We start from the raw sequence: 54,670 nt of genomic DNA on the forward strand, positions 1-54,670 counted from the left end.
CAGGCGTCAGTGGTGCTACCAGAGCACGTCCCACTTTCAGTGGGGAGAGTCCGTGCGACCCGGGCCTGGCGCTCCAGTTCGGACGAGGTCCGGTGCCTTTCTCGGCGCCGGGCCTCGTTCGCGTTTCCCGGCCGCTGCCGGGACCGGGCCGGTCCGGGGCCGGTCTGGGGCCGGTCTCAGGCCGGCTGGCGGTCGGAGCCGAGTTCGCGGGAGATCCGCAGGCCGGCCTGGGCGACGACCGGGCCGAGGGCGCGGACGCGGGCGGCGGTCATCCGGGAGGTCAGGCCGGACACCGAGAGCGCCGCCGTCACCTCGCCGGTGTGGTCGAAGATCGGCGCGGCGACGCAGCGCACCTCGGGCTCGTTCTCGCGGTCGTCGATGGCGTAGCCGCGGGCGCGGATCCTGGCCAGGTCGGCGCGCAGGCGCGGTTCGTCCGCGATGGTCCACGCGGTGACCGGCCGCAGGCCCGCCGCGACCACCTCGGCGACGGCCTCCTCGGGCAGCCAGGCCAGGATCGCCTTTCCGGTGGCCGTGCAGTAGGCGGGCGCCCGGCTGCCGACCCGGGACGCCATCCGGACGTTGGTCTCGTCCTCGACCTTGTCCAGGTAGACGATCCCGGGCGCCTGCCAGACGGTCAGGTGGACGGTCTCGCCCGCCTCGCGCTGGAGCCGGCGCAGGTGCTCGGTGGCGACGCTGCGCAGGTCGAGGGTGGACAGGTAGGCCTGGCCGAGCCGCAGCGAGCCGTGGCCGAGCCGGAACCAGCCGGTCTCGCGGTCCCGGTCGAGCAGGTGCTCGTCGAGCATCGGGCCGGTCAGCCGCAGCACGGTGCTCTTGTTCAGGCCGAGTGCTTCGGCGAGTTGGGCGAGCGGGACGCCGCGGCCGTCGCCGTGGTCGCGGACGTGGCCGAGGACGGCGAGCGCGCGGCGCAGCGAGGAGGACTGGTTGCGTTCCGTCACGGGCTTCTTGGGGGCCGTGTCCGTCATGGGTCCGTTTCCCTGGTCCGTTTCCCTGGTCCGTTTTCCTGGTCGTGATCGGCGGTTGTCTGGTCCAGTGGTGGTCAGAACCTACCCCTTCGCGGGCGGATCACCTCGTCCTCGATACAACGTTGTGCACTGCAAAACTTCGCGAACCGCCTCTTGTTGGGGCCGATCGCCCACGCCCAACGTCCCTGCGATGGGCAACCTGCCGACGCTGAAGTCCGGGGCGCCATCATGGCCGCCTCCACCCTGATGACCGTGCCGGTCCTCGTCTTCTTCGTCGCCGTCCGACGCCGTCTGGTCTCCGGCCTGGCGGGTGCGGTCAAGGACTGACCGCACCCGCGGGCGGGGCAGGAGTTCGGGAACCTCAGCGGGTGGTGGAGCGCTTGCGCCACCACCAGGCGCCGCCGGCGGCGAGCAGGACCACGGCGGCGGCGCCGATGGCGACGGGGGCGGCCGAGGAGGAGGAGTCGTCGCTCTTGGCGGCGGCCGCCGGGGTGGCCGAGGCGGTGATGCTCGGGGTCACGGAGGGGGCGGCGGACGAGGCGGCGGCCGAGGGGGTGGTCGTCGCGGTCGGGGTGGCCGCGGTGGAGGGGGCGAGCGGGGTGGCGCCCGGCGCGGCGGCGGCGAGCTTGAGGGTGGGGGCCGGGTGCTCGGGCTCGGTGCCGCCCTGGGGCAGGTCGATCCAGCGGACGATGCTGCCGTCGCTGTAGGTCTCCAGGGTCTTGAAGACCAGCTCCTTGGCGTCGGGCAGCTGCTTGATGGTGATCTTGTAGACGGCGTCCTTGCCCTGCGGCAGCGCCGCGCCGCCGACCGTGAAGCCGTCCGCGGTGGCGGCGAAGGTCCAGCCGGCCGGGGCGTCGGCGAGCGTGACGTCGGCCGGGGCGATGCCCGCGGGCAGGACGACCTGGAACTTGGCGAGCCCGGCGGTGCTCGACTCGGCCTCGGCGGTGAACGTCAGGGTGGCCTTGGCGGCCAGCGCCTGCGCGGTGTCGGACGCCACCTCGACGTGGGCGAAGGCGGGGACGGCGAGGGCGAGGGCTCCGGCCGCGACGGCCGTGACGGTGGCGGCGCGGGCGGCCAGGCGGGCGGTGTTCATGAAACGGCGCTCCGGGGGACAGGGTGCTGTGGGGGGTGCGAGGGGCGGGTCGGCCCCGTCGCAGCAAGTCGGCCCGAACCGGCAACGAGTTCCCGGCATTCGGTGTGATGCGCGTCACGCCCTGACGGAACCGGCCGGACGACCTGATTTTGGCCGACCCCGGTCTGTGGCGCGCAAGCTCGGGGTGCGACGATGTGCCGCCATGGACGTGGGTGGAGGAATGCGCACCGGACGGGCCGCGGTGTTCGCGGCCGTGTCCGTGCTGCTCGCCTCGCTCGGCCACGTCCTGATGTCCGGGACCCCCGTGCCCGCCTGGTCCGCCGCCGCCGCCCTGGCCGCCGTGTTCGGCCTCGCCCGGCCGCTCGGCGCCCGCGAGCGCGGGCCGCTGCTGGTGACCGGGCTGACGGTCGGCGTCCAGGCCGCACTGCACACGCTCTTCGCGCTCGGGCAGGCCGCGGCCGGTTCCGGAACCTCGGCCGGCGGCGACCTGGCCGACCAGTGGGCCCGACTGCTCCTGTGCACCTCCCATCCCGTGTCGCCCGCCGAGACGGTGCGGATGGCGCAGGCGGCCGGGCTCGGCGACCTGGCCGGTATGCCAGGCATGACCGGTATGCCGGGGACGGCCGGCATGTCGGGGATGGCGGGCATGCCGGGGACGGCCGTGGGCGCGCACGCCCACCAGCTCGGCACCGTGACGGCCGGGCCCGCGCAGCACGCCGGCGGGGGGATGACCGGCATGCTGGCGGCCCACCTGCTCGCCGCCCTGCTGATGGGCCTGTGGCTGTCGGCGGGCGAGCGCGGCGCGTTCCGCCTCGGCCGGGCCGTCACCGCGCGGCTCCTCGCGCCGCTGCTCCTCCTGCTCCGGCTGGCCTGCCCGCCGCACCGGCCGCGCCTGCGGCCCGTCCGCGCCGGTTCCGCCCAGCGGCTGCGGCAGCTGCTGCTCGTCCACGCCCTCACCTCTCGGGGACCGCCCGCCGGGATCGCCGTCGCCTGACGGCCCTCCCCGGGGCTCCCTCCGCCGACGCCGTACCCGCTGCCGGGTGCGGCGACGCTGCCGCGCTGCGACCCAGCGACGCTGCGGCGCCGAGGCGCGCCCCGGCACGGTCCTGCGGCCGAGCCGCCGCTCCCACGCCTCTCCGAGAAGGACTCCCGGCGATGACACCTGCCCTGCCACGCCCGCGTTCCGCCCGATACCGCCACCCGCACGACGACGCCACGATCACCGCCTGGGCCCTCGCCGCCCGCCACGGCGATCCGGCCGCCGTGGAGAGATTCGTCCGCGCCACCCGCCCGGACGTCCTGCGCTACGTCGCCCACCTGAGCGGCGAGCCGCAGGCCGCCGACGACCTCACCCAGGACACCTACCTGCGCGCCCTGCGCGGCCTGCACCGCTTCGAGGCCCGCTCCTCCGCCCGCACCTGGCTGCTGGCCATCGCCCGCCGCACCGTCGCCGACCGCTTCCGCACGGCGGCCGCCCGGCCCCGTCTGGTGGCCACCGACGACTGGCAGGCCACGGCCGAGCGCGTGCAGGACTGCGACGCGCCCGGCTTCGACGAGGGCCTGGCGCTGGCCGAACTGCTGGAGACGCTGCCCGCCGAGCGGCGGGACGCCTTCGTCCTCACCACGATGCTGGGTCTGCCGTACGAGGAGGCCGCCGTGGTCACGGGCTGCCCGATCGGCACCGTACGGTCCCGGGTCTCCCGCGCCCGCACCACCCTGATCGGGCTCCTCGCGGCGGCCGAACGGGGAACGGACGCGCGCCTCGTCGCCTGCGCGGCCTGATCGGCCTGCGCGGCCTGACCGCCGGACCGATCGATCAGCCCGCCGCCGGGGCGCGCCGGAGCGCGGCATGCCCGGGCGGCGGGCCGGGCTCAGCTCCCGAGGAAGTCCAGGAGGTCCTGGTTGAACCTCTCCTTCTCCCCGGGGACCGCGGCGATGCCGTGGCCGGCGCCCTCGTAGACCTTGAGCCGGGCGTTCGGGACGAGCCGTGCGGCCTTGCGGCTGGTGGCGTCGATCGGCACGATCTGGTCGTCGTCTCCGTGGATGATCAGGGTGGGGACGTCGAACTTCTTCAGGTCCTCGGTGAAGTCCGTCTCCGCGAAGGCCGTCGCGCAGTCCACGCCGGCCTTGATGCTCTGGTGCATGGCCATGAGCCAGTAGGCGTCCTGGTTGCCCTGGGTGACCTGGTTGCCGGGGCGGTTGGCGCCGAAGAACGACGGCGCCAGGTCCTTCCAGAACTGTGAACGCTCCTTCAGGATGCCCGCCCTGATGCCGTCGATCACCTCGCCCGGCACGCCCTCGGGGTTTCCGGCGGTCCGGCCCATCAGCGGCGGGATCGCCGAGAGCAGGAGCGCCCTGCTGATCCGGCCGGTGCCGTGGCGCCCGATGTAGCGGGCGAGCTCGCCGCCGCCCATGGAGTGGGCCACCAGGGTGACCTCGTGCAGATCGAGCCCGGTGAGGAGGTCGTTCAGGTCGTCGGCGAAGGTGTCGAAGTCGTAGCCGTCCCAGGGCTGGCTGGAGCGGCCGTGGCCGCGGCGGTCGTGGGCGATGCCGCGGAAGCCGTGGTCGGCGACCAGCTTCATCTGGTCCTCCCAGGCGTCCGCGTTCAGCGGCCAGCCGTGGATGAAGACGACCGGGCGGCCGCTGCCCCAGTCCTTGTAGTGGATCTCGACGCCGTCACGGGTGGTCAGGATGGGCATGGCGTTCTCCTCGTCGGGTGCACCGGCCGGTGGACGGTCCGGCCCGTACGGCGTGCGGGGCCCGCCACCGATGGACCTGGCGCGCAGCTGGGCGGTGGGGGCGGCGTCCGGCCGCACCCCCACAGCCATCCTGCGAGCGGCCCCGTGATCCGCAACGCGAACCGTCCGTCGGTGCCACACGTCACCCGGCCGGGCCCAGCCGCCCCGGAGACTCAGCTGACGAAGCCGATGACGCCGTAGGTGTCGACCTCCCGGGCCAGCCGGAGCCAGCCGAGGACCTCCTGGACGGCCTCGGAGACCGCGCGGTCCAGGGCCGGGGCGGGGCGGCCCTCGCGTTCGGCCGACTCGAACTGGCGCAGGGCCTCGCGGCAGCGGGCGGGCGACCACTCGCCGCAGGAGAGGTCGGGGCTGTAGGGGAGGCCGGCGGGGAAGCCGGAGCCGTAGAAGAAGTCCTCGAGCGAGACGGCGGTGATGCCGTGGGCGCGCAGGCCCTCGTCGACCACGTCCAGCCAGCGGCCGCGGAAGGGGCCGAAGGAGCGGTTGTCGAGGTCGGTGGCGTCGATCGCGCACAGGCGCCGGTAGGCGGAGCGGTACTGGTGGCCGTACTCCTCGTCGTACGGGCCGCCGAACACCACCGCGCGCAGGGCCTCGCGGGCGGTGGGGGCGCCGTTCGCGATCTCGTCGGCGGACTCCGCGTCGGCGCGGGCGAGTCCGGCGTCGAAGTAGTCGGCGACCTCGGCGACCACCTCCTCGTCGGCGCAGCCCACGAGCTCGTGCTTGCCCTCGACGTCGGTCAGGTACACGGTCAGGAAGGAACTCATGACAGCACCGTAGCGGGGCCGCCGCGCGGGGTCGGGCGGGCCCGCTGCGTCAGGCCGAGCCGTGGACGAACGCGTGGGCCTCGCGGGCGAGTTGGGGCCAGGGGAGGTCGGCGGCCGGGTCGAGGGCGAGCCATTCGCGCATCGGCTTGCCCTTGCCGGCGTCGAAGTGGGCGCCCGCGCCGGCCGCGACCAGGTCGTCCACCCGGGCCCGGGGCAGTTTGAGGACCAGGCGGCCGGCGGAGAGCATGGCGAAGATGTGGCCGTCCGCCGTGAGGGCGTCGGCGCCGAAGCGGCGGCGGCCGGCGGCGGGCGGCCGGACGCCCGGGAGGTCCTTCAACTCCTCGACCAGGGCGGCGAATCGGTGCTCGGGGTCGGTCCTGTCGACGGCCATCTCAGGCGGCCTCCGCGTTCTCGTGGGGTGGCGGGACGGCGACCAGGACGAACACCGCGTCGGCCTCGTCCCCGACGAGCGCGGCGCGGCCGAAGGGCGTCGGCTCGGGGGCGGTGAGGACGGTGCCGCCGAGGGCGCGCAGCTGTTCGGCGGCGCGATCGGTGTCGGCGGTGCCGAAGTGCGTCAGCCAGCGGGCCGGTTCGTCGGACGGGCCGAGGCTGCAGACCGGCAGGCCGGTCAGCCGGGCGAGGGTGCGGCCCGCGCGCGGCCGGTCGTAGGTGTAGCCGAAGACGCGGCGGTAGAAGGCGCGGGCGGCGTCCGGGTCGGGGGAGAGGTGCGCGTTCCAGGCGAGCGTGCCGGGTTCGTTCACCAGCCCCGCGCCGTCGACGGTGTCGCCGCGCCAGAGGCCGAACGGCGCGCCGAGCGGGTCGACGGCGATCGCGGCGCGGCCCTGGTCGGGCACCTCGTACGGCTCACGGGCGATCCGGCCGCCGGCGGTGCGGACCAGCGCGGCGGTGCGGCGCAGGTCGGCGCAGGCCAGCTGGGTGGTCCAGGCGGCGGGCGCGTCGGGCGCCGCCTCGACCGCCGCCACCGGAGCGCCGTACCGGGTGGCGACCGAGCGGCCGGGGCCGGTCGGCACGAACTCCCAGCCGAACAGCTCGCCGTAGAAGCGCTCCGCCCGGGCGGTGTCCGGCGCCGTCAGGACGACCCAGCACGGGACGCCCTCGCGGTACCTGCCTGCCTTCGGCATCCTGCCCTCCGCGCGTCGGCGCCCCTCCCGCCAGCCTCCGTGCCCCGCCGCGCGGCGGCAACCGGGGCGCAGCGGTAACCGGGCCCGGGCGTCAGGCGACGCCGCGGGGGCGGAACTGGATGCTGATCCGCGGGCCCACCGGGCGGGCGGTCTTGGGGACGGCGTGCTCCCAGGTGCGCTGGCAGGAGCCGCCCATCACCACCAGGTCGCCGTGCCCGAGCGGGCGGCGGACCACCGGCCCGCCGCCGGAGCGCGGCCGCAGCGCCAGCGTGCGCGGCTCGCCGACCGACAGGATCGCGACCATGGTGTCCTCGCGGGCGCCGCGCCCGATCCGGTCGCCGTGCCAGGCCACGCTGTCGCGGCCGTCCCGGTAGTAGCAGAGGCCGAGGGTGCGGAACGGCTCGCCGAGCTCCCGCGCGTAGTGCCGGCTCAGCGCCGCCCGGGCCTCGCCGAGGAGGGGGTGCGGCGGCTCGGCGTCCGCCGGGTAGGAGGCGAGCAGCCGGGGGACGTCGACCGTCCGCTCGTACATCTCCCGCTGCTCGGCCCGCCAGGGCACGGTCGCGGCCAGGTGTTCGAACAGCTCGTCGGCTCCGTGCAGCCACCCGGGCAGCACGTCCAGCCACGCCCCGTCGCCGAGCACCATTCGCCGCAGCCCGCCGAGCGGCCCCAGCCGGGGGCCGCCGGTGTCGGCGTCGTCGAACAGCGACGGCTGGAGGTGGACGGTGCTCCGCATGAGGCCAGCGTACGCCTTGATTCGAACAGGTGCGCGAATCGGAGGGGAAACTCCCGGCCCGAGGCTCGAGCGGTCTGCCATCCTCGGGCGCATGTCAGCCCGTAACCGCCGGCTGCCGCGCGATCTCGCGTGGCCGCTCACCCTGACGGACATCCGTACGGCCATCGGCCCGGAGGAGGCGGCGGCCGCCGGCGTGGACTTCGGTGCGCGCCCGTGGGGGGACGGGACCGCGTTGCACGTCGAGTGGGTGCCGCGGCTCCCCGCCAACTACGGGGGCGGGATCCATCCGGCGTGGTGGAACACCGTGCGGATCGGGGTCTCGCCGCTGCCGGCGGGCGAGCGGGCCGCGGCCCGGCGGGTGCTGCGGGAGAGCGCGCTGCCGGAGCTCGCGGAGTGGATCGGTGCCGCCCGGCGGGAGTCGGAGACCTGGAGGCTGTCGCGGCACAGCCGCTCCTGGCGGCCCGAGGGCGAGGGCGCCGTGCACCGCGACGACGGGCGGCCGTATCGCTGACCCGCCTGGGCCTAGCCTGCGGGTATGGCGATCGACGGCTTCGGGGTGACCGAGTTCCAGTTGGTGCTGTTGCGGCGGATGGCCGACTTCCGGCCCGAGTTGGTGGAGGAGGCGGTGCGGCGGCTCGGGGCCACGCGGGCGGGGATGCGGGAGGCGAACCGGCGGTGGCAGGCGATGGTGCGGTCGTCGCGCTTTCCGCGTGGGGGTGGGCGGTACGCGGTGGTGCTCGGGGCGGCGGAGCGGAGTGCGGCGCGGCGGGTCGGGGATCTGGAGTGCGTGGCCCGGCAGTGGGCGCTGCCGCTCTGGCCGCAGTTGCGGTTCGAGGTGCTGCTGGGGCCGGCGGAGATCGGGGCGCCGGTGCTGAACGCGTGGCTGGTGCGGGCGGAGGGGGTGCCGGTGCCGGTGCTGCGGACGGTCGCGGACCTGGTGCCCTGGGGCTGTGTGGTGGGCGATGTGGGGGCGGCCTTTCCGGGGGCCGTGCCGCGGGAGGGGAGTGCGCCGACGCGCTTCCGGTTGGACTTCGCGGCGCCCGACGTGGACGGGCGGGTGCGCTCCTGGGCGGCCGACTTCACCTGGGGGCTGTTGCAGGAGGTACGGGTGGCTGAGGAGCAGTCATCGGATTTCCGATCGATGCAAGGCGATATTCAGTGAATGCCTTCGATTTGCAGGCCGATATGAGGGTGTGGGAGTGTAATCGCAGACACTGAACAGCCTTGAGAGCGGAAAGCGAAGGATCATGTCGGGCGACGCGCGCGTCATCGTCGGAGTAAGCGGTTCCCTGCACAGCCTCACCGCCCTGCACCGGGCGGCCGAGGAGGCCCGGGCCCGGCAGGCGCTGCTGGTCCCGGTGCTCGCCTGGACCCCGGTCGGCGGCGAGCGCAGCTACCGCGCCCGCCCGTGCCCGCCGCTGCTGCGCGCCTGGCAGGACGCGGCCGAGGCCCGGCTGGAGAGCGCGCTCGGGCAGGCCTTCGGCGGCCTGCCGATCGGCCTGTCGGTGCGGCCGCTGGTGATGCGCGGCGAGGCCGGGCCGGTGCTGACCGAGCTGGCCGACCGGCCCGGTGACCTGCTGGTGGTCAGCGCCGGGCAGCACGCCTCCGTGCGCGGGCGACTGCGCCGGCTGGTGCGCGGCTCGGTCGCCCGCCACTGCCTGGACCACGCGCGCTGCGGCGTGCTCGTCGTCCCGCCGTCCGGCCTGCACGAGGACCTGCGGGCGCTGCACCGTGGCGAGGTCGACCTGCGGGAGCTCATCGCCGCCTGACGGCTTCGCCTGACGAACAGTCAGGCAGCGTGCACCGTGCGGCCGTTGATGACCGTGCGGACCGGCTTCAGGTCGCGCAGCCCGTCGACCGGGCAGGTCAGCGGGTCGGCGGGCCACAGCGTCAGGTCGGCCAGGGCGCCGGGGCGCAGGCTGCCGCGCAGGGTGCTCTCGCCGGTGAGCCGGGCGGCCTCGACGGTGTGCAGGGCGATCGCCTCGGCCCGGGTGATGGCGTGCTCGGGGCCGAGAACCCCGGCCGTGGTGCGGCGGGTGGTCATGCCCCAGACCGAGAGCATCGCGCCGTAGGGGCCGATCGGGAAGTCCGAGCCGGCGGAGAGCCGGCCGCCCTCGTCGAGCCACTCGCGCAGCGGGAAGAGCGCGGCGGTGCGGGCCTCGCCCCAGGCGCGCTGCTGGGTGCGGGCACCGTCGTGCAGCAGCGGGTGCTGCACGGTGACGGGGATGCCGAGCGCGATCGCCCGGGCCCGCTGGTCGGCGCGGGCGAGGCCGCCGTGCTCGACGACCAGGGTGCCGGGCGGCAGGTCGGGCCGGTGCTTGAGCACCTGCTCGAAGACGTCCAGCAGGACGCGCAGCCCGCGGTCGCCCCAGGCGTGCACGCCGACCCGCCGGCCTCGCGCGACCACCCGGTCGACGGCCGCGACCAGCTCCGCCGGCTCCCACAGCAGCCGGCCGTGGAAGCAGGGCTGCCCCGCGTAGGGCTCCTCGACGGCGCCCGCCTCGAAGCCGCCGTCGATGCCGAACTTGACTCCCCACAGGCGCAGTTGGTCGTCGTCGCGACCGGTGGCCGTCCACTCGTCCATCCGGTCCAGCAGGGCGTCGACCTGCTCGGGCGTGCGGGTGGCGAAGCCGGAGACCAGGGCCCGGACCCGGACGGCGAGCGCGCCCTCGGCGCGGGCCGCGTGCAGCACGTCCAGGTCCTCGACCGGGACGAGGCAGTCGCGGACGGTGCCGATCCCGGTGGCGGCGAAGGCGGCGGAGGCGGCCCGCAGGCCGTCGATCCGCTCGGCGAGGGTGGGGCGCGGCAGCACCCGGTCGACCAGCTCGGTCGCCCGGTTGATCAGCCGGCCGGTGCGCCGGCCGTGCGCGTCGCGTTCGATCACCCCGCCGGGCGGGGCCTCGGTGGCGTCGGTGATCCCGGCCAGGCGCAGCGCGGCCGAGTTGAGCACCATGTTGTAAGCGCCTCGGCGGACCAGCACCGGGTGGTCGGTGGTGGCGGTGTCCAACTCCTCGGTGGTGGGCAGGCGTTGCTCGGCCAGCTGCACCTCCTGCCAGTTGACGGTGGTGGTGATCCACCGCCCGGCGGGGGTGCGGGCGGCGCGCTCGCGGATCAGCCGGAGGAAGGCGGCGAGGTCGCGGGCCTCGTGGACGGGGACGCCGTGGACGCTGTGGCCGGCCATGATCAGGTGGGCGTGGGTGTCGTCGAAGGCGGGCAGTACGGTGGCGCCGGGGGCGTCGACCACCTCGGTGGCGGGCCCGGCGAGGGCGTCCAGGCCGTCCGGGGCGGGGGAGAGGGCGGTGATCCGGCCGCCGGTGACGGCGATCGCCCGCTGCGGCGGCTCGCCGGGGGCGAGGGTGTGCACGGCGGCGGCGCGGATCAACAGGTCGGCGGAGGACGGGGTGCTCATGACGGCTCCTGGGGGACGGTCTCCTGGGGGACGGGGGACAGCCCGGTGACCTTCTCGACGTAGCGCAGGCTCGGCTCGGCGAGCAGGCGGTGCAGCTCGGTGAAGAGGGCGCGCGCGGGGCCGGCGTTCCAGTCCTCGGGCAGCAGCGACTCGGGCAACCCCGGGTCCAGGTACGGCAGTCGGCGCCACTGGGTGAGCATCGGCAGATAGGCGCGGAACGCCTCGGCTGGGTCCGGCCGGTTCGGCGGATCCGGTCGGCCCGGCGGGCTCAGTCGGTGAAGGGCCGGCCGCCAGGCGTCCGAGAAGGCCGCGTACTGCGCCTCGATCGCCGGGAGGTCCCACCAACTCGCCACCGCCGTACGGAGGTCGGCGAAGCCGGCGTACTCGGCGGAGAGGAACAGGTGGACGTAGCCGTCCAGGCCGAGCCGGGCCAGCAGGCGGCGGGCGTCCGGCAGCAGCCGGGCGGGGGCGAGCCAGACGCCGGGGGCGGCGTTGCCGAAGCCGAGCCAGCTGAGCCGCGAGCGCAGCTGGTGGCGGTGGGCGCGCGCGGACTCGGGCACCGAGAAGACGGCGACCACCCAGCCGTCCGCGAGGTCGGCGGGCTCCAGGCTGTGGAAGATCCGCCGGTCCCCCTCCTGGAACACCGGCTCCATCGCGGCGGCGAGCCGGTAGCCGGTGGCGTCGCGGCGCTCCTGGAGCAGGGTGCCGGCCTTCTTCAGCCGGGAGATCGCCGAGCGGACGGACGGGCCGTCGACGTCCAGTTCGGCCATCAGCGCGATCAGGTCGGCGATCGATATCCAGCCGCCGAGGCGGCGGACGAACTCGCCGTAGACGGTGTGGATCAGGGCGCTGGGCCGGGTGGTGCCGTCCGGCATGTGCGGGCCCTCCTCCCTGGAAGTCGGTGGTGATCATAGCCGTGGCGCCCCGGTCAGCAGTAGGCGCCGGAGAGCAACTGCCCGGCGCCGGGGGCGAAGGCGGGCAGGCCGAGGGCGCGCAGCAGCTGGTGGGTGGTGCAGATCGCGGCCGAGACGACCGGCTTGCCGAGCTGCCGCTCCGCCTCCTCGACGGCGGACAGCGAGGGCATCTGCACGCAGGCGGAGAGCACCACGGCGTCGGCCTCGGCGTGCGCGAGGCCGCGGGCGATCGCGGGCAGCCGGGCCGGGTCGTGGGCGGCGACGTCCAGGTTGTCGGCGATCTCCAGGGCCGCGTGGTCGAGGACCTCGACGCCCTCGGCGGCCAGGTAGTCGACGACGGTGCGGGCCAGCGGCCGCAGGTACGGGGTGACCAGGACGACCTTCCGGGCGCCGAGCGTCCGCAGCCCGGCGACCAGGGCGCCGGCGCTGGTGACCACGGGCGCGGGCGCGCCGTTCTCCACCGTGCGGCGGTGCAGCCGCTGTTCGGCCTCGCGGTGGTAGCCGGGGCCGGTGGCCATCACGGCGACCAGGCAGGCGTAGCCGATCACGTCGACCCGGGCGTCGGCGAGTTCGGCGGCGCAGCGGTCCGACTCGCCGTCCATGGCGCGCAGTTGCTCGGGGGTGACCCTGGTCATCCGCATCCGGCTGGAGTGGAAGGTGAACCGCTCGGGGGCGACGGCCTCGCGGGCCCGCAGCAGGGCGGGGACCTCGGTCTCCATGGTGACGTTGGAGCTGGGGACGATCTGGCCGATCCGGTACGTGGGCGGCATGGGCGTGGTGCTCCCTTCGGCGGATGTCGTGCGGGCGTCGGTCACGTGCGGGCGTCGATGACGGGGTTGGCGAGGGTGCCGATCCGCTCGATGGTGGCCTCGACCAGGTCGCCGGGCTGCAGGAACTGCGGCGGGACGAGGCCGGCGCCGACGCCGGAGGGGGAGCCGGTGGCGATCACGTCCCCCGGTTCCAGGGTCATGCCGGAGGAGATGTCGGCGATCAGCCGGGCGATGCCGAACAGCATGTGCCGGGTGTTGGAGTCCTGCCGCAGTTCGCCGTTGACCCGCAGCGAGAGGTCGAGGTCCTGCGGGTCGGGGATCTCGTCGGCGGTGGCCACGACCGGGCCGAACGGCGCGTAGCTGTCCTGGCCCTTGGAGAAGAACCACTGCCCGGACCGGCGCTGGTCGCGGGCGCTGACGTCGTTGACGATGCTGTAGCCGAACACGTGCCGCAGGGCGTCCTGTTCGGCCACCCGGAAGGCGGGTTCGCCGATGACCACGGCGAGTTCGCACTCCCAGTCGAGCTGCTTGGTCAGGTCGGCGTTGTGCAGGATCGGCTGGCCGGGGCCAGTGACGGCGGTGGCGGGCTTGCCGAACAGGACCGGGCGGTCCGGGAGTTCGCGCTCGGTGTCCAGGGTGCGGTGCGATTCGGCCACGTGCTCCACGTAGTTGAGGCCGACGCCGACGATCTTGCCGGGGCGCAGCGGGGCGCAGAGCGTGACCTCGGCCAGCGGACGGGTGTCCGGCGGGCGGGTGCCCGGCGCGTCGGCGAGCAGGCGGCCGGCGAGGGCCAGGGCGGGCCGGCCGGCCCGGATCAACCCGAGCAGGTCGCCCGGGAGTTCGGCCCCGGCGGCGCGGGCGAGGGCGGTCAGGTCGGCGACCCGGTCGGCGCCGATCCGCGCGCCGAGGCGCGGGGTGTCGTCGCCGTCCGCGCGGTAGGTCAGCAGGTGCATGGCTGCGGTACTCCTGTCGGGAAGGTCAGGAAGGTCAGGAAGGTCAGGAAGGTCGGGGAGGCCAGGAAGGTCGGGGAGGCCAGGAAGGTCGGGGAGGCCGGGAAGGTCAGGAGGCTCAGGAAGGGGTGGCGGGCTGGTGTCCGTCGTGGGCCGGGTGGGCCTCCTCGCGGTAGAGGCCGAGGGAGTGCATCACCGGGAAGTCGTTGAAGGAGAACAGGCAGGCGTCCTCGCCCTGGTCGAGGTTCGCGTGCTCGTGCCAGGCCCAGGACGGGACGACGAAGACGTCGCCCTGCTGCCACTCGAAGCGCTGCCCGGCGACCACCGAGACGCCGTGCCCCTGGGCGGCGGTGTAGACCACCGAGCCGGTGTGCCGGTGGGCGCGGGTGGCCTGGCCGGGGCGGAGCAGCTGCAGGTGGGCGGCCATGGTGGGCATCACCGAGCCGCCGGTGACCGGGTTGGTGTACTCCATGACCACGCCGTCGTAGGGCGAGCCCTCGGTGGCGCGGGCGAGCCGGCGCAGCGCGTCGTAGCTGGGCTCCCAGGGCCAGCCGAGCAGCGGCGAGTAGGGGCGGGTCCACTTCTCGACGCCGTACGGCAGGAGGTTGCCGCCGTAGCTGAGCAGGGAGGAGTTCGCCACCGGGCCGGGGCGCTGGTACAGCTCGGGGTGGACTTCGTAGAAGTTGGCGTCGAGGGTGTTGACCAGCGGGATGTCCAGGCCGTCCTGCCAGATCACCGGCTCGTCGTCGGCCTCGTTGCCGTGCTCGTGCCAGGTGTTGTTGGGGGTGATGGCGAAGTCGCGCGGGCCGACCCTGAGCTTCTGCCCGTCCACGATCGTCCAGGCGCCGGTGCCCTCGTGGACGAAGCGCAGGGCGGCGGCCTGGTGGCGGTGCGCGGTCATCGCCTCGCCGGGGCCCATGATCTGCAGGCCGGTGTACAGCAGGCCCACGGCGGCGCTGAGTTCGCGGCGCCCGGGGTTGACCAGCATGACCACCCGGCGGCCCGCGTCGTCGGCCTTGACCAGGGGCAGGGCCTTGCGGACCAGCGGGCGCAGGTCCGCGTAGCGCCACAGCACGGGGACGGACCTCGGCTGCGGGTACCAGGGCTCGATCTCGTTCGCCACCGTCCACAGCGCGCCGGCCTGGTGCTCGGCCAACTCCTCGTAGTAGGCGAGCAGTTCGGGGCTCTCGGTGACGCGGGACCGGCCGATCCGGTCGTCGTCGTAGCGGGCTTCCTCGTGGCTGGTCATGCCTCCTCCTCGGGGAACGAGAGCGGCCGCAGCGGACGGTCGTCCACCCGCAGCCGGAAGACGTCGAAGCGGTTGTAGTGGCCGACGATGTCGTGCATCTGCTTGGGCTGGATGCAGCGGCCGAGGTCGATCTCGGCGTAGACCACGCCCTCCTCGTCCACCAGCGGCTCGGTGACCGGCCGGCCGTCCGGGCCGAACACGCCGGACAGGGCGTTGCGCGGGCGGGCGAGCTGCTTGCGCACCTGCGGGTCGCCGTCCGCGATCAGGTCGGCCATCTCCGGGGAGATGGTGGAGCAGGAGACGACGGTGAACACCTTGCCCTCGAAGCAGTGCGCGGCGGCGCGCAGCGAGATCGCCTCCGCCATGTCGTAGTCCTCGGGGGCGACCGGCAGGGCGATGTAGCAGGCGGCGTGGACGAGTTCGCCCTGGGCGAGCAGGGTGAAGCGGGCCAGCGGGTTGGTGTTCTCGCCGCAGGCGAGCGCGCCGAGCGGGCCGACCGCCGTGCGGTGGACGCGCAGGGTGCTGCCGTCGCCCTGGGTCCAGGTCAGCTTCTCGGCCCAGGTCGGCACCAACTTGCGGTGGGCGGCGAGCAGTCCGCCGTCCGCGCCGATGATCAGCAGGGTGTTGTACAGCGCCCCGAGGCTGTGCGGGCCGCGCTCGTTGACGCCGATCACCACGACGGTGCCGGTCTGCCGGGCGGCGGCGCACAGGGTGTCGACGTACGGGCCGGGGACGTCCACGGCGGCGCGGAACAGGCGCTCGTACCAGGGCGAGCCCTGCACCGGGGTCATCGTCCAGTTCCAGTACGGGTAGCCGGCCACGAAGACCTCGGGGAAGACCACCAGGGACGCGCCGTTGCGGGCGGCCTCGTGGATCAGGGCGACGGCCTTGTCGACGGTGGCGGCCGGGTCGAGGTAGACGGGGGCGGTCTGGACGGCGGCGGCGGTGAAGCGGGGGAGGTCCAGCAACGGGTTTCTCCTTGCCTGTTACGGGGCGGGCCGCCAGCGGCGGTGGACGGGCGGGGCGCTCTCGCGCAGCAGGTGCAGGCGCGGGGCGACCCGGTCGGCGCCCGGGCCGGGCGGCTTGCGGCTGCCCGCGCGCCAGGGCTCGGGCCAGTGGACGCCCGGGCCGGTGCAGCCCTGGTCGGCGGCGGCGTGCAGGGTCCACAGCGGGTCGTACAGGTGGGCGCGGCCGACCGCGACCAGGTCGGCCCGGCCGGCCAGCAGCACCGAGTTGGCGTCGTCGTGGCCGGAGATCGCCCCGACCGCGACGGTCGGCAGGCCGGTGGCGGCGCGGACCAGCTCGGCGAACGGCGTCTGGTAGCCGCGCCCGTACGGCGGCCGCTGGTGCGCCACCACCTCGCCGGTGGAGACGTCCACGGCGTCCGCCCCGGCCTCGCCGAGCGCCCGGCAGATCGCCACCGCCTCGGCCTCGGTGGTGCCGCCGGGAGCCCAGTCGCAGGCCGAGATGCGCACCAGCAGGGGCCGCCCGGTGGGCCAGGCGGCGCGGACGGCGGTCAGCACCTCGAGCGGCAGCCGCAGCCGGTGGGCGAGCGGGCCGCCGTAGCGGTCGGTACGGCGGTTGGTGAGCGGGGAGAGGAAGGAGGACAGCAGGTGGCCGTGGCCGAACTGAAGCTCCAGCACGTCGAAGCCGGCCCGGGCGGCGCGCTCGGCGGCGGCCGCGAAGTCGGCGGTGACGGCGGCGAGTTGGATGTGGTTCGCCTCGTGCGGGGCGGGGCTGTCGGCGTCCCAGGGCAGTGGCGAGGCGGCCAGCAGCGGCCAGCCCTCGGCCGCGGGGAGCGGGCGGCCGACGCCGTCCGGCGCGGGGGTGGCGGTGGCGCCCCGGCGGCCGGCGTGGGTCAGCTGGAGGCCGACCGGGGCGTCGCTCACCGCCCTTACGGCGAGCAGGAGTTCACGCCAGGCGGCCTCCTGGTGGTCGCTCCACAGCCCCGGGCAGCGGTCGGTGGTGCGGCCCTCGGGGCTGACGGCGGTCATCCCGGCGATGAGCAGGCCGGGGCCGCCGAGCGCCAGGGCGGTGAGCTGGGCCCGGTCGAAGGCGCTGGGCAGGGCGTCCGGGGAGGTGAAGGTGGCCAGCGGCGGCACGACGATCCGGTTGCGCAGCTCCAGCGCGGCCAGCTTCAGCGGCCGGAACATCGGCGGCACTCCGGGCGAGCCGCCGAAGGCGGTGTCCACGGCGTCCACGAAGCCGCGGTCGCGGGCCCGCAGGCCGTCGTAGGTGACCCGGCGGCTGCGGGTCAGCAGGTTGAACGCGAACTGGTCGGGGCCCTGCCCGGTGCGCCGCCCGATCGTCTCGAACCACTCCAGGCTCGCCTGCGCCGCCCGCTGGGTGGACTCCACCACCGGCCGCCGCTCCGCCTCGTAGGCGGCCAGCGCGCCCGCCAGGTCCGGCTGTTCGCTCAGCGAGGCCGCGAGCGCGAGGGCGTCCTCCAAGGCGAGCTTGGTGCCCGAGCCGATCGAGAAGTGCGCGGAGTGCGCGGCGTCGCCGAGCAGGACGACGTTGCGGTGGCGCCAGCGGGCGTTGCGGACGGTGGTGAAGCGGATCCAGCGGGAGGCGTTGGGGATCAGCCGGCAGCCGTCCAGGTGCGGGGCCAGCAGCGCGGCGCAGCGGCGCACGCTCGCCAGGTCGCTCTCGCCGCGGCCCCACTCCTGTGCGGCCAGCGCCTCGAAGCCCGCCCGGCGCCAGGCGTCCTCGGCGATCTCGACGATGAAGGTCGAGCGGGTGGCGCTGTACGGGTAGGCGTGCACCTGCAGCACGCCGAAGTCGAACTCCTCGACGATGAAGGTGAAGGCCTCGAAGACCCGGTCGGTGCCGAGCCAGATGTAGCGGCTTTGCCGCTCGTCCAGCTCGGGGCCGAAGGCGTCCGCGTACGCCGCCCTGGTCGGCGAGTGGATGCCGTCCGCGGCGACCACCAGGTCGTACTCGGCGGCGAGTTCGGCGAGCGGCGGGGCGGCGGTGCGGTAGCGTAGGTCCACCGCCAGCTCCTCGCAGCGGGCGCGCAGGACGGCGCGCAGCCGGTTGCGGTCGAGGGCGGCGAAGCCGTGCCCGCCGCTGGTGCGCACCTGGCCGGCGTAGCGGACGTCGATGTCGCTCCAACGGGCGAACTCGGCGCTGATCGCGGCGAAGACCTTCGGATCGGCCTGGGCGATGCCGTCCAGGGTCTCGTCGGAGAACACCACGCCGAAGCCGGACTCCGTCTCCGGGGCGTTGCGCTCGAACACGGTGATCCGCCGGTCCGGCGCCAACTGCCGGGCGAGGGCGGCGAAGTAGAGCCCGCCCGGGCCGGCACCGATCACCGCGATCCTGGACGCCCCGGTCACGACAGCACCTCCCTCACGACAGCACCTCCGGCTGTTGCGGCCCGGCCCCGGTCAGCGCGCGGCGCACCGGCTCCGGCCACGGCTCGGCGCCCTTCGCGTGCGGCGCGGCGTGCACCACCGCCATCCGGCCCTCGGCCGCCAGCCCGTTCGGGCCGTGCACCTGGAAGGCGTAGTGCAGCGAGGAGCCGCCGACCCGGACCACCCGCAGCTCGGTGCGGACGACGTCGCCGAACCAGAGCCGCTCGCGGTAGTCGGCCTCGAAGTGCACCCGGGGGATGCGCCCGAACAGCTCGGCCAGACCGAGCCGGCGCAGCAGCGCGGCCTCGGCGGCCTCCGCCCAGCGCTGGACGGCGGAGAAGTGGTAGTGCCCGGCGGCGTCGGTGTCGGACCACTCGACCCGGCGCTCGATGGTCATGCTCGCGGGGGCTGCCGCCTCGCTGGGGGCCGTCGTGGAAGCCGGGCCGGCGGCCCGCCGCCGCAGTTCCGCGCGGCTCAGTTTGCCGGTGGCCGTGCGCGGCAGGGCGGTGACGAACTCGACCGCCCGCGGGTACTTGTAGGGCGCGATCGTCCGCTTCACGTGCTCCTGCAGCGCCCGGACGGCCTCCGGCCCGGCCGGCGCGCCCGCCCGCAGCACCACGTACGCCTTGACCACCGCACCGCGCAGCTCGTCCGGCGCCGCGACCACCGCGCAGTCCGCGACGTCCGGGTGCGCGGCGAGCGCCTGCTCGACCTCGGGCCCGACGATGTTGTAGCCGGCCGAGACGATCATGTCGTCGTTGCGGGCCCGGAACCAGAAGTAGCCGTCGCCGTCGCGCACGTAGGTGTCCCCGGTGAGGTTCCAGCCGTCGCGGACGTAGCCGCGCTGCCGGTCGTCGGCGAGGTAGCGGCAGCCGGTCGGGCCCTTGACGGCGAGCAGGCCGGGCGTGCCGTCCGGCACCTCCCGCCCCTGCTCGTCCAGGACCGCCGCGCGGTAGCCGGGCACCGGGCGGCCGGTCGCGCCCGGGCGGATGTCGTCGTCGGCCGCGGAGACGAAGACGTGCAGCAGCTCGGTGGCGCCTATGCCGTCGATCAGCCGCTGCCCGGTGGCGGCGCGGAAGGCCTCCCAGACGGCGGCGGGCAGCGGCTCGCCGGCCGAGACGCAGCGCCGTACCCCGGCCAGGCGCCCGGCCTGCCCGGCGGCCAGGATCGCCCGGTAGGCGGTGGGCGCGGTGAACAGCACGCTCACCCCGTGGTGCTCGACGTGCTCGGCCAGCTGCTCGGGCGAGGCCTGCTCCAGTAGCAGGCTGGCGGCGCCGGCCCGCAGCGGGAAGACCAGCAGCCCGCCGAGGCCGAAGGTGAAGCCGAGCGGCGGGGTGCCGGCGAACAGGTCGTCGGGGGTGGGGCGGAGCAGGTGGCGGGAGAAGGTGTCGGCGATCGCCAGCACGTCGCGGTGGAAGTGCAGGGTGGCCTTGGGGCGGCCGGTGGTGCCGGAGGTGAAGGCGATCAGCGCGACGTCGTCGGCGGCGGTCGGCACGGCGGGGAAGCCGGCGGGCTTGGCGGCACTGCGGGCGGTGAGGTCGTCCGGGCCCGGGCCGCCGTAGGGCAGGACGCGCACCCCGGGCGTCTCGGCGCGGTGCAGCTCGTCCAGGAAGCGGTGGTCGCACAGGGCGAGGACGGGCCGGGCGATGGCGTGCAGCTCGGTGAGCTCGGGGGAGCGCAGCAATGGCACGGTGGTGACGACCACGCCGCCGGCCTTCAGCACGGCGAGCCAACAGGCCGCGAGGAACGGGGTGTTGGGGCCGCGCAGCAGCACCCGGTTGCCGGGGACGAGCCCTTCGTCCTCGGTGAGCAGGCGGGCGATCCGGTCGGTGTGCTCGCGCAGCTCGCCGTAGCTCCACCGGCCGGTGGGGGTGAGCAGGCAGCGGCGGTCCGGCCCGAGGCGGTCGATCGTGTCGTCGAGCAGTGCCCGGGCGCAGTTCAGTCGCTTCGGGTAGGCCAACTCCGGTGTTTCGAAGAGGAGTTCCGGCCACTGGTCGGGAGGTGGGAGGTGGTCTCGGCAGAACGTGTCCAGGTGCGCGGAAGGGGTGAGCTCCATGGGCGGACACCTCATCGGGCGAGCGGGGAGTGAGGCCAGTATGGCGCGCGGGTGACGGCAGTCAAGAGAGCGATACACGCATTCGGGGGAAAGGACCGGCCGCCCGCTCCCGCCCGTGCGCCTGGACCCACAGGTGAGTGGGCCTGGCCACACTTCTGCGGCGATCCTCGGAACGCCGGCCTCCGTTCGGTGCAGAGTGGGGGCGGTCGAACGGAAACGGGAAAGGCACGGCGATGAAACAGCTGCTCGGATGGCCGGCCCGGGCCGGGACGGGGTTCCTGCGGGCGTGCGCGGTCGCGGGCGTCACCATGACCGTCCCCGCGCTGTGGGCCGCCGCGGCGGCGCTCGGCGTCCACGGCGGCGCGGGCAACCCGTGGTCCTGGCTGCTGCCCGTGGTGCTGGCGGTCACCGGCACCCTCGCGGCCTCCCGCCCGCTCTGCCGGGCCGTCCGCGCCCTCGTCGCCCGCTGGACCGGCACCGCCGTCCCGGCCGGCTACCGCGAGCCCGGGCCGGTCACCCGGATGGCCACCGGCTACTGGTGGAACGGCGACCGGTACGAGCGCACCCGGCGCGACGCCCTGATGGACCAGCGGATGCGCACCTACTGGCGCGACCCCGCCACCTGGCGCGACCTGCGCTTCACCGCCCTGGCGCCGCTCACCGCCGGCCTGCCCGCCTGCCTGCCGCCCGCCGGCGCGGCCGCCGCCGTCCTCGCCCTCACCGGCGCGGCCCCGCTCCTCGTCGGGCCGATCGGCGCCGCCGTCGCGATCGGCACCGCCCCGTACGCCTGGCGGGCCCTCGAACCCGCCGCCGTCCGCTTCCTGCGCCCCTCCACCGCGATGCTGCTCGCCGACCGAGTCGACCAACTGACCGCCCAGCGCGCCGACATGACGGTCACCCAGGCCGCCGAGATCCGCCGCATCGAACGCGACCTGCACGACGGCGCGCAGGCCGGCCTCGTCGCCATCGGCATCTCGCTCGCCACCGCCGAACGCCTGATGGCCACCGACCCCGAACGCGCCCGCGCCCTGCTGCGCTCCGCCCGGGCCGGCGCCGCCGGCTCGCTCGCCGAACTGCGCGACCTCGTCCGGGGCATCAACCCGCCGGTGCTCAGCGAACGCGGCCTCGTCGACGCCGTCCGCGCCCTCGCCCTCACCACCCCGATCGCCGTCACCGTCACCGCGCCCGCCGACCGGCCCCGGCTGCGCCTCGACCCGCCGATCGAATCGGCCCTCTACTTCGGCACCGCCGAACTGCTCACCAACGCCGTCAAGCACGCCCGGGCCACCGCGGCCCGGATCACCCTCGCGCACGACGGCACCGGCATCGTCGTCGAGATCGAGGACGACGGCCGCGGCGGCGCCACCGTCCGGCCGGACGGCGGCCTCGCCGGGCTGCGCCGCCGACTCGCCGTCTTCGACGGCACGTTCGAACTGGACAGCCCCGAGGGCGGCCCCACCCGTGCGATCATGGTGGTCCCATGCGAATCCTTGTAGCCGAAGACCTCTACCTGCTGCGCGACGGCATGGTCCACCTCATCGAGGCGTACGGGCACGAGGTGGTGGCCACCGCCGCCACCGGCCCGGAGACGCTGCGGGCGCTGCTCGCCTTCCGCCCGGACGTCGCCGTGGTGGACGTCCGGATGCCGCCCACCCAGTCCGACGAGGGCCTGCAGGCCGCGCTCGCGGCCCGCCGGGAGGTCCCCGGGCTGCCGGTGCTGATCCTCTCCCAGCACGTCGAGCAGCTGTACGCGCGCGAACTCCTCGCGGACGGCGCCGGCGGCGTCGGCTACCTCCTCAAGGAGAGCGTCTTCGACGGCGAGCAGTTCATCGACGCCCTCGAACGCGTCGCCGCCGGCGGAACGGCCATGGACCCGGCCGTCATCGGCGCGCTGCTCACCTCCGGCACCTCCCACCGGCGGCTGGAGCGGCTCACCGAGCGCGAGTACGAGGTGCTCGGCCTGATGGCCGAAGGACTCTCCAACCAGGCCATCGCCGGACGGCTGTTCCTCAGCGACAGCGCGATCAGCAAGTACACCACCTCGATGTTCGGCAAGCTCGGGCTCACCGACGACGACAACGTCAACCGGCGGGTCCAGGCGGTGCTCGCCTACCTCGACCACTCCTGAGGCCCTTCAGGCCGTCGGGCGGATCCGCAACGGCCGGAGGCCGGCCTCCCGGGCGGGAGACCGGCCGCCGGCCGAGGTGCCGCCGATCGTGCTCAGAAGGGATTGAACACGACCTCGTTCGACGCCTTGGACGCCACGACGTTCCCGCCGGCGTCGTACGCGGTGATCCTCGTTCGGAACCGGGTGCCCGGGGCGTCGTGGACCTGCCGCAGCGGGACGTCCGGTGCGCTGAACTCCAGCTGTCGGCCGTCCGACCGGGGGGAGCGGCAGGCCTCCGAGTACCGGATCCCGATCTGGTTGTAGATCCCCACGCAGACCTTCTGGTAGCCCGTGGAGGTGTAGCTCCCGGAGCCCTTGATGCTGCCGCCGTCGATGACCGTCAGCCCGATGTCGATCCGGTCGTCGAGCCGGATCAGGGTGTTGGAGTCCTTGGAGGCGATCGCGCGGTCGTTGCCGTCGTAGGCGGTGATCCTGGTCAGGAACGCGGTGGCGCCGGTCGTCCCCAGGTCGAGGTCGGGGGCGCTGAACTCCAGCTGCCGGCCGTCCGTGTCGGGGTTGCGGCAGGACGACCCGTACCCCTTCCCGGCGGTGTCGAGGATCTGCACGCACACCTTCCGGTAGCCGCCCGCCGAGGCGTAGCTGCCCGATCCCTTCACGAAGCGGCCGTCCTGCACGGTCAGCCCGACGTCGATCCGGTCGGTCCCCGGCGCGGGCGGGGTCACCGGGAACGTGCCGGTGTTGTAGACGAGTTCGCCGCCCTCTCCGGAGGCGGCCGTCTCGCCGGGCACGAACAGGGTGACGGCGGTGAAGGGCGATCCGTCCGGGGCGGTCAGGTCGGCGATGGAGGGGTTGGCGAAGGCCCGGCTGCCGCCGTCGGTCCGGATGTTCAACTGCTCGGCGGCACGGGACTGCTCGTCGTACAGGAAGATCCGCCAGGACGCCCAGGCCTGGGGCGAGTTGGTGTCCCACTGGTCGTCGTAGGTCTGACCCTCGATGAGCGTGTACGGGTGGCCGCCGTAGTCGACCGAGGCGCGGCCGCCGATGTTCCCCGTGGCGCCCAGCCCGGTCAGCGCCTGGTCCAGGCCCGGCTGCTTGTCGGCGCGCCAGGAGGCGAAGTCGGTGAGGGTGCCTCGCTGCTGGCGGTCGTGGCGTGCTCCCGGGTCGAAGTAGTGGGCGCCCACGTCGATGGTGGAGTGGTCGATGTCCGGGTTCAGGCTGATCCCGTAGATGTTCGGGGTTCCCTCGGAAATCCCGAAGTTCCGGGGCGCGTCGTAGGACTTCGCCACCCGCCCGGCCAGGAGGTCCCCCCGGCTCGCGAAGTACCGGAACGCCAGGTGGCTCCCGCCGTCCGCCTCCTGCTCCCAGGCGGCCACCAGCCCGGCCCCGGCCTGGACGATGGCGGGCTGGGACGCGCCACCGGGGCCGCCGCTCCCGGCCAACTCCCGTTCCCAGTGCCAGTTCACGGTGTCCGTGGAGGTCGCCAGGTGCACCTTGAACCGCCCGCCGGTCATGGTGTGGTAGACCGCCAGGTAGTGGCCCGGGCCCTTCTCCCGGTCGTCGATGATCTTCACGGTGTCCATGGAACGGCCCTGGTCGTCCTTGACGCCGTACGCCTTGTGGCCGGCCGGCAGGTCCTTCACGTTCTCCACGAGCCCGCGGATGTCCGGCCGCGTCACCGACGCGTCGGTCCGGTTCGCCCCCCGGCCGGAGGTGTGATCGCCGACAGCGGCCGAGGCCGGTGCGGCGAACGGCAGGAGCAGCGCCTGCACCAGACCCGCGATCAGGGGGAGAGCGAGCAGTGGAGCCGTCCGACGCCGGCCGGTGCGCCCCCGACGAACGGTGACGTCCGCGACGCCGCTCGAACGGGATGATGGGGTTTCCATACCTCTCCTGCGATAGGTCAACAAAAGGAAAAGGGACCTTCCCGCCGGCCGGTATACAGCCGGTCAACGAGCCGTCAACGCAGCCGCCACCCCTGCGAGGGCGCCGGTCGGCCCCGTACAGTCGGCCCAGTACACCACCTCGATAACTCCCCGGGGTGGTAACGGGTTTCAGGCAGGGGTGGCGCCGTCGCTCGAATCCGCGCCGTCCAGGGCCAGGCGGGCGCGCTCCGCGAGCAGCCGGGCGAACACCGGCAGCGCCGGGGCGGCGGCGGAGGCGCCCGGACCGGAGTCCCGCACGTACAGCAGCGTGCCGCCCACCCGGACCAGCGCCGCGACCCCGCCGGGGCCGTTCGCCCGGGCGGCGCTCTGGTCGCCGATCGGCGGCAACGGCACGGGCGTTGCCGCCGGCGCACTGCCGAGGAGGTCGAGCGTGCCGGTGAAGGCCCGGCCGGCGATCTCGGCGGAGTCGAAGGTGAGCACGGTGAACTGCACGTGCTGGGCCGGCGAGGCCCGGAACGTCACCGTGGCGTAGGTCAGCGGGGCGGAACAGAGGGTGGCGGGCAGGCCGGTCAGCAGGCACGGCGCGTCGCCCGCGCCGCTCGTGCCGGTGTCCGGCCCGCTCTCCACCTGCCAGCCGCCCGGCGGCAGCGCGCCGACGTCCGGGAGGACCTTGCGGGCCCCGGCCGGCTCGCGCAGCGCCTGCCCGCCGTGCGCGACGTGCGGGCCGTCCGGCTTCAGCAGCGGACGCGAGCCCAGGTGCACGCCGAGCGCGACCAGCGCGGTGACCAGGACCAGCGCCAGTGCCGCCACGATCGCCACGTTGCCGCGCCGGGCCGCGAGCGCCCGCGCGCCGGTCACGGCCGGGTCCAGCCGCAGGTGCACGGTCGGTGGATCGGCCGGGCGGCCCAGCTCGGTGGACCGTACGTACTGCGCGAACGCCTCGTCGGTGGCCAGCAGTTCGGTGACGGCGGCGGTCAGCTCGGCCCGCGCCCGCTCGTCCCCGGGGCTCGCCGCGACGGCGTCCACCGCCCGCGCCCCCTCGGGCGTCGCCCGCAGCCGCGCCCGCACCACCTCCGCCACCGCCCGCCCCGGCCCCCCGGCCACCCCCTGCGCCAGCCGCATCAGCGCCCCGACCACCCCGGGCACCAGCGCCGGCTCCCGCCCCTCCGCCATGGCAACTCCCCCCGCCGCCGCACGAGCCGTCACCGCCCACGATCCCGGACGCCGCCCCCGTTCGTGCGCGGGCCGGACGGAACGGAAACCCAACTGCAACCGGCCCCGGACGGCGGCGGTACGGCTGTGGCCGCTGGGGCGGGGAGTGGCGGAGGAGGGGCGGGGCGGCGCGGCCCGGAACAGGCCGGAGGCCGGTCTCCCGGGCGGGGGACCGGCCTCCGGTTCAGATCAGATCGGTCCAGGTCGGCATGTCGATCACCCCCGTGGTGTGGGCGACCCGCCCGGTGGCGAGTCCGACTGACGCGGATTCAAGCACCGGGACCGGGCCCGGACAAGGCCTCCGGCCGCCCGACTGGTCAACCGGGGCCGGGGCCCGGGCGGCGGCCTCAGGGCCGGTGCTGGGCGGGGACGGGCAGGCGCAGGAGGAAACGCGCGCCGCCGCGGGCGCTGCGGTCGACGGTGAGCGAGCCGCCGTGCGCGTGGGCCACCCAGGCGGCGATGGACAGGCCGAGGCCGCTCGATCCGGCGCCGCTGCGGAAGCGCTCGAACAGGGACTTCGCCTGCTCGGGCGGGATGCCGGGCCCCGCGTCGTCGACCGTGACGGTGCCGTCCGCGCCGACGGCGACCTCGACGGCGGCGGGCTCGCCCGGGGCGTGGCCGTGGGCGAGGGCGTTGCCGAGCAGGTTGGCGACGGCGCGGCGCAGCAGTCCGGCGTCGGCGTGGACGACCACCGGCTCGGCCCGTACGGTCACCCGGTGCCCGTCCGCCGGGGTGTCGGCGACGACGGCCTCGACGAGCTGGTCGAGCCGCAGCGGCTCGCGGTCCAGCGGGACGGCTCCGGCCATCAGCCGGGCGCGGGTGAGCAGGTCGTCGACCAGCTCGCTCATCCTGGTCGACTGGCGCAGGGTGCGGCGCATGATCTCGGTGGTCTCGGCCCCGCCGCGCAGGCCGGTCTCGGCGAGCAGCCGCAGCGAGGCGACCGGGGTGCGCAGGTCGTGGGCGGCGTCCGCGAAGAAGGCCTCCTGCTGGTCGAGCGCGGCCAGCGCGGGCCGCACCGCCCGTCCGGCGAGCCAGTGGCCGGCCACGGCCGAGACCGCGACCAGGGCGGCGCAGGCGGCGGCGAGGAGCAGGGCCAGGCGCTCGTGGTCGTCGAGGTTGGAGGAGACGTCGACGGCGGTGACCACCACGCCGTCCGAGTTCTCGGTGGCCGAGGTGGAGAAGGGCTGGGCGGACAGCCGCAGCCGGTGGCCGTTCGGCGCGGTGACGGTGGCCCGGCTGAGGTCCCCCTCCCGCAGCGCCTCGTCGGCGATCGCCTGCAGGGCCGCCGTGGGGACCACCAGGCACGGCCGGTGCGGGGCGGCGAGGGGCGCCACCTGCTCGCCGTTGCCGGTGAACAGGGTCACCGGCGGGCAGTCGTACCCGCCCTCCCTCGGGTCCGGGTACTCGAGCGCGCCCTGCTCGTCGTAGTGCAGGTCGGCGGTGAACTCGCTGGTGCGGAGCTTGAGATCGGCGTCGACCTGGGAGCGCCAGGACGCGTCGTCCGCGTGCACCGCGATGACCGTCATGCCGACCAGCCCGAGGGCGCTGACGAGGGCGAAGAGCAGGGCGATCCGCCGCCGCAGCCGGCGGATCCGGCCCGCCGGGGTGGGCGGCGCCGTCCGGCGCGGCCGGCGGAGCCGCGCGAGCGGGCGTCTCACTCCGGCGACTCCAGTCGGTACCCGACGCCGCGCACGGTGTGGATCAGCGGCGGGTCGCCGAGCTTGCGGCGCAGCTGGGAGACCAGGACCTCGACCACGTTGGAGTTGGGTTCGGTCAGCTCGTCCCAGCAGCGCTCGATGAGGTCGGTGCGGCGCACCGCCTCGCCGGGCCGGGTGGCGAGGGTCTCCAGGACGGCGAACTCCTTGGTGGTGAGGGAGAGCAGCACGCCGTCGCGGCGCACCGTGCGCCGGGCCGTGTCGATCTCCAGGCCGCCGCAGCGCACCACCGGCGGCCGGGCGACGGCGGTGCGCCGGCACAGGTTCCGTACCCGGGCGACCAGTTCGGGTACGGCGAAGGGCTTGACGAGGTAGTCGTCGCCGCCGGTGGCGAAGCCCTCGACCCGGTCGGCGACGGTGTCGCGGGCGGTGAGGAACAGCACCGGTACGGTCCGGCCGTCCGCCCTCATCCGGTGCACGTAGTCCGCGGAGTCGCCGGAGGGCAGCATCCGGTCGAACACGACGCAGTCGTAGGCGGTGACGAACAGCGCCTCGTCGGCGGCCGGCAGGTCCGCGGCCTCGTCGACGGCCAGTCCGCTGCCGCGCAGCGCGGCGGCCACGGCGAACCGCAGGTCCTCGTCGTCCTCGACCACCAGTACTCGCATGCCGGCCAGGATAGCCGTGACCTGGGACGGAACCGCCGGGCGGCGGTCTCGGTGCACGGTCACGGCAGGGGTCCTTCGGCAGGGCGGTGGCCGGCGCCGGGGCGCCCGGGACGTCGACGCGGCGCCCCCTCGCGGGGGATCCAGAGGGCGCCGCCGTCGACCTGGACGAGGTTCCCAGCCGCAACCTGAGGATTCGATGAGGCCGGTGGCCGCCGCGACCGCTCACCGGCAGTGCTGGGTCAGCAGCCTCCGGTGCCCCAGGTCCCCGACGTGCCGGCAGACGGCCTTCAGCGGCCGCATCCCGGCGGTGGCCGCCACCGTGGCCGCGGCCGCCCCCACCAGGAGCACCGCCACCAGCGCCACCGCGACGAGGGCCGCCGGCACGCCCGGCGGAGGACCACCCCGCACCGCGCCCCGACCCCACCCACCGCCCCGCCCGTTCCCGATCCGCTGCTCCGCCATACCCCGAGCCTCGCCGGGCGCCCCTGAGGATTCCGTGAGCGCGGATCCGCCGACCCCCGACCGTTGGGCGGGTGCCTCAGGCGGAGTGGATCAGGCGGAGTGGATCAGTGCGGCCATGACGTCGGCGGGGAGGGCGGGGTTGGCGGCGGCGTAGCTGGAGGTCGGGTGCGGGGCGGTGAGGCAGGCGGTGAGGGCGGCGCGGCCGGCGTGGGGGTGTTGGGCGATGGCGCGCAGGGCCTTGGCGGCGGGTGGTTCGGCGGTGGCGATCCGGTCGAGCAGGGCGGTGGGGGCGTCGGGGTTGCGGGCGACGGCGTGGGCGACCCGGCCGCCGAACCGGTCGTGCAGGGCGGTGAGTCGGGCGGCGGTGAGCCCGGGGTGCGGGGCGACGGACTTCGCCACGGCGGCGTCCGGGTCCTCGGCGAGCCGGTCGCGGACGGCGGCGGGCAGGTCGCGGTGCTCGGCGGCGAGCATCCGGACCCGGGGCTCCGGGGAGGCGGCGAGGGTGGTGAGTTCGGCGGGGGTGGCGGCCGCGACGCGGTCGAGCAGGGTGGCGCCGACCCGGACGGTGACGGCGAGCTCGGCGAGCAGGTCGAGCGGGATGCGCGGGTTGCGGGTGAGGCGCCGGCGGACGTCCGGGTCGTCGTCGGTGGCGAGGCGGCGCAGCACGGCCTCGTCGACGGCCGGGTTCTCGGCCAACTCGGCCCGCACCCAAGGCGATTCGTCCTCGGCGAGCCGCCGGTAGGCCTCGGCGGGCAGGTGGGGGTGGGCGGCGAGCTGCTGGCGGGGCGGCGCGTCGGGTTCGGCGAGGAGGCGGGCGGCGGCGGTTCCGGGGGTGGCGGGGTTGCCGGCGGCGAGGGAGCGGACCTCGGGTTCCTCGTCGGCCGCGAGGGCCGCCAGCAGGTCGGGCGGGGTGGCCTCGTTGGCCGCGACGCCCCGGCGCACCTCGAACGCCGGGTGCCCGGCCAGGGCGCGCAGCAGGTCCGCCCGCCCGGTGAAGTAGGCGAGTTCGGCCGCGACCTCGGGTTCCTCGTCGGCGGCGAGGAGTTCGGCCGCCTGGTCCGGCAGCCCGGGGCAGCCGGCCAGCCGGACGCGGGTGTCCCGGTCCGGGTGGCGGGCGAGCGGCAGCGCCCATTCCGGGCGGCCCCGCCCCTGGTCGAGCAGGGCGAGCGCGAGGTCGGGCCGGGCGAGCGGGTCGTCGACCGGCACGCCGAGCCCGGCCAGCAGGTAGGGGGAGTCCTCGTGCAGCGCGGCGAGCGCCCGGGCCTGTGCGGCGCTCAGGTCGGTGCGGTGCGCCAGCGCCCAGGCCAGGTCCTCGTCCTCGGGCGCGGCGTCGACCAGGCGCTGGAGCAGTTCGGCCGGCAGGGCGGGGTTCTCGGCGAGGGCGGGCAGCAGCGACGGCATGGCGCCATCCTGCCCGCCCGGGCCCGCGGGCCGCCTGCCGTTTTCCGGCGGCGCGTGGTCAGAACGACGCCCTGACCTGCTCGTCGACGCGGCCGACGGACTCCTGCTGGAAGCGCCGGTCGTAGCCGCGGCGGATGTCCTCGACGGCGGCGCCCGCCTGCTTCGCCGTGCCGGCCGGGTACAGCAGGGTGACCAGGTAGGAGCGTTCGCGTTCGATGACGCCGTGCCGGTCGCGGTACTGGCCGCGGGCCTGCTCGATGGTGAGGCCGTCCGGGAAGCGCGGGGTGACCTCGGTGTCGACGAAGTCCTGGAACTCCTGCTCGGTGACGGCGGGGCCGCCGTCCGGCCGCTCGGTGCCGAAGAAGAGCTGGGTGCGGGTGTAGGCGGCGCGCGGCGCGGTCGGGGTGTCGGCGGCGCCGGCGGCGGGGGCGAGGGTCGCGCCCGTCAGCAGTACGGCGATGGCGGCGAGCAGCCCGGTCCAGGTCCTGGTCTCCATGCCGGGGTCAACGGCCGGCCGGGCCGGTGGATGCACCGGTTCAGCCGTGCGGGTGTCGGCCCCGCCCGTGCGGCTGACGGCGGTCAACTCAGCGGTGTCGACATGTAGACCGCGCGCCGGCCGTAGCAGGGCGGTACGGCGACCTCGCGGTGGGCGCGGTAGCCGAGCAGGCGGAGCAGGATGTCGGTGCCGCGCACGGCGACCATCGAGATCCGCTGGTAGCCCTGGGCCTTCGCCCGGTCCTGGAAGTGCCGCAGGAAGCCGAGCGCGACGTCGCGGCCGCGCAGGTCCTCGGCGATCACCAGGTCGTGCACGTGCAGGTTGGTGGAGGTGTGGGTCCGCTCCTCGGGCCGGGTGAGGTCGGGGCAGCGCAGCGGCGGGTACGGCAGGCTCAGCAGGTAGCCGCGCACGGTGCCGGCCTGGTCGAGGGCGTAGCAGGTGCCGGGGGAGCTGCGGCCGCGCGAGGTCAGGGCGTCGGCGCCCTCGGAGAGGCCGTCTGCGGCGTAGGCGGCGTGTTCGAGGGCGATCACGGCCGGCCAGTCGGCCTCGCCGAGCGGCCGGATCCGGAGGTCCCCGCTCACCCGGCCACCCGCTGCGCCCGGGCCGCGGCCACCAGGGCGCCCCAGCCCTCGATCAGCAGGGCGAACCGTTCGGCGTCGGCCTGGGCCTCGTCCAGCAGGTGCTGCCGCCGTGGGGCCAGGTGGTCGGCGAACTCGGCGTACGTGCCGCCGAGTCGGCGGTAGCAGCGGTCGAGGACGTCGAGCCGGTGGACGTTCGCGGCGCGGTCCCAAGCGGCGCTGCGGCGCACCGAGTCTAGCACCGGCTCGACCCGCAGGCGGTGCTGCTCGTCGAGCAACTCCCCGCCGAGGGCGATCATTTCGCCGTACACCGGGTGCAGGTACAGCATGGAGAGCAGGAACTTGGCGAAGCGCAGCTGGTAGGCGGTGAAGCCGGGACCGGTGCGGCGTTCGGGCGTGTAGTGGTTGACGATGTGCCGGTTGTGCACGACGCCGGGCAGGCCGGAGTCGAGGACGGCGTGCAGCAGGAAGTAGTCGCTGCCGATGGTGTCGGGTGCGGGCGGCACCGGCAGCCGTTCGTAGACCCGGTGGTCCAGGCCGAGGTTGCACATGTCGACCCGCCGGATGTCGGGGGCGCCGAGCACCGCCTCGTCGACGGTGAACGGCTCGGTGCCGCCGCCGGTGAAGGAGGCCTCGACCAGCGCGCTCTTCTCCTCCTCGGACCAGATCGGCGGCGCCCACAGGCTCACCACCTCGTGGTAGACGGCCGGGTCGAGGGTGTTGATCCCGCCGATGTCGACGGACAGTTCGCCGATGAACGAGCCGCCGACGAGGGCGACGGGCTTCGCGGCGTCGGCGGGGTCGAGCTCGCTGCGGGTGACGCCGGCGGCCGCCTCGCCGGCCGGGCGGCCGAGCGAGCGCAGCTCGTGGTGGATCGGGAAGACCTTGCGGCCGTCCAGGAGTTGGTAGGTGCTGTCGGAGTCCCGGCGGTGCACGGAGGCGCAGCCGAGGGCGGCGGCGACCAGGAAGACCCGGTTGGTGCAGGCGCCGTAGGAGACGGTGTCGGGGAGCATCAGGTCGAGCAGGAGGTCCGGTTCGGCGGCGCCGGCCCGGTGGATCACCCGGCGGAGGAAGTCCCGCTGCTGCCCGGTGTCGAGGTGGTGCACGACGACCCCGGCGGCGGGGGCGAGGGCACCGACCGCGCTCGCGTTCTCGGCGTGGCCGGCGCTGTCGGCGGTGTCGAGGACGAGGAGGTGGACCTCGACGTCGAAGTGGGCGGCGGCGTACGCGGCCTCCTCGGCGATGTCCGCGACGGCGGCGGCGCAGGGCCGGTTGGTGGGCAGGGCGAGACAGACTCTCTGCATGCGGAACGCGCCTCCGTCTGATCGTCAAAAGCATTGCGGCCGTGGCGTGATGGGCTTGGCTCCAGGGGCCTCGCGGCCGGCCGCCGTCCACCGTGGACTAGACCATTTCCGATGTCAACGATTGACAGGACGGCCCCGGCGAGGTGGAATCCGCGCCGCGCTCCGGCTTCAGGAGCGGCCGCCGCCGGCCGTGCCCGCACCTCGTACGTGCACACGAGCCGCCCTCCTTGATCCGAACGGCCGTGCGGCATCCGGGGGTTCAGCACCGCGAACGGCGCGGATTCCGGCGGTCCGGGGTCAATCCGGACGGCGGACCTGCCGATACCTAGGGCGACGTCATGACGCCGTTCGGAGGAGGAGCGCGCATGCCCGAGCTGTGGCTGCCCGGTGCCGAGATCCACGACCTCGGCGACCACGCGCCGACCGACCAGCAGTACCCGCCGAAGGCCATCGCCCACATCACCTGGGACCGCAACGCGACCGCCGACGCCCCGCAGGACTGGTGCACCTACGAGGACCTGGTCGGCTACTTCACCGGCAGCGGCGCCGGCGACGCCCCGCACCTGGTCTGGGACCCGTTCAGCGGCCGCACCGCCCAGCTGTTCCCGGCCGACTCCCGCTCGAAGAGCCTGCTCAGCCCGGGCCAGAGCCCGACCCGCACCAACCGGGCCGGCCGGGTGGTCATCCAGATCGAGGCGGTGTTCTTCCCGTACTGCCGCCACCAGGGCACCGTCTACCCGAGGCTGGTGGACACCCCGTGCGCCGGCTGGGACCGCATCCACGCCTGGATCGCCTCCTGGGGCGTGCCGGACGCCTGGCCGATGGGCCGGCCCGTCGACTTCACCCCGCACCGCGACGAGCACGTCTGGGAGACCTGCGGCGGCTGGTTCGCGCACGCCCACGTGCCGTACAACGACCACACCGACCCCGGCGCCTGGCCGGCCTTCCCGGTCGGTCCCGGCTCGCCGGGCACCCCGCCCTCGCAGCAGCACCCGGTGCCCCCGCAGGACCCGGGCCCGGCCCGCTACGAGACGGACATCAACGGGCTGCCGTACGGCTACGGCGCGCACGGCTACCAGGTGACGGTGGTCGGCCGCGCGCTGGTGCGGGAAGGCTTCGGCACCCACTACCGCTCCGGCCCGGGACCGGACTGGACGGACGCCGACACCGAGAACTACGCGGACTACCAGCGCAGCCTCGGCTACACCGGCCAGGCCGCGGACGGCGTCCCCGGGGAGGCCTCGCTGCGCCGGCTGCTCGGCTACCTGCCCGGGCCGCGCACCGTCTCGGTGGCGCACGCGGCCGCCGCCGCCCGGCAGGACCCGCCCGCCGAGCAGGGGCACCGCACGTACGGCGCCGAGGTGGCGATCGTCGAGCAGGCGCTCGCCGACGAGGGGCTGCTCGAACAGCGGTGGGTGGACGGCTCGTTCGGCAGCCTGACGGTCGCCGCCTACGCGGCCTGGCAGCGGCGCTGCGGGTACAGCGGCGGGGCGGCGGACGGTGTCCCGGGGCAGGACTCGCTCCGGCGGCTGGGGGCGGCGCAGGGGTTCGACGTCACCTCCTGAGGGGGGGAGGCCGAGCGCGGGGAATGCCGCCGCCGGGGGCGGGCGTTGTGGACGGGCGTGACCAGCCCGATCCCGACCCCGACCTCCGGTCCGACCCCGATCCCGACCTCCGGTCCGATCCCGACCTCCGGCCCGATCCCGGCGAAGGCCCCCGGCCGGCCCCCGGCGGTGCGGCTCTCCGTCCTCGACCGGTCCCGGACCAGGCGCGGCGAGGAGCCGGCCGAGGCGCTGCGCGCGACGGTCGCCCTCGCCCGTGAGGCCGAGCGGCTCGGCTACCACCGCTTCTGGGTCTCCGAGCACCACGGCGTGCCCGGCGTGGCCGGCTCGGCGCCCACCGTGCTGGCCGCGGCGGTCGCCTCGGCCACCACCCGGATCCGGGTCGGCACCGGCGGCGTGATGCTGCCCAACCACCGGCCGATGGTGGTGGCCGAGCAGTTCGGTGTGCTGGCCGCGCTGTTCCCGGGCCGGATCGACATGGGGCTGGGGCGCTCGGTCGGCTTCACCGACGGCGTGCGGCGGGCGCTCGGCCGGGAGAAGGACGCCGCGGACGACTTCGCCGCCCAACTGGCCGAACTGCTCGGCTGGTTCGACGGCACCCAGCAGGTGCACCCGGGCGTGCGCGCCCGCCCGGCGGAGGGCCTGCGGGTGCCGGCCTTCGTCCTGGCCACCGGCGAGGGCGCGGACCTCGCCGCCGCGGCCGGGCTGCCGCTGGTGATCGCCGCCGCGCACGGCGAGGAGCGGATGCTCGCGGCGATCGACCGCTACCGCGACCGCTTCCGGCCCTCGGCGCAGGCCGCCGAGCCGTACGTGGTGGTCTCCGGCACGGTGGCGGTCGCCGGGACGGTCGAGCGGGCCCGGGACCTGCTCGTGCCGGAGGCGTGGGCGGGCGCCTACTCCCGCACCCACGGCGAGTTCCCGCCGCTCGCGCCGGTGGCCGAGATCCGGGCCCGGACGATGAGCGCGCGGGAGCGGGCCGCGTTCGAGCAGTCGCTGAAGGGCCACATCGCGGGCACCCCCGCGCAGGCGGCCGCCGAACTCGCCGCCCTGGTGGCCCGCAGCGGCGCGGACGAGTTCCTGGTCGCCACGAGCAGCTACGACCGCGCGGCGCTGCTCGACTCCTACCGGCTGCTGGCGGAGGCGGTCGGGCAGGTCTGACGGACAGGTCTGACGGCACGGCGGGCCTGCCGGGCCTGGCGGGCGGGGCTCGCACCAGGGCTCCGACCTGGGCGGTCCGCGGATTTCTGACCTGGTGTGATGACCTGCTAGTGTTCATGACGTCGAGAGGAAACGATCTCTCGAACAGGCGTCAGCGGTGCTACCAGAGCACGTCCTACTTTCAGTAGGAAGAGTCCGTGCGACCCGGGCCTGGCGCTCCACCCGAAGGGGCTCGTTCCGTCCAGCGGAACGGGCCCCTTCGTCGTTCCCGGCCGTCGTTCCCGGCCGCGCCGAGCGCATCCTCTTATCGCACTTTCGGTCGCGAAACCCGCCGCCACGGCCGGGTATCGGCCAAGGTCCCCCACCAGGTGACCGGTCGGCGTCGCGCCACTCCGCTCGGTGACGGCGGGCGGGCCAGCGGCTTTGCCGCCTTGGCAGGCTTGACTGATCGTCAGATCTTGGCCGGAACTCAACGCCGATGGTGTGAATATGCCACCGGAATGTTCGTCATCTCGAAACCGCCAGTAGCCTTCCGTGTCGAACCCGCCACTGCTGGTGGCGATCCGGCCGGAGCCGTGCTGCGCCCCGGCCGCCCAGACCCCGCGAAGGAGCCGGTGTGCCGGGTATCGACGAATGCCTCTCCGGGGCCATGACGATCGCCGGGGCGCGCGCCGCGAGCCTGGTCGACTGGGGGAGCGGACTCGCCCTCGGCAGCCTCGGCGACAGCCCGGCCGGCGAGTACGAGACCGCCGCCGCCGAGGCAACCGACCTGGTACGAGCAGCCGTTGAGAGCCAGACCTTCACCGCGGCGGAGGAGCGGCGGGCACCGCTCGAGGACATCATCGTCACCGCGGGCCGAAGCTACCACCTGATCCGCTTCATCGACACCGTCTTCGACAGCCGGCTCGTGCTGCACCTCTGGCTCGACCGCGACGAGGGCAACCTCGCCGCCGCCCGCTTCCGCCTCCGGGCGCTCGCCGAGGACCTGGTGCTCGGGTGAGCGCCGTGCCCGTCGAGGCAGTCGGGGTCGAGACCGGGGCCGCCGGGGCCGACGTCGAGACCGGAGCCGAGGCCGGGGCCCCGGCCGCGACCATCCGTTTCCGGCCGCCGACCCCCGGACGGAGGCCCGCGTGACCACCGCTCCGGCCCCGCCCGTCGAGGACGTCTCCGGCGCGGCCGCCGTGTCTGCCGACACCGCGGCCACCGGCACCGAGGACGTCCCGCCCACCCCGCGCACCCCGGGCGAGGCGCTCGACCTGCTCGCCGTCCGCCACGCCACCGGCGCCCTGCACGGCCCGCTCGGCAGCCTGTACCTCGTCGACGGCCAGGTCGTCGCCGCCGACTCCGACCGCGCCCCCGGCCTGGTCGACCTGCTCACCGGCTGCGGCCGGACCACCCCCGAGGGCTGGGACGGGCTGCTCCGGGAGCACGGCCCGAGCGGCCGGGTCGGCGAGGTGCTGGTCGAGCGGCGGCTGCTCACCCGCGGCGAGCTCGAACTCGGCCACCTGGGCACGCTGTTCGACGCCGCCTTCTTCGTCCTGGCCGACCCGGCCGGCGGCACCTGGCGGTTCGAAGCCGACGCCCGGCACTGGCTCGGCCCGGTCGCGGAGGTCGAACCGGACCGGCTGCGCCGCGAGGTCGAGCGCCGGCGCCGCCTGCTGGACGGGATCTGGCCCTGGCCGCAGCTCGACACCGAGCCCGTGCGCCCCGCCGCGCACAGCCGGCTGCCCGCGCACCGCGCGTCCGGCCGCCGGCGCCGCGAGCTGCTGGACCACGCGGACGGCCGAAGAACCCCGGCGGACCTGGCCCGGCTGCTCGGCCGCTCCGGCTTCGGGGTGACGGCCGACGTCCGCCGCCTGGCCGCCGCCGGACTGCTCGACCTGCCACGGCACACGACGCCGGACGTCCCGGCGGAGGCCGGCCGGGCGGAGGCCGACCCCGCAGAGGCCGACCCCGCGCGGCCCGGTCGCCCGGAGCCGTCCGCGGAACCCGCCGATCGGAGCGGCCTGCACCGCAGGATCCCCGGCGCGACCCTGCGCGGCCCCGGGCTCCGCACCGCCGCAACGACCACGCGCGCAACGACCACGCGCGCCACGGCCACGCCCGCCACGGCCGCTCGCGCCACCACCACGCCCGCCACGGCCGCGGCCCACCCGCCGCTGGCCGTCCCCGACCCGGACATCGCGCTGCTGACCCGGGTCCGAGACCTTCTGGAGGCCCGACTTTGACCCACTCCCCGCCCGCGACCCCGCCGCCCCGGCCATGAGGCGGGCGCTGAAGCAGCGTGTCGGAAGGAGACAACTGATCGCCTTGGAGACCGAGCTGCTCGCCGAACTGCACGTGGTCAAGCGCCGCACCCCGCACCTCGCGGGCGGCCTGGTGGCCAGCGTCGACGGCCTGCTCATCGCCCACGACACGCACGGCACCGAGCCCTCCGGGCTGGCCGCGATGACGGCGGCCGCGCTCTCGCTCGCCCAGCGGCTCGCCGACACCACCGGCCAGGGCGAGTTCCGCGAGTCGCTGGTGCGCGGCGAGCACGGCTACGTCGCCACCTACGCGGCCGGCGGCAGCTGCGTGCTGACCCTGCTGGCGCATCCGGACGTCAACGTCGGCCGGCTGCACCTGGAGGCCCGCCGCAGCGCGCAGCGGATCGCCGCGCTGCTCGGCGAGAGCCCGCAGCCGGGCGCGGCCGCCCCGGGCTGACCCCGACCGCAGCACCTTCCCGCCACCACTCAGCCAACGAACACCTCACCAACGAACGGGAGTTACCGACATGACCGACGCAGCCGGCGCGCTCAAGCAGGCCATGACCACCATCGAGGGCGCCCTCGGCGCGGCCCTGGTGGACTACAACAGCGGCATGGCGCTCGCCACCCTGGACGGCCCCGGCGGGCTCGACCTCAACGTGGCCGCAGCGGGCAACACCGACGTGGTGCGCGCCAAGATGCGCACCATGGACATGCTCGGCCTGCAGGACGGGATCGAGGACATGCTGATCACCCTCACCGGCCAGTACCACCTGATCCGCCCGCTCGCCGGCCGCGGCGGCAAGGGCCTGTTCCTCTACCTGGCGCTGGACCGCTCGCGCGCCAACCTGGCGATGGCCCGCCACCAGCTCACCCGGATCGAGGCCGACCTGGAGGTCTGACCGCTCCCGGTACCGACCGGACGGCCCGGCGGCGGCCTCGGCCCCGCCGGGCCTCAGCCCGCTCCCGCCTCGGCCTCCGCCCACACCACCTCGCCGCCCGGCAGCCCCGCGCACAGCACGCCCTCGGCGCCCAGCACGCTCCACGGTGCGAGCCGCGCGTCCGGCGGCACCGACAGCACGCCACCCCCGGCGAAGCCCAGCTCCAGCCCGCCCGCGAGGGTGATCAGGGCGGACTCGACGGTCCGGCCGACCAGCGCCGACAGGGCGGCGGTCGGCCGGAAGGCCAGCGCCGGGAAGACGTGCTCGACCGTCGCGGGCGCACCGGAAGCCGGCCCGTCGGCGACCGGCCCGGCGGGCGGCGGCGCAGCGAACCGGAAGTCCTGCACCACCAGGACGCTCACCCGCCCGGTGAGCCCGAGCTCCAGCCGGGTCCCGCCGCCGACCGACTCCACCCGCCGCCCAGCGAGCAGTTCCGCGATCCCGTTCCGCATGCCCCCAGTCTGGCCCACCCCGTCAGCCGCCCGCCCGTCAGCCGGCCGCGCCTCGGCCGCCCGCCCGCTCGCCCGTCAGCCGGCCGCCCGGCCCCGTACCAGCTCGGCCGGACCGCCCTGCCGCTCCCGGGCGGCCAGCGCGGCGGCCGTGCGGTCCCAGGACGGCCCGGTCAGCAGGGCCCGGGCCTGCGCCGGGTCGCACAGCCGCCACTCCACCAGCTCCTCCTCCTGCAGCGTGATCGCGTCGAGCAGCTCCGGCGTCAGCCGCCCGCCGTCGTAGAGGTAGACCAGGACGGCGGTGTCCCGGCCGGTCGCCGGGTCGGCCTGCGGATCGGCCGCGGCCCCCGGCTGCCAGTCCAGCGCCAGCAGCCGCCCCGGCGCGACCTCCAGGCCCAGCTCCTCGCGGATCTCCCGCCGGGCCGCCGCCCGGGGCGTCTCCCGGTCCGCCTCGACGCCGCCGCCCGGCAGCGTCCAGTGCGGCACCGCCCCGCGCGGCCCCTCGTACGGGCGCAGCCGCACCAGCAGCACCCGTCCGGCGTCGTCGGTGAACACCGCCCGCGCCTTCGCCCGGATGCGCGGCCGGGTGGCGTAGTACGTCGCCCGGTCCAGCGGCGGATCTGGCGGCGGGTCCGACAGGGCCTCCCCGGTCGCCACCCCGCCGACCGCCGCCCCCAGACCGGGCGCGGCGGCCAGCCCGACGTACTCGGGCGCCGGGCCGTCCAGCTCCGGCAGGTCCGCCGCGTGCCCGGTCGGCCGGCTGTCCTCCAGCTCCAGCGGCCCGGCCGCACGCGGCGCCCGCAGGCAGGCCAGCACCCGCCGCGACAGCAGCGGCGGCAGGGCCCGGCCCGCGTCCTCGGCGTCCAGCCAGGCCCAGCCGCCGACCTCCGCCGCGTCCGGCCGGAACGCCGCCACCTGCTCGTCCGTCAGCGGGTCCGCCCAGTACAGGTACGCCACGATCGGCGGCCGGCCCTCCTTCACCGCCCAGTCCACGCACGCCAGTTGCCGCAGCGTCGGGGTGAAGCCCAACTCCTCGGCGATCTCCCGCCCGGCCGTCTCCCGCGGCGACCGGTCCTGCGGCTCCCAGCCGCCGCCCGGGATCGCCACCGGGTGCTCGCGGTCGTACGGCAGCCGCACCACCAGCACCCGCCCGTGGGCGTCCGGGAACAGCACCCCCGCCGCCGCCAACAGCCCCCGCCCGCCCGCGTCCACATCCGCCGCCGCCACCCCGACCCCTTCCACTTCCACACCGACGACCCGTTCACCCCCGATCCTCCCCCGCGCCGCCCGCGGCCACCCCCGGCCGCGCTTCGACCCGCCCGCCGATGGGCAGTTCTCCGGGCGAACCCGGACACACCCGGTACGAACGAGGAGAATCCCCATGCGGCAGGACACCGGCCGAGCCATCGGCGACCAGCCCGCGGAGCACGAGGACGAGGCGCTGCGCCGCTCCTCCGCCTTCCTGATCGACGAGGCCCTCGGCTTCCTCTTCCCCGCCGCCCTGCGCGCCGCCGCCGACGTCGGCGTGGCCGACCACCTCGCGCACGGCCCCCGCACCCCCGCCGAACTCGCCGCCGCCACCGGCACGGACGCCCGGAACCTCCACCGGGTGCTGCGCCTGCTCGCCACCCGCGGCGTGGTGACGGAGGACCGGGCCGGCCGCTTCGCCCTCACCGACGCCGGACAGGCGCTGCGCGGCGACGTCCCGTACTCCGCCCGCACGGCCGTCCAGATGCTCACCGACCGCACCATGTGGCGGCCGGCCGGCGAACTCTCGCACTGCCTCACCGAGGGCACCACGGCGTTCGAGGGCATCTTCGGCATGCCGTTCTTCGACCACTTCGCCCAGGACGAGCGCACCGCCGCCGTCTTCCACGTCGGCATGGCGGCGATGTCCGACCCGGAGAACGCCCCGATCGCCGCCGCCTGCGAACTCCCCGACACCGGAACGGTCGTGGACGTCGGCGGCGGCCACGGCGGCCTGCTCGCCGAGGTCCTGCGCCGCCACCCCGGCGTGCGGGGCGTCCTCTACGACCGCGCCCACGTCCTGGCCGGCCACCGGCTCGCCGACACCAAGGAGATCGCGGGCCGCTGGACGCTCGCCGAGGGCGACTTCTTCACCGCGGTGCCGCCCGGCGACGTCCACCTGCTCAAGCGCATCACCCACGACTGGGACGACGAGCAGTGCGTCACCCTGCTGAGCCACTGCCGGCGCGCCCTCAACCCCGGCGGCCGGGTGCTGATCCTGGACGCCGTCGTCCCGGACGGCAACGCCCCGCACCAGTCCAAGGCGCTCGACCTGATGATGATGGGCTCCCTCACCGGCCGCGAACGCGACGCGGCCGACTTCGCCGCCCTCCTCGACGCCGCCGGCCTGCGCCTCTCCCGGATCACCCCGACCGGCACCGTGCTGTCCGTGGTCGAAGCCGTCGCCGCCTGAGGCTCGGCCGCGGGCTCACCCGTACGTCACCAGCACCGTGGCGCCCATGGGCGCCGCGATGCCGGCCGGAGGCTCCTGTCTGACGATGTGCCGGTCCGGGACGGGGTCGGGCGAGGCCGGATCCTTGACCAGCCCGACCACGATCAGCGCGGTGAGGGTCTTCCCCCAGTCGAGCACGGCCGGCGCGGGGCCGGCGGGGGCGGTCGGCCGAGGGCGGCGCCTGGCTAAGGTAGCGGGCATGACAGGCACAGCGGGAGAGCTTGTGGGCGGGCGGTACCGGCTGGTCGAGGTGATCGGCCAGGGCGGTATGGGGCGGGTGTGGCGGGGCCACGACGAACTGTTGGACCGGGTCGTCGCCGTCAAGGAGGTGCTGCTGCGCTCGACCGAGAGCCCGGAGCTGCGGGCCGAGCTGATCGCGCGCACCGAACGGGAGGCGCGCGCCGCGGCCCGGCTCCGCCACCCGGGCATCGTGACGGTGCACGACGTGGTGCAGCACGGCGGTGCCCCGTGGATCGTGATGGAGTTCGTCGACGGCCCGTCGCTCGCCCGGCTGATCAAGGGCGAAGGGCCGCTCGGCTGGGAGCGGGCCGCGCGGATCGGCGCCGAGATCGCCGCCGCCCTCGCCCACGCGCACGCCGCCGGCGTGGTGCACCGCGACCTGAAGCCCGACAACGTGCTGGTGGCGGGGGACCGCCTGGTCATCACCGACTTCGGCATCGCCCGACTCCTCGACGCCACCCAGCACCTGACGGGGACCAACGCCCTCATCGGCACCCCGCAGTACATGCCCCCGGAGCAGCTGGAGGGCCGGCCCGTCGACGCCCGGGCCGACCTGTGGGCGCTCGGCGCCACCCTGTACACCGCCGTCGAGGGGCGCCCGCCGTTCGACGGGCCGACCCTGACCGCGGTCATCACGGCCGTGTTCACGCAGCCCGTGCCGACCGCGCCGCACGCCGGGCCGCTCGGCCCGCTGATCGCCGAACTCCTCGCCAAGGACGCGGCGTCGCGCCCCGACGCGCAGGCCACGGCGCTGCGCCTGCGGGCGCTGCGCACCGACGCGCCCGCGCCCGCGCCCGCGCCCGCGCCCGCGCCCGCGCCCGCGCCCGGGGCCGGGGCCGGGACCCTACCGCTCGGGGTGGCTTCCCTGCCGACCCGGACGGCTCCCGCTCCGGCCCCTGCTCCCGCTCCCTCGGGCGAGGCGCCCGAACGGCGCCCGAGCCGGCGTGGCGTCCTGTTCGGCGGCCTGGCCGGCGTCGCCGCCCTGTCGGGCGCGGGCTTCCTGCTGGCCCGGGGCCTCGGCGGCGACAAGACCGCGCCCCCGCCGTCGTGGACCCCGCTGACCGGCGCGACCGCCCGCGTGATGTCGCTCGCGTACAGCCGTGACGGACGGTTCCTGGCCGGAGGCTGCGCGGACGGCACCGTCCGGATCTGGGACACCGCCACCCGGGCCGTCACCGCCACCCTCACCACCAAGCTCGACGAGGTGCGCAGCCTGGCGTTCGGCCCGGACCACGTCCTCGTCACCGGGGCGGGCTACCAGCGGCGCGGCGTCCAGGTCTGGGACGCCGGGACCGGTGCCAACACCGGCACCTTCCCCCCGGAGGCGGGGAGCTTCGAGGCACTGAGCCCGGACGGCAGGACGGTCGCCACCTCCATCGACAACCAGCTCATGCTGTCGGACACCTCCACCCACGCGCTCAAGGCCGCCGTCACCGTCAAGACGCCATGGCAGACGTCGGTGGCGTTCAGCCCGGACGGCACGTCCCTCGCCCTCGGCGGCGAGGACAAGGTCCTGCGGCTCTGGACCCCGAGCGCGGGCGCGACGCTCGTCCACCTGGCGAGCCTCGACAGCACCATGAACGTGGTGGCGTTCACCCCGGACGGCAAGTCCGTCCTCACCGGCAGCCCCGGCAGGGACGGACTCCGGTCCACGAGCCCGGGCGGCGCCGCGACCACCGTCCTCGGCGGGTCCGGCATCACCTGCATCGTCCCGAGCCCGGACGGCAGCACCATCGCCACCGTCGACTTCCACGCCGAGGTCCAGCTGTGGTCCGCCGCCACCCGCACCCTCACCGACACCCTGGCCCTCTCGAAGACCGCCGGCGTCTGGGAGTCCGTCCCTCCGCAGGCCGCGTTCAGCCCGGACGGCCGGACCCTCGCGGTCGGTGACGGCGACGACGCCACCGTCCGCCTGTACTCCCTGCCCCTGCCCACCTCCCACGGGTAGCGGCTACCCCAGGGAGGCCAGGGCCCGGGCGGTTGCACGGGCCATCCGGTCGTCGTGGTGGGCGGTGGTGCCGCGTAGGCGGGTGGCGGCTTCGAGGGCGGCGAGGGCGAGGAGGCCGGGGAGGAGGTCGGTGCTGCGGGCGGCGAGCCAGCGGGTGCCCCGGGTGGCCATCCACCAGAGGTCGGCGGCGCGGCCGGGCGGGGGTTCGGCGGGGGTGGCGGCCGGTGGCGGGCCGAGGGGGTGTCCGGCGTCGGCGAGCAGCTGGTGGAAGTGGCGGGCGATCAGGTGGTGGCCCTCGGCGCTGGGGTGGAGGCGGTCGGCGCTGAGGAGGCGGCGCTCGGCGAGCCAGGGCAGGTCGACGAGGTGCAGGTGGATCGCCCGGTGGCGGTCGGTGAGGGCGTGCACCACCGTGTTGACCGCCCGCATCCGCCGGGCCAGTGGCCGGGCCAGGGCGGCCGGGAGGCCGAGCAGGGTGCCCGGGTCGGGCAGGCAGGCGGTGAGCAACCGGACGCCGTGGCCGGACAGTTCGCCCAGGACGGTGTCCAGCGCCAGGGTGCTGCGGTGGATGTCGAAGCCGGCCCGCAGGGTGTCGTTGCCGCCGACGAGCACGGCTGCCAGCTGCGGGCGAAGGGCGAGGGCCGCCGGGAGTTGACGGTCCGTCAGGTCCTTCGTGAGGGCGCCGCTGGCGGCCAGGTTGGTGAACTCCACCGGGTGTTCGTCGGCGGCGAGCGCGGGCGCCAGGACGGCGGCCCAGCCGCGCCAGCCCTCGCCGACCGGGTCGCCGACGCCTTCGGTGAGGGAGTCGCCGAGGGCGACGAAGCGGCGCAGTTCACCGGCCGCCCGGCGACCGTCGTCGGCCGTACGGTCACACCCGGTGTCGAGTACGCTCATCCCCGTAACCCCCGTCCGTGCCACTCCCGTCCGTGCAACCCCCGTCCGCGGCCACGCGGTTCGGCGCCCGGTGTGCGGCCAGGAAGGCCGCGACCGCCGCCGGCCAGCCGTACCGCTCGGCCTGCTCCCGGGCCGCCGCCCGCCGGACCGGCTCCGGCCGAGCCAGCAACTCCCGTACGGCGCCCGCGAATTCCTCCCCGGTGTCGGCGGCCGCGAGCCCGGCCGGCCCGACCAGCGCGGGCAGTGCCGAGGAGCGGGAGACCACCACCGGCGTGCCGCAGGCCAGTGCCTCCATCGCGGCCAGCCCGAAGGTCTCCACCGGGCCGGGCGCGAGCACCGCGTCCGCGCAGCCCAACAGCCGCGCCAGCGCCGCCCGTTCGCCCAGGTGCCCGAGGAAGCGGACCGGCAGCCGCAGCCGGGCGGCCCGCGCCGCCAGCCGGGCCCGCAGCGGCCCGGTGCCCGCCACCACCAGCACGGCGGGCACCCGACGGGCCCGCAGCGCGGCCAGCGCCTCGATCGCCCGCTCCGGCCGCTTCTCCGCCGACAGCCGCGAGCAGAGCACCAGCAGCGCCTCCTCCGGCCGCGCGTACCGGGCCCGTTCGGCGGCCCGGACGGCGGGCGGCAGCGGCCGCATCGCGGCCAGGTCCACCCCCAGCGGGGCCCGGACGAGGTTCGGCACCCCGATCCGGCGGAACTCGGCCGCCGCCCAGTCCGTGGTGCAGAGCACCGCGTCGTACGCCCGCGCCGTGGCCGCGTTGAGCCGGTCGGCGGCCGCGCCGGCGAGCGTGGGCGGCACGCCCCAGGTGCGCAGCACCCCGGCGGCGCTCTCGTGCGAGACCATCACCGCGCGCACGCCGTGCCGCCGGGCCCAACTGCCGGTCCAGCGCAGCGTGGTGCGGTCGGAGACCTCCAGCCGGTCGGGGCGCAGTCGGGTCAGCTCGGCCGCGACGGCCCGCCGGTCGGCGAGCAGCCGGTAGCCGCCGCTGGCCGGCAGCACCGGCCCGGGCAGGGTGACCACCAGGCCCTGCTCGGTCCGCTCCTCGCTGCGCCGCTCGCCGGGCACGATGAGCACCGGCCGGTGCCCGGCGGCCCGGTACCCGGCGCCGAGGTGGCGCAGCGCGGTGCGCAGGCCGCCGGAGACGGGGGTGACGAAGTTGGCGAGCCGCACGATGGTCAGCGGCCCGCCGGGCGTACCCGGTTCCGTGCTCATGCGGGCAGCTCCTCCGGCAGTCCCTCCGGCTCGGCGGGCAGCGCCGGCGCGTCGGCCGCCGGGGGCGCGGGCGGCAGCGGCAGCCCCCGGTGCTCGGCGATCACCTCGGCGTAGTGCCGCAGCAGCAGGTCGCCGACCGCCTCCCAGGTACGGGCGGTGACCTCGGCTCGCCCGGCCTGCCCGTAGGCGGCGCGCCGCACCGGGTCGGCGGCGAGTTCGGCGACCGCCCGGGCGACGGCGGCGCCGTCCCGGGGCGGCACCAGCAGGCCGGTGCGGTGGTGCGCGACCAGGTCGAGCGGGCCGCCGGCGGCCGGGCCGACCACCGCCACCCCGCTGGCCATCGCCTCCTGGATGGTCTGGCAGAAGGTCTCCAGCGGGCCGGTGTGCACGAAGACGTCCAGCGAGGCGAAACATCGCGCCAGCTCCTCGCCGGTGCGTCTGCCGAGGAACACCGCGCCCGGCATGGCGGCCTTCAGCGCGGGCGCGGACGGCCCGTCGCCGACCACCACCACCCGCACCCCGGGCAGCGCCGAGGCGGCCGCCAGCAGGTCGACCCGCTTCTCGGGCGCCAGCCGTCCGACGTAGCCGACCAGCACCTCCCCGCCCGGCGCCAGCGCCCGGTGCAGCGCCTCGTCCCGGTGCCCGGGGTGGAAGCGCACCGAGTCCACCCCGCGCGGCCACAGCCGCACCCGGGGCACCCCGTGCGCGGTGAGGTCCTGCACGGCCGGGGTGGACGGCGCCAGGGTCCGCGCGGCGGCCGCGTGCACGGCCCGGATCCGCCGCCAGGCGGCGGCCTCGCCGAGCCCGCGGCCGGCCCGGTAGGCGTGCGCGTACCCGGCCAGGTCGGTCTGGTAGACGGCCACCGCCGGTACCCCGAGCCGGGTCGCGACCTGCATGCCGCGCGCGCCGAGCACGAACGGGCTGGCCAGGTGGACGACGTCCGGCCGGTGCGCGGCGAGCGCGGCGTGCAGCCGCCGACTCGGCAGGGCGATCCGCACCTGCGGGTACCCGGGCAGCGGCATCGACGGGATGTGCACCACGGGGATCTCGGCCGCCTCGGCGCCGCCGCCGAAGCTCTGCGGCGGGCACTGGGCGCCCCGCGCGGGGGCGGGGGTGACGACGAGGGGCTGGTGACCCCGGCGGACCAGGTGCTCGGCCGTCCGCAGCACGCTGTGGGCGACTCCGTTGACCTCGGGCGGGAAGGATTCCGTGACGATGGCGACGCGCATGCCGCAGTTCTGTCCAGGCCCGGCGTGCACCCGGCCAAAGGGATCTGTCGTACAAGCGAACGTGCGTCGGCGATTTGCACCGCCCCACCCGCGCGCCCGGTGTCCGGCGGCCGCCTGCCCTTCCCGAGCATCGGTCCCGGCATCAGCGGCCGGTCGTCGACCAGCAGGACGCGCTCACGACGCGGCATCGGTCGTCAGTCGAGGCCTTCGACGATGCGGAAGTCGCGCTCGACGCCGTCGGCGAGTACGGCCAGCGCCTCCTGGTAGGCCGCACTCGCGCGTGCGGCGACCGCCTCCTCGAAGCTGTCGAACTCGACCAGGACGGTGCGCTCCGCGATCCCGGCGTCGTGTGCGACGACCCGGCTGCCGCGGGAGAGCACCCGCCCGCCCGAGGCCTTGACCGCTGCACGGGCCAGCTCGTCGTAGGCGGCAACCTTCTGGGGGTCCGCGATGGTGCGGTAGACGCTGACCCAGTAGCCCTTGGCCACGGTACCTCCTGTGTTCGGATGTGTTCGGAATCGGTGTTCGGAATCGACGATCGGAATTGACGCTCGGAATCGACGTTCGGATGCATGCCCGGATCCGTGGCCGGCGCGCGGTGGGTCAGCGAGCCGACGACTACGGCGTCGGCGCCGGACGGCTTCGACGGGTCTCGGGCGAGCGTCGGCGGGCGAGGGCCAGGGCGGCCGTCGTCGTGATCGCCATCGCGGCGATGCCGACCAGCGCCGCGGTCGTGTAGGCGTCGTCGTTCGGGAAGAGACGGCCCGTCGCGGTGCCGGCGGCCAGGACCAGACCGCCGATGGCGCTGCCCAGGGAGTACCCGACGCTGCGGACGACGTAGTTGAAGCTCATAGCGCTCGACGTCTCGTTCTTGGGGGTGACGGCCAGGATGACGCCGGGCACGGCGGCCGAGAAGCTGCCGACGCCGAAGCCCAACACGCCCATGGCCACGAGCAGTTCGGCCAGGTTCGACCGGGCGGCGGCGAACAGGACGAACCCGCCGCCGACGATGGCGGCGCTGCCGGCCAGGAGCAGGGGGCCGTCGATCCGCTCGCGGACCCGCGGTGTGAGCCTGCCGGCGACGAACCCCAGCGCGGAGAACGGGATGAGGACCAGCCCCGCCACGAAGGTGGTCAGTCCGAACCCGTAGCCGGCGCTGTGCGGCGTCTGCGCGTAGCGGGTGATGAGCGTGAGCAGGAGGTACATGCCGATCCCGCCGACGAACATGGCGAGGTTCGCCCCGGCGACCGCCGGGTGCCGTACCGCCCGGACGTCGATCAGGGGCGTCGTGGTCCGCAGTTCCGAAACGGTCCAGACGCAGAGCAGGAGGACGGCGGCGACGGCAAGGGCCGCCGCCACGGCGAGGTGTCGGCTCCACAGGCTCCTCTCGCCCGCCAGGAACAGGACGAGGAGCAGTCCGCCCGCCAGGACGAGGGCACCGGCCACGTTCACGTGGGCGGAGCGGCCCTCGGGAGCCGCGGGCACGGAGCGCCACGCGGTCACGAAGGCGAGGGCGGTGACGAGCAGGCCGAGGCCGTAGGCGGCCCGCAGCCCGCCGAACTCGGCGAGCAGCGCGGCCAGCGGGTAGCCGACGCCGGCGCCGATGACGGAGACCACCGAGATCAGGGCGATCGTGGCCGCGCCGCGCTCCTCGGGGAGATGGTCGCGGGCCACACCCATCATCAGTGCCGTGAGACCGAGTCCGACGCCTTGGGCCGCTCTGCCCACGAGCAGCCAGGCGAACGGCAATGGCAGCACGGTGAGCGCGCCACCGCCGACGACGATCGCCAGCGTGGCGAGGATCGCGGCCCGCCGGTGCGGACCGGCTCCGAGCCGGCCGAGGACGGGTGTGGCGACGGCGCCGCTGAGCAGGGCGATGGTCAGCGTCCACTGCGCGCTGTCGAGGGAGACGTGGAACGTGGTCGCCACGCTGGTGATGAGCGGCGTCCCGAGGCTGCCGACCGCCGCCACGACCAGGGCGACGAACATCAGGGCGGGGACCAGCGGACGTGCCCCGGAACGTATCGGGTCCGTGCTCATGGGCTGCTCGTGAGCCCGGGCCGCGGTCACCGGTCCGACTCCTCTCGGGCCCGGCCTTCGAGGCCGTCGAGCTCCGCCAGGCGCAGCAGCGCCGGAAGGGCTGCCGTCAAGGCCGCGACCTCGTCATCGGAGAGTTCGTCGATCAACCGCGCGTACGCGTCGACGCCCGCCCGGTGCCGCGTCCGGACGTACGACGCGCCGGCCTCGGTCAGGCACACCAGCGTGACCCGCTTGTCGGACGGATCGCCCTTCCGCTCCACCAGCCCGGATTCCTCCATCGCCCGGACCAGGACGGTCATCGCGGGCTGGGTGACGCCCGCGGCCACCGCCAGATCGGTGATCCGCCCCGGGCCGGCCCTGTCCAGGGTGGCCAAGGTGGTGGCGGACGTCAGGCTCAGGTCGCGGGGAAGGCGCCTCACGGCCCTGGTGGCCAGACCGTAGAGGGCTGACCCGATGGCATCGGAAGCGCCGTGCGCGGCGTCTCGGCGGCTCATGCTAGAAGCATAGCAGTTTTATATGAATCCTTTATGCATCTCCGCTCGGGGCTCGGCGCACCCCGACGCCCGCCACCGGTCGCTGATGGTCATGTGCGTGGCTTCGTCCCGATAGCGGGTCTCACAGGGCGATCGGGAGGGTCTCGATCCAGCAGTCCGAGACTTTGGGCGCGATCATGGCCCGGGCGGAGGTGAGGTTGAAGCCGGGCCGGCGCTGAACAACGGCTGGCTGGGCCAGCGAGGCCTGCCGGCGTCGATGTCGTTGAAGAAGCTCTGCTGAGTGGGCGACAGGACGCCCTCGCGCCAGCCGACGGCCATGGCCACGACGTAGTCGATTTCGCCCTTGCTCTCCAGCATGAAGACCCGGTCATCGCGGGAGAAACGAAAGCTGGGGTGGGTGGTTCGAATGCCTTCGGCCTCCTGGGCCGTGGCGCATCGGATGACCAGACCGTCGTAGACGTCCCGAATCTTCAAGAGTCCAGCAGGCTTGAACAGCAGGTCGATCGTGGTGTTGGTCGGGCCACCAGAGCGATCCAGGTCCGCGTGGCTGCGCAACAGCAGCTGGCCGTGGCTGTCGGCGTAGGCGCAGAGCACGAACCTGCGGCCGCTTCTGAAGAGTTCCGTATCCGGCTGCAGCGCGGACTCGGTGTTGAGCCACTCCTTGGTCGTCATGCGGGCAACGCTGTCGATCGTCTCCGCCCCTCGTCAACTCGATGGAGTCGGGGAGGTCCCCGGTGATCGCGACCTCAGGTCCGATCGGGTTCGAAGTCGATCACGACCATCTTCTCCAGCTGGTACCTGTCGAGCCCGGGGTAGTTCCAGAACTCGCCGGACCGGATCTGGTGGAACCTGAACGTCGCATTGGTCTCGTTCGCGGCGACGATGCAGCGCACCGGGCTGGGCTGCTCGAGCCCGTAGACGAGCTGGCCGAACTCCAAGGCGAACGCGATGCCGTGGAGGAGCAGGATCTGCTGATCGTCCTCCGTGATATGCGGAGTGCCATCGACGAGAGCTGCATGAACGGGCACGAGGTCCTCCAGATGGAAGGAACTGTCGTAGCACTCCCAGCCGGTGAGGTCCCCCAAGAACGAGGGAGCGTCATCGGAGTTCCCGACAGAGTCGGCCCAGGTGAGCACCTGTCCACGGCGGCTGATCCCGGCGGCAAGCTGATCCCGCAGACCCGGTGCGAGTCCTCCGGGCGGTGTCGTGGGGACGAGTCCGGCAAGCACTCCCAGCAGCCGAACCGCGGCGTCGTTCAGTTTCAGCGACAACATGCCGTGCATGCTCGCAACCACTTCCTGACCTCGCCAACGAATATCCAACGGACCATGGGATGGCTGCCGACGTTCGTAGCTGGCGGTACTCGGTGATGGCGAGCGAACAGCTCGCGACCCTGGCGACGTTCGGCTCGACCAACGGGTTGCCAGGACGTTGGGCAGCTTGTCGGTGCGCGGAGCCCCCGGCGGTGTGTGGTGGTGGCGCCGGGGTGTTCAGTCGACGTGCAGGGTGAGTTCGGCGGTGTGCAGTTGCCCGGCGGTCTGGAACTGGAGGAAGACGTGCCAGTTGCCGGGCTCGGGGAGCAGGGCCTGGAAGGTCAGGGTGGGGCCGCCGTGGTCGCCGTTGACGGTGTTGGCGGGGTGGAGGTGGGCGAGGGCCTGGTCGCCCTCGTGGAAGGCGCTGAGGTGGGCGTAGGCGTCCAGGTAGGGCTGGAGGTCGGTGACGGGGCGGCCGTCCTGGCTGACGGTGGCGGTCAACTGGTGGGCGCCGGCCATCGGTTGGGCGTGCAGGGTGACGGTGTAGCCGTCGACCGTGGTGCTGTCGGTCGGGGCGGGCAGGGGCGTCGGGGTGGCCCGGCCCGGCACGGTGACGGTGCGGCTGAGGACGAGTTCCGGGGCGTGGGGGCCGGTGTTCGGGATGAAGTCGGCGTACAGCCGCCAGGTGCCCGGGGCGAGGGCGGCGAGATCGGCGGTCCAGGTGCCGTCGTCGGCCAGGCCCGGGTGCAGGTGCTGGAAGCCGGTGAGGTCGGTGCGGATCGCGTAGAAGTGCAGCTTCCTGGTCTGGTGGACGGCGAAGTCGGTGACGGGAGTGCCGTCCGGTCCGGTGATGGTGAATCGGTAGGCCGTGGGCCGCCCGGCCGGGACGCTGCAGGTGGCGGCGTCCAGCCGGTAGCCGTCCTGCTCGGCGGCGAGGCCGCGGGCGAGGCCCTGGGAGGTTCCCGCCGCGTGTGCCATCCCGGGCATCTCCGGCATCTCCGGCACCTGCGCCGTCGCGACCTGCGGGGAACGCGGGGAGGCGGACGGGACGGACACGGCCATCCCGAGCACGAGCAACGTGGGCACGCAGGACGCGAGCAGCCAGCCCCGGGAGAAGGAACGAGGGCGAGAAGCGGTCATCGGCAGGTCTCCCGTAGCGAGCGCGCCACCGGGGCGCCGTCCGGGGCCGAGCGAACTCGGCCTTTCTGCAAGGGGAGACCGTCGACGGGCACTGCGGATAACGGAAATTCCGGCGCGAGTCAGAGGTCCACGCCACCGGGCCGGGGCAGGCCGGAGCGAGCCCGGTCCGGCTGGAGGCGTCGGCGGCCGGTGTGCGCTGAGGCGAGTGGAGCATCCGGTGGCGCGGGAGCATCGCGGGAGTTCACCCGGGCCGCGCGCGCCGCCGATCTGACCGGGCGTCCGGGAATTCCTGGCAGTTAGCTGCAGAACGGCTTGTCCGGCCCTGCTGGGAATCGCCAGAATTCCGACCGGCGATTTCTTTGTGAATTCCCTGGAGACCGGTGACGGCCCCCCTGGGGGTCGGAGTGCCCGTCATCATCGGCCGGCTGCCCGGGCTCGTCTCCGCAGGACGCCACCGCACGGCGGCCGCCACTGCGGCGTCCAGCGGGGCCGATGTCGGCGGACGTCGGCCCTGTTTCATCCGTCCCATCCGCACCTACCCGACCAACCGACAGGAGCCCGATCGATCATGGCGACCAACCCGTTCGAGGACGACAGTGCCTCCTACTACGTCCTCGTCAACGAGGAGAACCAGCACTCGCTGTGGCCCGCCTTCGCCGAGGTCCCGGCCGGCTGGACCGTCGTGCACGGCCAGGAGAGCCGCGAGGCCTGCATCGAGCACATCAACACCAACTGGACGGACATGCGCCCGAAGAGCCTCGTCGAGGCGATGAGCGCCTGACCCGCACACCACCTGACGGCGGCCCGGGCCCCGGTCCGACCCCACGCGGACCGGGGCCCGGGCCCCCCGCCCGCTGGGAGCGGGCGGGGGCTCCCCGCAGCTGGTGGTGAGGTCAAGCAGGCAGACGGCCGGCCACGAACCCCTGCGGTTCCCCCGGGACCTTCCCCGTGTGCAGGCGCCGCGCCGTCTCCGCCGCGAACAGGGCGATCGGGACGCCCGCGACCGGAACCGTCCACCACGGCAGGCCGACCCAGAACGCGAGCACGGCGGGCAGGACGCAGGAGAACACCGTCCAGAAGAGGAGCGACCGGGCGAGGGCGAGGGCGGTGGGTCGGCCGGTGACCAGGCGTACGCCCAGGGCGGCGGCGAGCACCGCCAGCAGCGCGACGGCAGTGCCCAGCCCGGCGATGAGCTGCGCCTCGTCGCGGGGTTCGTCGACCGTGGCCTGCGCGACGCCGGCCCGCTCCAGGCGCATCACCTGGCCGCGCCACACCGTGCCGTCCACCCGGTCGCCGGGCTTAAGGTCCTCCAGCAGCGGCCCGGGGTTGCCGAACCGCACCGTACCGCTCCAGGCCGGCGCGCCGTCCAGCGTTGCCAGCCGGTCCTTGTGCTGGAGGACCGTGCCGCTGACGGTGAACGGCACGGTGCGCACGCATTCCTCGACGGCGGTGCCGGGGCTTCCGGCCGGGCAGGTCGCGGCGGCCGAGTACGAGCGGGACCGCTCGGCGTCGTCCGGCATCCGGACGGCGAAGACGTACCAGGCGGCCGCTGCCGGGACGAGCGCCGTCGCAGCGAGCAGCGCGCCGCCGGTGCGGGTCCATGGTGAGGGACGGTGGGTCACGGTGGTTCTCCCCCCGGTCCGGTGCGTGGCCGGAACGCCCGGGTCGCCGTCGCCGGGGCGTGCCGCCCCGCCCCCCTGCGGGGTCGGACGGCACCGGGCGGCGGGAACGCCGGACGGTGTTTCGGTTCTCGGAATCTGTCCGGAGCCCACTGAAGCCCGGTGGACGGTGCGCAGGGCCCGAGGGGGCCGGGTCGACGGCGTGCCGGCGGACCTCGCGTCGAGCGCCACGCACACCACCCCCGGACCGGCCCGCGGACACACGTGTCCCTTGTTCGCCGACCAGGCTTCCCGGCACTCCTCCGTGCACGCTACCGGACCCCGCCCCGGCTTCGCACGCGGGTTCGCCAGGACGCCCGGAGCGGGTCGAGTTCGGCCGTTTCGGTGGTGCGGGGGTGGCCGCTGCGGGATCGTCGGTGCCGGCGTCGCCGGCTGATCGGGGGACGCCGGGTTCGGGCCGTGGCGCTGGAGGTGTGCTGTGGGTGACCGGGAGACGTGGACCTCGGTGGAGTTCGGAGGCTCGCACCGGGGTTGGGCGGGCGTGCTCGTGGCGGACGGCAGCGTTCCCCGGCCGGTGTACTTCTCGATGATGAGCGGCGGCGACGGGCACTCCGTCTCGCAGTGGAGCGTCTACGACGGTCGCCACGGCCGCCCGCGGGCGGCGGCGCTGCGCGCGGTGTGTGCGTGCGGTTGGTCCGGTCCCGAACGGCGGTTGGACTGGGAGGAGTTCGGCGAGGAGGAGTTGGACGTGGCCGGCTACCCGGTGGCGGAGCTCTGCGAGCAGGACTGGGACGACCACCTTGAGGACGTCGACCGCTCCACCCTGCCGCTGCCGGAGACCGTCGCCTGTCTGCTGAGGCAACTGGAGGAGGAGATCGACACGTTGAGGGCGTCCTCCCCGCTCGCCGCCGTCCGGGCGGCCCGCAAGGCGGAGGTGGTCGTCCAGCGGGCCGTGGAAAGGGCCGCACGGGACGTCGGGTACGACATGGACCTGGACGACGTCGCCGCCGCTCTCGGTCTCGACGACGCCGAGGCGAAGCAGCTGTTGATCAGGCTCGGCCGCCGGCGCTGACGGCCGAACGCTCACCCGGCGCCGGCCCGCCAGGCCGCCGGATCGCCCGCTGCTGCCGGCCGGTCGCTGAGCGCCGGTCTCTGAGGGTCGGTCGCTGAGCGCCGGTCTCTGAGGGTCGGTCGCTGAGCGCCGGTCGCTCGGCGACCGACCGGTCAGCGTGCCGACATGCTCGACCGGACCTGGCCGCGCGCGGTGTCGGCGTCGTCGGCGCGCAGGGCCAGTTCGGCGAGCGCGCGGCACTGCGCGAGGGTGTGGGCGGCGAGCGCCGCCCGGACCTCGGGGAGCGAGGCGGGCGCGGCGGAGAGGCTGGTGATGCCGAGGCCGACCAGGACCAGGGCGAGTGCCGGATCGCCGGCGGCCTCGCCGCAGACGCCGATCGGACGGCCCTGCGCGGCCGCCGAGGCGGCGGCGGTGGCGACCAGTTCGAGCAGCGCGGGCTGCCACGGGTCGAGCAGCTCGGCGAGGCTGCCGAGCGTGCGGTCGGCCGCGAAGGCGTACTGGGCCAGGTCGTTGGTGCCGACGCTGAAGAAGTCGCAGGACTCGGCCAGCCGGTCCGTCCGCAGGGCGGCCGCCGGGACTTCGATCATCGCGCCGGCGGTCGGCAGGCCGTGCGCGCGGACCCGGGCGGCGAACGCGGCGGCCTCGCGCGGGACGGACACCATCGGGGCCATGACCCAGACCTGCGCGGTGCTGTCCCGGGCGGCCTCGGCGATCGCGGCGAGCTGGGTCTCCAGCAGCTG

Annotated in this window: 55 protein-coding genes and 2 pseudogenes (1 of these 57 cut by a window edge); 18 read left to right on the plus strand and 39 right to left on the minus strand. The window is 75.2% G+C overall.

Annotated features, from left to right (window positions below; all coding sequences use genetic code 11):
- Positions 1 to 176: 176 nt before the first annotated feature.
- A complete protein-coding gene (locus tag VM95_RS13535; RefSeq protein ID WP_045696118.1) occupies positions 177 to 983 on the minus strand; it encodes an IclR family transcriptional regulator in 807 nt (268 codons plus the stop codon).
- A gap of 219 nt (positions 984 to 1,202) precedes the next feature.
- Between VM95_RS13535 and VM95_RS41500 the strand changes: the two are divergent.
- A pseudogene (locus VM95_RS41500) lies at positions 1,203 to 1,310 on the plus strand (carbohydrate ABC transporter permease); the annotation flags it as partial.
- Between the two features lie 34 nt (positions 1,311 to 1,344).
- On the opposite strand, the gene VM95_RS13540 reads toward VM95_RS41500, so the two are convergent.
- Positions 1,345 to 2,076 carry a DUF1775 domain-containing protein gene (locus VM95_RS13540; protein WP_045696121.1) on the minus strand — a complete coding sequence of 244 codons (732 nt, stop codon included), beginning with the start codon at positions 2,074 to 2,076 and terminating at the stop codon, positions 1,345 to 1,347.
- Positions 2,077 to 2,278: 202 nt separating this feature from the next.
- Here VM95_RS13540 and VM95_RS13545 point away from each other — a divergent pair, with 202 nt between their 5' ends.
- Both VM95_RS13545 and VM95_RS13550 read left to right on the plus strand, forming a co-directional pair.
- Positions 2,279 to 3,070 carry a hypothetical protein gene (locus VM95_RS13545; RefSeq protein WP_107072953.1) on the plus strand — a complete coding sequence of 264 codons (792 nt, stop codon included), beginning with the start codon at positions 2,279 to 2,281 and terminating at the stop codon, positions 3,068 to 3,070.
- A 161-nt stretch (positions 3,071 to 3,231) separates the two neighbouring features.
- A complete protein-coding gene (locus VM95_RS13550; protein WP_045696122.1) occupies positions 3,232 to 3,858 on the plus strand; it encodes a sigma-70 family RNA polymerase sigma factor in 627 nt (208 codons plus the stop codon).
- A gap of 89 nt (positions 3,859 to 3,947) precedes the next feature.
- On the opposite strand, the gene VM95_RS13555 is transcribed toward VM95_RS13550, so the two are convergent.
- From VM95_RS13555 to VM95_RS13575, 5 genes are all read right to left on the minus strand, one after another.
- Positions 3,948 to 4,775, minus strand: a complete 828-nt coding sequence (locus VM95_RS13555) for an alpha/beta fold hydrolase (protein ID WP_045696240.1) — start codon at positions 4,773 to 4,775, stop codon at positions 3,948 to 3,950.
- A gap of 212 nt (positions 4,776 to 4,987) precedes the next feature.
- Complete coding sequence (locus VM95_RS13560) at positions 4,988 to 5,596, minus strand: DUF7691 family protein (protein WP_045696123.1); 609 nt, start codon at positions 5,594 to 5,596, stop codon at positions 4,988 to 4,990.
- Positions 5,597 to 5,645: 49 nt separating this feature from the next.
- Positions 5,646 to 5,987: a TfoX/Sxy family protein gene (locus tag VM95_RS43695; RefSeq protein WP_045696126.1), complete on the minus strand. Its 342-nt coding sequence runs from the start codon at positions 5,985 to 5,987 to the stop codon at positions 5,646 to 5,648.
- 1 nt (position 5,988) lies between these two features.
- Positions 5,989 to 6,738, minus strand: a complete 750-nt coding sequence (locus VM95_RS13570; protein ID WP_045696129.1) for a VOC family protein — start codon at positions 6,736 to 6,738, stop codon at positions 5,989 to 5,991.
- A gap of 91 nt (positions 6,739 to 6,829) precedes the next feature.
- Positions 6,830 to 7,471, minus strand: coding sequence for an alpha-ketoglutarate-dependent dioxygenase AlkB (locus tag VM95_RS13575; RefSeq protein ID WP_045696132.1), 642 nt, complete (start codon positions 7,469 to 7,471; stop codon positions 6,830 to 6,832).
- A 91-nt stretch (positions 7,472 to 7,562) separates the two neighbouring features.
- Here VM95_RS13575 and VM95_RS43700 point away from each other — a divergent pair, with 91 nt between their 5' ends.
- The 3 genes from VM95_RS43700 to VM95_RS13590 all read left to right on the plus strand — a co-directional run bounded on the left by VM95_RS43700 (position 7,563) and on the right by VM95_RS13590 (position 9,240).
- Positions 7,563 to 7,982 carry a hypothetical protein gene (locus VM95_RS43700; protein ID WP_045696133.1) on the plus strand — a complete coding sequence of 140 codons (420 nt, stop codon included), beginning with the start codon at positions 7,563 to 7,565 and terminating at the stop codon, positions 7,980 to 7,982.
- Positions 7,983 to 8,006: 24 nt separating this feature from the next.
- Positions 8,007 to 8,633 (plus strand): hypothetical protein, encoded by a 627-nt coding sequence (locus tag VM95_RS13585; RefSeq protein ID WP_045696136.1) that lies wholly within the window; start codon positions 8,007 to 8,009, stop codon positions 8,631 to 8,633.
- 85 nt (positions 8,634 to 8,718) lie between these two features.
- Positions 8,719 to 9,240 carry a universal stress protein gene (locus VM95_RS13590; protein WP_045696139.1) on the plus strand — a complete coding sequence of 174 codons (522 nt, stop codon included), beginning with the start codon at positions 8,719 to 8,721 and terminating at the stop codon, positions 9,238 to 9,240.
- Positions 9,241 to 9,260: 20 nt separating this feature from the next.
- Here the strand turns inward: VM95_RS13590 and VM95_RS13595 are convergent, their stop codons facing one another.
- The 9 genes and pseudogenes from VM95_RS13595 to VM95_RS13630 all read right to left on the minus strand — a co-directional run.
- Positions 9,261 to 10,880 (minus strand): amidohydrolase, encoded by a 1,620-nt coding sequence (locus VM95_RS13595; protein WP_045696142.1) that lies wholly within the window; start codon positions 10,878 to 10,880, stop codon positions 9,261 to 9,263.
- The gene (locus VM95_RS13600) at positions 10,877 to 11,755 is read right to left on the minus strand and encodes a PaaX family transcriptional regulator (protein WP_045696145.1); all 879 of its coding nucleotides are present in this window, start codon (positions 11,753 to 11,755) and stop codon (positions 10,877 to 10,879) included. Before VM95_RS13600 ends, VM95_RS13595 begins: the two co-directional genes overlap by 4 nt.
- Before the next feature lie 53 nt (positions 11,756 to 11,808).
- Positions 11,809 to 12,564: a maleate cis-trans isomerase family protein gene (locus tag VM95_RS13605; RefSeq protein WP_045696148.1), complete on the minus strand. Its 756-nt coding sequence runs from the start codon at positions 12,562 to 12,564 to the stop codon at positions 11,809 to 11,811.
- 41 nt (positions 12,565 to 12,605) lie between these two features.
- A complete protein-coding gene (locus VM95_RS13610) occupies positions 12,606 to 13,517 on the minus strand; it encodes a fumarylacetoacetate hydrolase family protein (RefSeq protein WP_045696151.1) in 912 nt (303 codons plus the stop codon).
- A gap of 115 nt (positions 13,518 to 13,632) precedes the next feature.
- A complete protein-coding gene (locus VM95_RS13615) occupies positions 13,633 to 14,763 on the minus strand; it encodes a cupin domain-containing protein (RefSeq protein ID WP_045696153.1) in 1,131 nt (376 codons plus the stop codon).
- A complete protein-coding gene (locus VM95_RS13620) occupies positions 14,760 to 15,731 on the minus strand; it encodes a carbon-nitrogen hydrolase family protein (RefSeq protein WP_045696156.1) in 972 nt (323 codons plus the stop codon). The genes VM95_RS13615 and VM95_RS13620 overlap by 4 nt, the downstream gene beginning before the upstream one ends.
- 18 nt (positions 15,732 to 15,749) lie before the next feature.
- Positions 15,750 to 18,101 (minus strand): oxidoreductase, encoded by a 2,352-nt coding sequence (locus VM95_RS13625; RefSeq protein ID WP_045696159.1) that lies wholly within the window; start codon positions 18,099 to 18,101, stop codon positions 15,750 to 15,752.
- Between the two features lie 13 nt (positions 18,102 to 18,114).
- Positions 18,115 to 18,516, minus strand: coding sequence for an acyl-CoA thioesterase (locus VM95_RS44330; protein ID WP_244178759.1), 402 nt, complete (start codon positions 18,514 to 18,516; stop codon positions 18,115 to 18,117).
- Positions 18,517 to 18,555: 39 nt separating this feature from the next.
- Positions 18,556 to 20,175 (minus strand): annotated as a pseudogene (locus tag VM95_RS13630) (AMP-binding protein); the annotation flags it as partial.
- 233 nt (positions 20,176 to 20,408) lie between these two features.
- Between VM95_RS13630 and VM95_RS13635 the strand changes: the two are divergent.
- Complete coding sequence (locus tag VM95_RS13635) at positions 20,409 to 21,671, plus strand: sensor histidine kinase (RefSeq protein ID WP_045696161.1); 1,263 nt, start codon at positions 20,409 to 20,411, stop codon at positions 21,669 to 21,671.
- Positions 21,656 to 22,303 (plus strand): response regulator transcription factor, encoded by a 648-nt coding sequence (locus VM95_RS13640; protein ID WP_045696163.1) that lies wholly within the window; start codon positions 21,656 to 21,658, stop codon positions 22,301 to 22,303. Before VM95_RS13635 ends, VM95_RS13640 begins: the two co-directional genes overlap by 16 nt.
- Positions 22,304 to 22,395: 92 nt before the next feature.
- On the opposite strand, the gene VM95_RS43705 is transcribed toward VM95_RS13640, so the two are convergent.
- The 9 genes from VM95_RS43705 to VM95_RS13680 form a co-directional block, all read right to left on the minus strand.
- On the minus strand, positions 22,396 to 23,952 hold the full coding sequence (locus tag VM95_RS43705; protein ID WP_208615447.1) for a hypothetical protein: 1,557 nt from the start codon (positions 23,950 to 23,952) through the stop codon (positions 22,396 to 22,398).
- A 402-nt stretch (positions 23,953 to 24,354) separates the two neighbouring features.
- On the minus strand, positions 24,355 to 25,359 hold the full coding sequence (locus VM95_RS13650) for a hypothetical protein (RefSeq protein WP_045696165.1): 1,005 nt from the start codon (positions 25,357 to 25,359) through the stop codon (positions 24,355 to 24,357).
- A 386-nt stretch (positions 25,360 to 25,745) separates the two neighbouring features.
- A complete protein-coding gene (locus VM95_RS13655) occupies positions 25,746 to 27,056 on the minus strand; it encodes a sensor histidine kinase (protein WP_244178755.1) in 1,311 nt (436 codons plus the stop codon).
- A complete protein-coding gene (locus VM95_RS13660) occupies positions 27,053 to 27,718 on the minus strand; it encodes a response regulator transcription factor (protein WP_045696249.1) in 666 nt (221 codons plus the stop codon). The genes VM95_RS13655 and VM95_RS13660 overlap by 4 nt, the downstream gene beginning before the upstream one ends.
- A gap of 222 nt (positions 27,719 to 27,940) precedes the next feature.
- Complete coding sequence (locus VM95_RS42535) at positions 27,941 to 28,102, minus strand: hypothetical protein (protein WP_167352918.1); 162 nt, start codon at positions 28,100 to 28,102, stop codon at positions 27,941 to 27,943.
- Positions 28,103 to 28,270: 168 nt separating this feature from the next.
- The gene (locus tag VM95_RS13665) at positions 28,271 to 29,581 is read right to left on the minus strand and encodes a hypothetical protein (RefSeq protein WP_052707354.1); all 1,311 of its coding nucleotides are present in this window, start codon (positions 29,579 to 29,581) and stop codon (positions 28,271 to 28,273) included.
- 58 nt (positions 29,582 to 29,639) lie between these two features.
- The gene (locus VM95_RS13670) at positions 29,640 to 30,077 is read right to left on the minus strand and encodes a DUF3574 domain-containing protein (RefSeq protein ID WP_045696167.1); all 438 of its coding nucleotides are present in this window, start codon (positions 30,075 to 30,077) and stop codon (positions 29,640 to 29,642) included.
- Between the two features lie 83 nt (positions 30,078 to 30,160).
- Entirely contained in the window at positions 30,161 to 30,658 is a 498-nt protein-coding gene (locus tag VM95_RS13675; RefSeq protein WP_045696169.1) for a GNAT family N-acetyltransferase, read from the minus strand.
- Complete coding sequence (locus VM95_RS13680) at positions 30,655 to 31,959, minus strand: DUF6271 family protein (protein ID WP_045696171.1); 1,305 nt, start codon at positions 31,957 to 31,959, stop codon at positions 30,655 to 30,657. The genes VM95_RS13675 and VM95_RS13680 overlap by 4 nt, the downstream gene beginning before the upstream one ends.
- Positions 31,960 to 32,324: 365 nt before the next feature.
- On the opposite strand from VM95_RS13680, the gene VM95_RS13685 reads away from it, so the two are divergent.
- The 6 genes from VM95_RS13685 (at position 32,325) to VM95_RS13710 (ending at position 37,827) form a co-directional block, all read left to right on the plus strand.
- Positions 32,325 to 33,524, plus strand: a complete 1,200-nt coding sequence (locus VM95_RS13685) for a peptidoglycan-binding protein (protein ID WP_045696173.1) — start codon at positions 32,325 to 32,327, stop codon at positions 33,522 to 33,524.
- A gap of 135 nt (positions 33,525 to 33,659) precedes the next feature.
- A complete protein-coding gene (locus VM95_RS13690; protein WP_167352922.1) occupies positions 33,660 to 34,679 on the plus strand; it encodes an MsnO8 family LLM class oxidoreductase in 1,020 nt (339 codons plus the stop codon).
- A gap of 616 nt (positions 34,680 to 35,295) precedes the next feature.
- A complete protein-coding gene (locus VM95_RS13695; protein ID WP_045696175.1) occupies positions 35,296 to 35,679 on the plus strand; it encodes a hypothetical protein in 384 nt (127 codons plus the stop codon).
- Positions 35,680 to 35,809: 130 nt separating this feature from the next.
- Positions 35,810 to 36,907 (plus strand): hypothetical protein, encoded by a 1,098-nt coding sequence (locus VM95_RS41510; RefSeq protein ID WP_052707355.1) that lies wholly within the window; start codon positions 35,810 to 35,812, stop codon positions 36,905 to 36,907.
- Between the two features lie 82 nt (positions 36,908 to 36,989).
- Positions 36,990 to 37,382, plus strand: coding sequence for a roadblock/LC7 domain-containing protein (locus VM95_RS13705; protein ID WP_341846005.1), 393 nt, complete (start codon positions 36,990 to 36,992; stop codon positions 37,380 to 37,382).
- A 70-nt stretch (positions 37,383 to 37,452) separates the two neighbouring features.
- A complete protein-coding gene (locus tag VM95_RS13710; protein WP_045696177.1) occupies positions 37,453 to 37,827 on the plus strand; it encodes a hypothetical protein in 375 nt (124 codons plus the stop codon).
- Between the two features lie 53 nt (positions 37,828 to 37,880).
- Here the strand turns inward: VM95_RS13710 and VM95_RS13715 are convergent, their stop codons facing one another.
- Positions 37,881 to 38,318 carry a DUF6188 family protein gene (locus tag VM95_RS13715; RefSeq protein ID WP_045696180.1) on the minus strand — a complete coding sequence of 146 codons (438 nt, stop codon included), beginning with the start codon at positions 38,316 to 38,318 and terminating at the stop codon, positions 37,881 to 37,883.
- 75 nt (positions 38,319 to 38,393) lie between these two features.
- Positions 38,394 to 39,542, minus strand: coding sequence for an NUDIX hydrolase (locus VM95_RS42540; protein ID WP_167352919.1), 1,149 nt, complete (start codon positions 39,540 to 39,542; stop codon positions 38,394 to 38,396).
- Between the two features lie 154 nt (positions 39,543 to 39,696).
- Between VM95_RS42540 and VM95_RS13725 the strand changes: the two genes are divergently transcribed.
- A complete protein-coding gene (locus tag VM95_RS13725) occupies positions 39,697 to 40,755 on the plus strand; it encodes a methyltransferase (protein ID WP_078859851.1) in 1,059 nt (352 codons plus the stop codon).
- 15 nt (positions 40,756 to 40,770) lie between these two features.
- Here VM95_RS13725 and VM95_RS43250 read toward each other — a convergent pair whose 3' ends face one another.
- Positions 40,771 to 40,995, minus strand: a complete 225-nt coding sequence (locus VM95_RS43250; protein WP_167352920.1) for a hypothetical protein — start codon at positions 40,993 to 40,995, stop codon at positions 40,771 to 40,773.
- Here VM95_RS43250 and VM95_RS38855 point away from each other — a divergent pair.
- A complete protein-coding gene (locus VM95_RS38855; RefSeq protein WP_167352921.1) occupies positions 40,994 to 42,982 on the plus strand; it encodes a WD40 repeat domain-containing serine/threonine protein kinase in 1,989 nt (662 codons plus the stop codon). The two genes, VM95_RS43250 and VM95_RS38855, sit on opposite strands and share 2 nt — an antisense overlap.
- 3 nt (positions 42,983 to 42,985) lie before the next feature.
- Here VM95_RS38855 and VM95_RS13735 read toward each other — a convergent pair whose 3' ends face one another.
- The 9 genes from VM95_RS13735 to VM95_RS13775 all read right to left on the minus strand — a co-directional run bounded on the left by VM95_RS13735 (position 42,986) and on the right by VM95_RS13775 (position 51,239).
- A complete protein-coding gene (locus tag VM95_RS13735; RefSeq protein WP_045696181.1) occupies positions 42,986 to 43,873 on the minus strand; it encodes an SGNH/GDSL hydrolase family protein in 888 nt (295 codons plus the stop codon).
- Positions 43,848 to 45,083 (minus strand): glycosyltransferase, encoded by a 1,236-nt coding sequence (locus VM95_RS13740; protein WP_078859855.1) that lies wholly within the window; start codon positions 45,081 to 45,083, stop codon positions 43,848 to 43,850. Before VM95_RS13740 ends, VM95_RS13735 begins: the two co-directional genes overlap by 26 nt.
- The gene (locus tag VM95_RS13745) at positions 45,080 to 46,312 is read right to left on the minus strand and encodes a glycosyltransferase family 4 protein (RefSeq protein WP_078859857.1); all 1,233 of its coding nucleotides are present in this window, start codon (positions 46,310 to 46,312) and stop codon (positions 45,080 to 45,082) included. Before VM95_RS13745 ends, VM95_RS13740 begins: the two co-directional genes overlap by 4 nt.
- Positions 46,313 to 46,506: 194 nt before the next feature.
- Positions 46,507 to 46,800, minus strand: coding sequence for a DUF1330 domain-containing protein (locus tag VM95_RS13750; RefSeq protein WP_045696183.1), 294 nt, complete (start codon positions 46,798 to 46,800; stop codon positions 46,507 to 46,509).
- 130 nt (positions 46,801 to 46,930) lie between these two features.
- Positions 46,931 to 48,352 carry an MFS transporter gene (locus VM95_RS13755; RefSeq protein ID WP_045696267.1) on the minus strand — a complete coding sequence of 474 codons (1,422 nt, stop codon included), beginning with the start codon at positions 48,350 to 48,352 and terminating at the stop codon, positions 46,931 to 46,933.
- Positions 48,353 to 48,378: 26 nt separating this feature from the next.
- Entirely contained in the window at positions 48,379 to 48,846 is a 468-nt protein-coding gene (locus VM95_RS13760; protein WP_244178756.1) for a MarR family winged helix-turn-helix transcriptional regulator, read from the minus strand.
- Positions 48,847 to 49,020: 174 nt separating this feature from the next.
- Positions 49,021 to 49,518, minus strand: coding sequence for a hypothetical protein (locus VM95_RS13765; protein ID WP_045696185.1), 498 nt, complete (start codon positions 49,516 to 49,518; stop codon positions 49,021 to 49,023).
- 74 nt (positions 49,519 to 49,592) lie between these two features.
- Positions 49,593 to 50,120 (minus strand): hypothetical protein, encoded by a 528-nt coding sequence (locus tag VM95_RS13770; protein ID WP_208615448.1) that lies wholly within the window; start codon positions 50,118 to 50,120, stop codon positions 49,593 to 49,595.
- Positions 50,121 to 50,336: 216 nt separating this feature from the next.
- Positions 50,337 to 51,239, minus strand: coding sequence for a hypothetical protein (locus VM95_RS13775; RefSeq protein WP_063773498.1), 903 nt, complete (start codon positions 51,237 to 51,239; stop codon positions 50,337 to 50,339).
- 568 nt (positions 51,240 to 51,807) lie between these two features.
- Here VM95_RS13775 and VM95_RS13780 point away from each other — a divergent pair.
- Entirely contained in the window at positions 51,808 to 52,020 is a 213-nt protein-coding gene (locus tag VM95_RS13780) for an MbtH family protein (protein WP_045696187.1), read from the plus strand.
- A 112-nt stretch (positions 52,021 to 52,132) separates the two neighbouring features.
- Here VM95_RS13780 and VM95_RS13785 read toward each other — a convergent pair whose 3' ends face one another.
- Positions 52,133 to 52,861: a hypothetical protein gene (locus tag VM95_RS13785; protein ID WP_052707358.1), complete on the minus strand. Its 729-nt coding sequence runs from the start codon at positions 52,859 to 52,861 to the stop codon at positions 52,133 to 52,135.
- A 475-nt stretch (positions 52,862 to 53,336) separates the two neighbouring features.
- Between VM95_RS13785 and VM95_RS13790 the strand changes: the two genes are divergently transcribed.
- A complete protein-coding gene (locus VM95_RS13790; RefSeq protein WP_045696189.1) occupies positions 53,337 to 53,930 on the plus strand; it encodes a hypothetical protein in 594 nt (197 codons plus the stop codon).
- Positions 53,931 to 54,082: 152 nt separating this feature from the next.
- Here VM95_RS13790 and ptsP read toward each other — a convergent pair whose 3' ends face one another.
- Positions 54,083 to 54,670, minus strand: partial view of a phosphoenolpyruvate--protein phosphotransferase gene (gene ptsP, locus VM95_RS13795; protein WP_045696191.1) — the final stretch only. 1,071 nt of this gene lie beyond the right edge of the window; the window shows 588 of its 1,659 coding nt (coding positions 1,072-1,659); its start codon lies off the right edge, out of view; the stop codon is at positions 54,083 to 54,085.

It is taken from the genome of Streptomyces rubellomurinus (assembly GCF_000961885.1).
Taxonomy (GTDB): domain Bacteria; phylum Actinomycetota; class Actinomycetes; order Streptomycetales; family Streptomycetaceae; genus Kitasatospora; species Kitasatospora rubellomurina.

Excerpts from the sequence above, each read along its gene's own strand:
- VM95_RS13535 (WP_045696118.1), bottom strand. The coding sequence starts at position 983 with ATGACGGACACGGCCCCCAAGAAGCCCGTGACGGAACGCAACCAGTCC.
- VM95_RS13540 (WP_045696121.1), bottom strand. The coding sequence starts at position 2,076 with ATGAACACCGCCCGCCTGGCCGCCCGCGCCGCCACCGTCACGGCCGTC.
- VM95_RS13545 (WP_107072953.1), top strand. The coding sequence starts at position 2,279 with ATGGACGTGGGTGGAGGAATGCGCACCGGACGGGCCGCGGTGTTCGCG.
- VM95_RS13550 (WP_045696122.1), top strand. The coding sequence starts at position 3,232 with ATGACACCTGCCCTGCCACGCCCGCGTTCCGCCCGATACCGCCACCCG.
- VM95_RS13555 (WP_045696240.1), bottom strand. The coding sequence starts at position 4,775 with ATGCCCATCCTGACCACCCGTGACGGCGTCGAGATCCACTACAAGGAC.
- VM95_RS13560 (WP_045696123.1), bottom strand. The coding sequence starts at position 5,596 with ATGAGTTCCTTCCTGACCGTGTACCTGACCGACGTCGAGGGCAAGCAC.
- VM95_RS43695 (WP_045696126.1), bottom strand. The coding sequence starts at position 5,987 with ATGGCCGTCGACAGGACCGACCCCGAGCACCGATTCGCCGCCCTGGTC.
- VM95_RS13570 (WP_045696129.1), bottom strand. The coding sequence starts at position 6,738 with ATGCCGAAGGCAGGCAGGTACCGCGAGGGCGTCCCGTGCTGGGTCGTC.
- VM95_RS13575 (WP_045696132.1), bottom strand. The coding sequence starts at position 7,471 with ATGCGGAGCACCGTCCACCTCCAGCCGTCGCTGTTCGACGACGCCGAC.
- VM95_RS43700 (WP_045696133.1), top strand. The coding sequence starts at position 7,563 with ATGTCAGCCCGTAACCGCCGGCTGCCGCGCGATCTCGCGTGGCCGCTC.
- VM95_RS13585 (WP_045696136.1), top strand. The coding sequence starts at position 8,007 with ATGGCGATCGACGGCTTCGGGGTGACCGAGTTCCAGTTGGTGCTGTTG.
- VM95_RS13590 (WP_045696139.1), top strand. The coding sequence starts at position 8,719 with ATGTCGGGCGACGCGCGCGTCATCGTCGGAGTAAGCGGTTCCCTGCAC.
- VM95_RS13595 (WP_045696142.1), bottom strand. The coding sequence starts at position 10,880 with ATGAGCACCCCGTCCTCCGCCGACCTGTTGATCCGCGCCGCCGCCGTG.
- VM95_RS13600 (WP_045696145.1), bottom strand. The coding sequence starts at position 11,755 with ATGCCGGACGGCACCACCCGGCCCAGCGCCCTGATCCACACCGTCTAC.
- VM95_RS13605 (WP_045696148.1), bottom strand. The coding sequence starts at position 12,564 with ATGCCGCCCACGTACCGGATCGGCCAGATCGTCCCCAGCTCCAACGTC.
- VM95_RS13610 (WP_045696151.1), bottom strand. The coding sequence starts at position 13,517 with ATGCACCTGCTGACCTACCGCGCGGACGGCGACGACACCCCGCGCCTC.
- VM95_RS13615 (WP_045696153.1), bottom strand. The coding sequence starts at position 14,763 with ATGACCAGCCACGAGGAAGCCCGCTACGACGACGACCGGATCGGCCGG.
- VM95_RS44330 (WP_244178759.1), bottom strand. The coding sequence starts at position 18,516 with ATGACCATCGAGCGCCGGGTCGAGTGGTCCGACACCGACGCCGCCGGG.
- VM95_RS13635 (WP_045696161.1), top strand. The coding sequence starts at position 20,409 with ATGAAACAGCTGCTCGGATGGCCGGCCCGGGCCGGGACGGGGTTCCTG.
- VM95_RS13640 (WP_045696163.1), top strand. The coding sequence starts at position 21,656 with ATGCGAATCCTTGTAGCCGAAGACCTCTACCTGCTGCGCGACGGCATG.
- VM95_RS13650 (WP_045696165.1), bottom strand. The coding sequence starts at position 25,359 with ATGGCGGAGGGGCGGGAGCCGGCGCTGGTGCCCGGGGTGGTCGGGGCG.
- VM95_RS13660 (WP_045696249.1), bottom strand. The coding sequence starts at position 27,718 with ATGCGAGTACTGGTGGTCGAGGACGACGAGGACCTGCGGTTCGCCGTG.
- VM95_RS13665 (WP_052707354.1), bottom strand. The coding sequence starts at position 29,581 with ATGCCGTCGCTGCTGCCCGCCCTCGCCGAGAACCCCGCCCTGCCGGCC.
- VM95_RS13670 (WP_045696167.1), bottom strand. The coding sequence starts at position 30,077 with ATGGAGACCAGGACCTGGACCGGGCTGCTCGCCGCCATCGCCGTACTG.
- VM95_RS13680 (WP_045696171.1), bottom strand. The coding sequence starts at position 31,959 with ATGCAGAGAGTCTGTCTCGCCCTGCCCACCAACCGGCCCTGCGCCGCC.
- VM95_RS13685 (WP_045696173.1), top strand. The coding sequence starts at position 32,325 with ATGCCCGAGCTGTGGCTGCCCGGTGCCGAGATCCACGACCTCGGCGAC.
- VM95_RS13710 (WP_045696177.1), top strand. The coding sequence starts at position 37,453 with ATGACCGACGCAGCCGGCGCGCTCAAGCAGGCCATGACCACCATCGAG.
- VM95_RS13715 (WP_045696180.1), bottom strand. The coding sequence starts at position 38,318 with ATGCGGAACGGGATCGCGGAACTGCTCGCTGGGCGGCGGGTGGAGTCG.
- VM95_RS13725 (WP_078859851.1), top strand. The coding sequence starts at position 39,697 with ATGCGGCAGGACACCGGCCGAGCCATCGGCGACCAGCCCGCGGAGCAC.
- VM95_RS38855 (WP_167352921.1), top strand. The coding sequence starts at position 40,994 with ATGACAGGCACAGCGGGAGAGCTTGTGGGCGGGCGGTACCGGCTGGTC.
- VM95_RS43250 (WP_167352920.1), bottom strand. The coding sequence starts at position 40,995 with ATGCCCGCTACCTTAGCCAGGCGCCGCCCTCGGCCGACCGCCCCCGCC.
- VM95_RS13735 (WP_045696181.1), bottom strand. The coding sequence starts at position 43,873 with ATGAGCGTACTCGACACCGGGTGTGACCGTACGGCCGACGACGGTCGC.
- VM95_RS13740 (WP_078859855.1), bottom strand. The coding sequence starts at position 45,083 with ATGAGCACGGAACCGGGTACGCCCGGCGGGCCGCTGACCATCGTGCGG.
- VM95_RS13745 (WP_078859857.1), bottom strand. The coding sequence starts at position 46,312 with ATGCGCGTCGCCATCGTCACGGAATCCTTCCCGCCCGAGGTCAACGGA.
- VM95_RS13755 (WP_045696267.1), bottom strand. The coding sequence starts at position 48,352 with ATGAGCACGGACCCGATACGTTCCGGGGCACGTCCGCTGGTCCCCGCC.
- VM95_RS13760 (WP_244178756.1), bottom strand. The coding sequence starts at position 48,846 with ATGAGCCGCCGAGACGCCGCGCACGGCGCTTCCGATGCCATCGGGTCA.
- VM95_RS13765 (WP_045696185.1), bottom strand. The coding sequence starts at position 49,518 with ATGACGACCAAGGAGTGGCTCAACACCGAGTCCGCGCTGCAGCCGGAT.
- VM95_RS13770 (WP_208615448.1), bottom strand. The coding sequence starts at position 50,120 with ATGTTGTCGCTGAAACTGAACGACGCCGCGGTTCGGCTGCTGGGAGTG.
- VM95_RS13775 (WP_063773498.1), bottom strand. The coding sequence starts at position 51,239 with ATGACCGCTTCTCGCCCTCGTTCCTTCTCCCGGGGCTGGCTGCTCGCG.
- VM95_RS13780 (WP_045696187.1), top strand. The coding sequence starts at position 51,808 with ATGGCGACCAACCCGTTCGAGGACGACAGTGCCTCCTACTACGTCCTC.